We start from the raw sequence: 56,686 nt of genomic DNA, 5'->3' as shown, positions 1-56,686 counted from the left end.
GCGACGCAACCGGAGTCACGCTGGTACCGATCGCTCGACCTGCCGGACTGGCAGCCCCCGACGCTCGCCTTCCCCCTGGTGTGGACCGCGCTCTACGCCGACATCGCGGCCACGTCCGCGACGGCGCTCAACGCGTACGACAAGGCCGGTGACACCGAGGGTCGCAACGCCTACCTCAAGGCCTTCGGGACCAACCTCGCCCTCAACACGGCCTGGAGCGTGCTCTTCTGGCGCGTACGCAAGCCGTGGGTGGCGGCCGCGGAGGCGGCGCTGCTCACGGCAAGCGCGGCGGACCTCGCCCGCCGCGCCGGCACCGTCAGCAAGGGGGCCGGGATCGCCCTGTCGCCGTATGCCGTGTGGTGCGGCTTCGCGACCGCCCTCTCGACGGCGATCGCGCGCCGCAACCGCTGAGCCCGGCCGGTCGGACCGGCTCAGAGCCACCAGCAGTCGGAGACCTGGGGGAGCCCGGCGACGCGGGCCTCGAGGAAGGCGTACTGCTTGGCGAACGACGGCACCGCCCCGCCGACGTGCGTCGGCGTGATGTTGGGAGAGAAGGCCACGTTGGCGCCGCGGGTGCACCAGTCGTGCGCGAGACCGCGCCCGACGGCATACGGGATGACGTCGTCGAGGACGGAGTGCGTCACGAGCACCGGGACGGCGGGCTTCAGCCGGCCGATGCGCTGCTCGGCGATGATCGATCGGAAGGGCTCTGCCGCGGCGAGCTCGGTCAGCGTGCGGCCGTCCTTCGTCAGGTCACTCGAGCGGGTGAAGGCGTGCAGGGCGATCGACTCGCCGACGCACTCGCCCTTGACCGCGGCGATGACGGAGGTGCCTCGGGCGTTGAGGAAGCCGTCGAGGTCGAGGCCGTAGGCGGCGGACTGGCCGGCGACGGCGTAGAGCGCGAAGGCCGAGTAGAGGCTGCCGTCGAGGTGGTCGGCGACGGCACCGAGCTCGGCGGGGACGGCGCCGGCGACCGCACCCTCGAGCCTCAGCTCTGGGGCATACGTGGGCGCGAGCTCCACGGCTGCGGCACTCGCACCGCCGCCCTGGCTGTAACCGGCCAGCATGACCGGGCCGCCGCTCGGCAGCCCGGTGCCGGGGAGGCGCTGGGCGGCGCGCACCATGTCGAGGACGGCGTGCGCCTGGGCCTCGCGGACCATGTACGTGTGGGTGCCGGGTGTGCCGAGGCCCTGGTAGTCGGTCATGGCGACCGCATAGCCGCGGGTCAGCAGGCCGGAGATGAAGGCGCCTTCGTACTCCGAGCCGGCGGCGAGCTGACGGCTCGGGGCGCACTGGTCACCCATCCCCTGGGTGCCCGCGGCGTAGCTGATGAGGGGGCGCTGGCCCGGACCGAACCACGGGACCGGCGGCACGAGGACGGTGCCCGTCACGGCGATCGGGGCGCCGCTGCGGTCGCGGCTGGCATACCTGACCCGAGTGGCGCGCGCGGTCGACGGGACGGCCTTGACCGGGTCGAGATAGAAGGTCATCGGCTCGGCCTCGAGCACCGTGCCGGGTGCTCCGGTGACGGGCGCGGGAGGGTCGTAGAAGCCAGAGGCCCGGGCTGTCGTGACCGGCGACATGACCGCCGCGGCGATCGCGAGCACGACGACGCCGACGACGCGACGGGTGCGGGACGGGCGTTGGGTCGAACGAGGCATGGCGGCGTTCTCCTCAGGCGGCAGGACGACGTCGGTGGCGTCCACTGGCCAGCAACTTACTGACGGTAACCAAGCCTGTCGCGCTGAAGCTGCGGCGGAGGGTCAGGCCGAGGCGGGCTGCTTCGTGAAGGCGCGGCGGTACGCGACCGGCGGGATGCCGATCTCGCGCTGGAAGTGGTGCCGCAGCACGGCGGCCGTCGCGAAGCCGCTCTCGCGGGCGATCCGCTCGATGTCGAGGTCGGTCGACTCGAGCAGGTGACGGGCCCGGAGCACCCGCTGGCTCGTCAGCCACTTGTGCGGGGTCGTGCCGACCTCGGCGGTGAAGCGGCGGGCGAAGGTGCGTTCCGACATGGCCGCCCGCCTGGCGAGCGACGGGATCGAGTGCTCCTCGTCGAGGCGCTCGGCAACCCACTCCATGACGTCCTGGAGGCCCTCGCACGGCTCGGACGGGACGGGCGTCTCGACGAACTGGCGCTGCCCACCGGAACGGTGCGGCGGGACGACCATGCGGCGCGCGATGCGGGTCGCCACCTCCGAGCCGAGCTCGGTGCGCACGATGTGCAGGCACGCGTCGATGCCGGCAGCCGTGCCGGCGCTCGTCAGGACCGGGCCGTCCTCGACGTAGAGGACGTCGAGGTCAACGCAGGCGCGGGGGTGCTCGTCGGCCAGCCGGGCGGCATACCTCCAGTGGGTCGTGCACTCACGGCCGTCGAGCAGGCCGGCGGCGGCGAGCTGGAAGGCGCCCGAGCAGACGGAGAGGACGCGACCGCCGTTCGCTGCGGTGTGGCGGAGGATGTCGAGGACGTCCGGGTCGTAGGGACCGTCGACGGCTCCGCCGGGGATGGCGACGAGGTCGGCACCGCGGGCGGCTTCGAGAGGGAAGGGCGCGACGATGCTGAGGCCGCTCGTCGTGCGGAGCACCTCGCCCGGGCGTGCCGAGCAGACGCGGAAGTCGAAGGGCGGGACACCGTCGTCGGTGCGGTCGATGCCGAAGACCTCACAGAGGACGCCGAGCTCGAACATGGCCACGGGCTCCTGGGCGATGACGGCGATGGTGCGCAGCATCCGGCCAGCATGGCACGGTTGGCAGGATCTTGTCGATCATCGACAGTTCTGCCACTCGTGGCGGGATCATGATGAGCGCAGACTTTCTGCCATGGACATCATCTTCTTCTTCGTCATGATCATCGCCATCGTCGCGGCCCTCGAGCCGCACCACCGTCGGACGTTCTCACTGCCGCGCGCTCCCTTCGGCGCCGACGCCGAGGTCGACCGCGACATCGAGCGCGTCCTGCACGACGTGCCCGTCACCCGCTGACACACCTGGCCCGCGCCGGCTGGCGGCCGTCAGTCGATGCGCGGCCACAGGTCGTGCGGATCGCGAGCCGGTCGGAAGCCACAGGCCTCGGCGAGGTGCCGGGCGTCGCGGAACCGACGGGCGAGCGACACGGGCTCGTGCGCGTCACTGCCGAAGCTCACCGCGCCACCGCCGACGTCGTGCCACCAGCGGACGACCGTCGGGTGCAGCGGCAGGACCGTGTTGATCTCGAGCACCTTGCCGGCCTCCGCGACGGCCTCGAGGGCCTGGTGGAATTCGACCTCGAACTCCGCCGGGTCGAAGGGGCCGTCCGCGGCCTCGTCCCAAGAACGGATGGGGTCGTCGATGTGGGCGAGGACCTCGAAGGCGTCGTCGGCCGCGACCATGGCTGCGACGTCGCGCAGGTAGCTGCGGACGATGTCCGCGGCAGTCCCAGCTCGAGCGCCCGCGCGCACGTGCGGTCCATGGATCCGTGCGCGGCGTCCCACGACCACTCGCTGTGCACATGACTGTCCGCCGGGAGCGTCATCCGGCCACGCTAGGCCCACCCGCCGCCATTGGCGCTGTCGAAGCCGCGCGCCAGCCGGCCCCGCCCGCCTGCGGGTCCTGCTCGACGCTGTCGGCCATCCCTTCTTGCCTCACGACCGTCACCGGCGACTGAGCCCGGACCAGCCTCACTGCACGCCGTGCCCGCACAGCCGAGCCCAGCGGTCAGAAGGGTGGCGGATCGTCGGCAGTCTCGGCTCCAGCTGAAAGGCATCGAGGCGGTGGACCCGAGCCCGGGTCGCGGAGGGCTTCTCGCCAGTCCTTGGGATAGGTGATGTAGTCGCGACCGGCGAGCGAGGACCAGGAGATGCCGTCGTCGTCGACCCGCTCGACCTGCCAGACTCCGGCGGTCTTGCCGTTGTGGCAGCCCCGGCTCAGGGACTCGGAGTTGGAGACGTGGGTGGAGCCGGCCGGCCACGGGACGACGTGGTCGAGGTCGCACCGGTCGGCCGGCACCTGGCACCCGGGGGCCCGGCAGACGCCGTCGACGGCCCGCACGTGCTCGACCATCGCGGCGGTCGGGCGGTAGCAGTCGGTGGAGAGCTCGAGGGCGCGGCCGGTGTCGACGTCGACGGCAAGGCGCTGCCACACCGAGCCCGGTGCGGTCATGATCTGGCGGGCGTGGGCGGCGGTGACCCAGCCGTGGCCGGGCAGCTCGCAGGCGGCGTCGGACATCCCGACGGCGACCTCGAACGGGACGACGATGCGGACGGCCGCGGGCGCCGCGTCGGACAGCAGGCCCGTACACGAGAGCTCTTCCTCGAGACCACCACCGAGACCGCCACCGGCACCGACAGGTCCTCCAGTGCCGGACGGGACGACGCCGAAGAGGGCGAGGTCGCAGAGCAGGTCGCTGCGCAGCTGGTCGAGGCTGCGGTCGTCGCCACCCGCGCGGGCGACCCGAGCCAGGGCATCGACCCGGTCGAGCACACCGACGATCCGCTCGGCCGGCGCGACGACGGTGAACGTCCCCATCCCGTCCTCGACGAGGCGGCCGTACGCCGTGCGGCGCAGACGAGAGGACCGGCGGCGCTCCTCGGCAGCCCGGGAGTCGGCCGAGCGGACGCACCGCTGCAACCGCGTGGCGAAGAGGCGCTGAGAGGCGACCGCGCCGTCCGGAGCCGGCGCGAGCACCGTGGCCTCGAGGTCGGGGAGGACGTCGTCGCCCAGCGCCCGCGTCTCGACGACGACGCGCAGGGCTCGCTGGAGACTGACAGCACCGGTCCGCAGCCGCTCACGCAGCACCCGATGACGCCGGGGTGCTGTCGCGAGCTCGAGCCGGCGGGCGACCTCGGTCGCGCCCACCCCGGTCGCCCAGGCGATCTCCTGCGCGGCGACCTGGTCGGCCGTGATCGGGACGGGCGAGCTCGTCGTCCACCGGGCGAGCTGCTGCTCCTCGACGGAGTGCAGCGCGGCATACGCGTCGACGAGACGACCCTCGAGGCGAGCCTTCTGGACCTCGAGGCGCTCGATCTGCGAGAGCACCTCCTCGGCCTCGTCATCCAACGTGAGGGACGCGCTGCGCTCCTGCGCGCGATCGGCGCGGGCCTTCGCCTGACCGAGCAGCCAGACCACGCGGGGATCGAGGCTGCTGCCACCGTCAGTCGCGTCGGGCGCCGGACGCCCGGTGTCGAGGAATGGCACGAACTCACTCCTCCCACCCGGGTCGCCGACCCCTCTATTGGAACACACGTTCGATAGACTGTGAAGGTCTGTCCACACTGTGAGTCCATCCGATCCCGTTGCGTCGCAAAGGGATCGGAGCGCGCTCACTCCTCCGCGGTCGGATCCACTCGTGGCTTGCGCCGCGTCAGCAGGACACCGGCGATGCACAACGCCCCGCCGACGAAGGTCAGGGGCGGCGGCACCTCGAAGAGCAGCGCCCAGGCGATGAGTGTCGCGATGAACGGCACGAGGAACGTCGTCAGGGTCAGCGTGCCGGCATCGCTGCGCGCCAGCACGTAGGCCCACGTCGAGAAGGCGATGGCGGTCGGGAAGATGCCGAGGTAGGCGATCCACCACAAGGTGCTGGGCTCGCTGTCACGCACCACGGTGACGAGCTCGCCGCTCCACGGCAGGCACACGACGGCGCCGATGATGCAGGCGAGCCACGTGACCTCGGGACCCGGCAACCGCCCGAGTAGCGGCTTCTGCGCGAGGACGCCCACGGCATACGTCACCGCAGCCAGGACGGCGAGCCACACGCCCACCATGTCGCCGGAGTCGCCTGAGGAGAAGCCGCGCGCGATGACGACGACACCGGCGAAGCCGACGGCCATGCCGATGAGCAGCCAACGCGTCATCTTCTCACCGAGGAAGACCGTGGCGAGGAGCGCGACGATGATCGGCCCGATCTGCACGATGAGCGCGGAGGTGCCGGCGTCGATGCGCCGCTCGGCCTCGTTGAGGGCGAGGTTGTAGATGCCGAACCAGCCGACCCCGCAGAGCAGCAGCAGGGGCCAGTCGCGGCGGGCCGGCCAGGTCCGCGGCCGTCGGAAGACGAGGACCCCGAGGGCGACCGACGCGACGAGCAGACGCCCGAGCGACAGCGCGCCCGGCGGCACGTCTCGGCCGAGGTGGCGGATCGCGACGAACGCGGACGCCCAGAGGAGGAGCGTCACGGCCACGGCAGCCAGGATGAGCCACCTTGCACGGCGAGCGCTGGACGGGGCCTGGGATGCAGTGCGGGAGTCCACGGTCACCCGACGACCGTAGGCGTCGACACCGACAGAGCGCCGCCGGTTTTCCGGTCAGATGTCCCCCACATCCCGCCACCACGGACGGGTGTCAGGCGTCCGGTCGCACAGGCGCCGACGCCCGCCGTGTGGCACGGTGGACGTGCCCCCAGCGCAAGGGTGCCGACCTGCCGCTGCCCGTCCCGAGAGGCCTGACCATGTCCCGACCCCGCACCATCGACGAGGTCCTCGCCGAGGCTCGCGGTCGCCTCCACCGGCTCACGCCCGAGCAGGCCGAGATGGCACGTGCGGACGGCGCGCTCGTCGTCGACATCCGCCCCGCCGCCCAGCGTGCGGCCGAGGGTGAGCTGCCCTTCGCGACGGTGATCGAGCGCAACGTCCTCGAGTGGCGTCTCGATCCCTCGAGCGACGCGTCGCTGCCGGTCGCGAGCCACGACCTCGAGGTGATCGTCCTCTGCCAGGAGGGCTACACGTCCAGCCTGGCGGCCGCCTCGCTCCAGGACCTCGGCATCCACCGCGCCACCGACGTCATCGGGGGGTATGCCGCGTGGCGGGCGTGGCTCGCCTCCGCCGAGTAGGCCCGGACCGAGGACGGTCGAGGGCGCAGCAGTTGATCAGTGGCCCGGGCCGCTGACCATCTTGGCTCGCTCCGACTCGTGTGCCGCACCCTTCGCGGCCAGCGTCGTGCAGGCCTCCTCGATGTCGCGGGCCAGCGTGTCGACGTGCTCGCGGCTCATCGTCTCCTTGACCAGCGCGCGCATGATGGTGACGTCCTGGGCGTCGGGCGGCAGCGTGTAGGCGGGCACCATCCAACCGCGCTCGGCAGACAGCTGCCAGGCGATGTCGAACTCGTCGTACCCGTGGTCACCGGACAGCATGAAGGCGACGAGCGGGAGCTGCTCCTCCTCCCGGCCGATCAGCTCGAAGCGCCCCATCGCCTCGAGCTTGTCGCCGAGCATCCGAGCATTCGCCTGCATGTTGCGCATGATGTAGGTGTAGCCCTCACGTCCGTAGCGCACGAGGTTGTAGTACTGCGCCAGGACCATCGCCGACCCCGTCGAGAAGTTCAGGGTGAAGGTCGAGTCGGTCTTGCCGAGGTAGTTCTCCTTGAAGACCAGGTCGGGCGCCAGGTCTGCGACCTCCCGGAAGATCAGCCAGCCGATGCCCGGATAGACCAGGCCGAACTTGTGACCCGAGACGTTGATCGAGCGCACCTGCTCGAGCCGGAAGTCCCACGGCGAGTCGGGGTAGAGGAACGGCCACACGAAGCCACCACTGGCCCCGTCGACATGAAGCGGCACGTCGAGGTCACGCTCTCGCTTCATCTGCACGAGGAGGTCGTTGATGCCGACGATGTCGTCCTTGTGGCCGGTGAAGGTGGTGCCGAGGACGGCCGCGACTCCGATGGTGTTCTCGTCCACGTGCGGCGCGACGTCCTCCGGGCCGATGGTGTACTTCCCGGGCTGAAGCGGGACGATCCGCGCCTCGACGTCGAAGTAGCGACAGAACTTCTCCCACACGACGTGCACGTCGCCGCCGAAGACCAGGTTCGGACGCTCCGTCGAGCCGCCCGCGGCCTGGCGACGGGTGCGCCAGTTCCACTTCAGCGACAGACCGCCGAGCATGATCGCCTCGGACGAGCCCTGCGTACGAGCTCCCGTGGTCTCGCCCGGGGCGTGGAACAGGTCGGCGAGCATCCGGATGCACCGCTGCTCGATCTCGGCCGTGCGCGGGTACTCCGCGTGGTCGATGAAGTTGCGGTGCAGGTTCTCCGCGATGATCTGCTGCGCCTCCGGCTCCATCCAGGTGGTGACGAAGGTCGCGAGGTTGCGCCCCGGATCCCCTTCGAGGGCGAGGTCTTCGGCCACCAGGCGCCGGGCGTCCACCGCGCTCATCCCCGTGACCGGGAACTCACGGCTGGGCACCTCCTCGGTCACGAAGCGGTTGCCGTAGAGCGCTGCTATGGCGTTGATCTCGGACGGTGTGGACATGCGCTTCTCCTTGAGTCGGACGGAGGGGTGGTGTCTAGGGACTCGCGGGCGTGGCGGTCGCGACGACACGACGCCAGGCCGGGAGCAGGAGTGCGGCGCCGACGAGGAAGCACACGGCGCCCCAGAAGGTCCCGGCCACGGCGATCCGCGTGCTCAGCACCTGGTCCGTGCTCGGCACGACGTAGCTGGCGATCGCGGAGGCCATGAAGAACACCGAGCCGAGCATGTTGAGCCAGGCGATCCGCCACGGGAACGACCGGGGCTGGACGCTGAGGAAGCGGCTCGAGACCGCGAGCACGGCGCAGGCGCTCGCCACGAGGAAGAGCACCGACCCGTAGAGGTCGGGCCGCCACACGTAGCGATCGGACTCGGCGGCCGTCGCGTTGTGGGTCACGGCGGCGACGGTGCTGACGTTGAAGAACAGCGTGCCGGGGAGCTGCACGGCCGCGGCCAGCCAGTTCAGGTCGTGCGGCAGCCAGCACCACAGACGGGCCTGGACCGGCTGGTGCTGGGTGACCTCGTCGACGGCGGTCGTCGAGGGGTTCTGCGCCTGCACGAGCTGGCAGGACGAAGCGCTGGTGAAGAAGACCGAGCCGACGACGTAGGTGACGCCATCGACCCATCCGCCGACGGCATTCAGGTAGGCAGGCAACGAGCCCAGCACGAAGCACGCAGAGCCGGCCATGAAGAGCCAGGCGATCGCCGCGTTCAGGCGTTCTGGTCGTACCCTCATCCTCGGCTCGCTCCCGTCGACGGGTCGATCACTCCACTATCGAGCGGCCTTGGTCGCCGCGGCTCACCCCTTGCGGGTGACTGCCGCCATCCGGATGGATCCCGCCACGCGCCGACTCGCGTCGGACCGTGTCGCTCAGCCGGTCGAGGTGCGCCGAGGGCAGCCGCCACCGCTGCCAGTAGAGCTGGACGTCGACGTGGTCGCGCGACCCGAGTCGCACGAGCTCACCAGCGTCGAGCAACGGCCCGAGCTGAGTTGTCAGGAGCGCACCCCAGCCGAGCCCGGAGCGGACCGCCGTCACGAAGCCACCCCCGTCGGGCACCTCGTGCGTCGGCGGCGCGACGTCCACGCCGCGCCGGTCGAGGATGCGCTGCTGGATGTCGTCCTTGTCGTTGAAACGCACGAGCGGCATTGCGGCCCAGTCGATCCCACGGCCGACCCGATATCGGTCCACGAGCGGCGGCGCCGCCGCTGGCAGGTAGCGCATCGTGACGAGAGGCTCGGTCGAGCAGCCCTGGACCGGCGTCGGGTCGGACGTCACGGCGCCGAGCACCTCACCCGACCGGAGCAGCCGAGCCGAGTGGTCCTGGTCCTCGACCCTCAGGCGCAGCACGACGTCGTCCCAGGCGGCAGCCTCGGTCAGCACCGCACCGAACCACGTCGACATCGAGTCCGCGTTGACGACGATCGGCAGGTCGACCCGGGACCGACCGTCGGCGACAAGCCCCGCAAGCGCCTCCGACTCGAGCAGTCCCTGCTGCCGGGCGAGCCGGACGAGCGCCTCGCCCGCGCTCGTGGCGCGACACGGGGTGCTGCGCACGACGACGACCTGGCCGACCTCGGCCTCGAGCGCCTTGACCCGCTGGCTCACGGCCGACGGTGTCACGTGGAGCCGTCGGGCCGCCGCGTCGAAGGTGCCGGTGTCGATGATGGCGAGCAGGGTCGCGAGGTGCTCGGGCTGGAGCCGCATGAAGCCATGCTAATGATGGTGAAGAAACCTTCGCTTCACTGAAGGTCGCGATCCCTCTACGGTCGAGGGCGTGACCTCCCTCGTGCCCGGCTTCCTCACGATGGCCTCGCTCATCGTGGCCATCGGCGCGCAGAACGCCTACGTGCTCCGTACCGGCCTCGCGCGTCACCACGTCGGGCTCGTCGTCGCCGTCTGCGCCGTGAGCGACGCCGTCCTCGTCCTCGCCGGCGTGCTCGGCGTGGGCGGTCTGGTCACGGCCCACCCGGGACTGCTGACGGTCGTGCGGTGGGTCGGGGCGGCATACCTCGTCGGCTACGGCCTGCTGTGCCTGCGCAACGCGCGCCACCCCAAGGGCCTCGAAGCCGGCGCCATCCAGCGGTCGCGCAGAGGCGTGCTCGCGACGGTCCTCGCGCTCACGTGGCTCAACCCGCACGTCTACCTCGACACCGTGCTGCTCGTCGGGTCGCTCGCCAACCAGCACGGTCCGGACGGACGGTGGTGGTTCGCCGGTGGGGCCGCGCTCGCCAGCGTCGTGTGGTTCACCTCGCTCGGCTACGGCGCGCGCCTGCTCGCGCCGCTCTTCGCGCGGCCGGCCACGTGGCGCGTCCTCGACGTCGCGATCGCCGTCGTCATGTTCACCATCGCCGCCACCCTCCTCCTCGGCTGAACGCCTGATTCGCTCGTTGGCCTGCGCGACGGAAGGGCTCGACCTAACCTCTGCTGCGTGAGCACGGGGGAGGTCGCCGACGTCGGCGACGACAAACGCATGAGGCTTCGGTATGCCGGCACGTGCCGACGGTGCGCCGCCGCGCTCCCAGCAGGGACCCGTGCCGTCTACGAACGGTCGAGCCGGACCGTGCGCTGCCTCGAGTGCCCGGGTGAGTCGGCCACGACGGTCGCCCCGGGGTGTGACGACGTCGGCGTGGCCGTCGTCCCCGACGAACCACGGGCCCAGCCGTCCCTCCAGCCCGAGCCGGCCCGGGAAACCAGCGGCCCGGCCGGCGGGTCGGCGCGGCGCGAGTTCGAACGACGGCGCGACGCCCGGGAGCGCCGCGTTCGCGAGCGCCACCCGCGCATCGGCGGATTCCTCCTCGCCATCACCGAGGAGCCGCAGAGCACCCGGGCCTGGAACACCGGCGCGGAGGGTGAGCAGTTCGTGGGCGGCCGTCTCGACGCCCTCGTGGGTGACGACCTCGCCGTGCTGCACGACCGGCGCATTCCGAGGACGCGGGCCAACATCGACCACGTCGTCGTCTCGCGCCACGGCATCTTCGTCGTCGACGCGAAGAAGTACCAGGGCAGGCCCGCCCTCCGCGTCGAGGGCGGGCTCTTCCGCCCCCGCACAGAGAAGCTCGTCGTCGGTGGACGTGACTGCACGAAGCTCGTCGACGGGGTGCTGGGGCAGGTCGACCTCGTCCGCACGTCCGTCGACGACCCGACCGTCCCCGTGACGGGCGTGCTGTGCTTCGTCGCTGCCGACTGGCCGCTCATCGGCGGTGCCTTCACGACGCGCGGAGTTCACGTGCTGTGGTCCAAGCGCCTCCTGCAGCTCGTCACCGCGACGCCGTCCACCCGCGACACAGCGCCGCTCGCGACCGTGGACGTCGCAGCCGTGCGCGATCGGCTGGCGGCCGCCTTCCCGCCCGCCTGAAGCTCCACCGGGTGCCTACCTCAGACGGGTCCACACGGCATACGCCATCGGATCTGAGGTAGTCGGCGGGCAGGGATAGGGCGGTCGTCCGATGTGGGGGTCTACCTCAGCAACCGAGTCTGGAGAAGTCCAGAACGGCACGAGCAGAGGAAAGACCATGACCACCCAGTACATCGACTTCCGCACCGTCCAGGTCGAGATCGAGTCCCGCTACCCGCAGCGTCGTCGCGTCCGCCGCGACTCGTCGCTCGAGATCATGCGTCGCACCATGGCGCGGGTCTCCCGAGAGGAGAACAACCCGGGCCGCGCGCGGTGACGACGGCGACGCGACCCGTGTCGCCGACCGTCCCGCTCCTGTCGGCGGAGTACGCGATGATTCCGCGTATGCCGCTCAGCACGGGCCCCCTCATCGGGCGGGACACCGACCTGTCCCGTCTCGCCGACGCCATCGGACTGCGCCCCACCCCGGGTGCCCGGCCCGGTGGCGTCGTCGTGCTGTCCGGCGACGCCGGCATCGGCAAGTCCCGCATCGTGGGGCACCTCGTCGCCGAGGCCACCGCGTCCGACTGGTTCACCGCAGTCGGTCACTGTGTCGGCCAGGCGGGCAGCAGCCTCGCCTACCTCCCCTTCGTCGAGCTCGTCGGAACCATCGACGCAGGCCATCCCGACGTCGTCGAGCGGGTGCTCGAGACCCACCCGAGCCTCGGCCACCTGCTGCCCGGGCGCGCCGACGCACCCGACCGGGACCGTTCCGGACGCAGCACCGACCCCGGCCAGGTCGCCGAGGCCGTGCACGCCCTGCTGTCCGCGCTCGGCGACGCCCAGCCGTCCCTCCTCGTCGTCGAGGACGTCCACTGGGCCGACCACTCCTCGCGCGACCTCATCACCCTCCTGCTGACCCGTGGCTTCACGCACGCGGTCGGCCTCGTCGTGACCTACCGCTCCGACGACCTCTACCGCCGCCACCCCCTGCACGAGACGCTCGCCGTGTGGGCGCGCATCGCGGGTCTCGAGCACGTCGAGCTCGCCCCGCTCCCCGACGACGCCGTGCGAGAGCTCGTCTCCGGCATCGAGGGCGCCCCCACTGACGCCGCGACGAACGCCGAGATCGCCCGCCGCTCCGAGGGCAACCCGTTCTTCGCCGAGGAGCTCGTCGCGAGCGCCGCGGCCGGCCAGGGCCTGACCGGCGGCCTGAGCCGCGTGCTCCGCGCCCGCGTCGAGCAGCTCGACGACACCGCCCAGCGCGTGCTCCGAGCCATCGCCCTCAAGGGAGGGCAGTTCATCGGCCACGACCTCCTCTCCCGCGTCGTCGACCTCCCCGACGAGACGCTCGAGGCCGCGCTGGCCGCCGCGGTGGAGCACCACGTCCTCGAGGCCCGCTGGCCGCCGGCCTACACCTTCCGCCACGCCCTCCTCGGTGAGGCCGTGGCCGACAGCCTCCTGCCCGGCGAGCGCCTCCGGCTCCACCGGGCGTATGCCGCCGTGCTGGCCGAGCGTCCCGAACTCGCCCCCGCGTCCGAGCTGGCCCGCCACGCCGCCGCCGTGGGCGACCTGCCGACGGCGGTCCGCGCGAGTCGAGCCGCGGCGGAGGCCGCCATGGCCGTCGGCGGTCCGCAGGAGGCGCTGCTGCTCCTCGAGCGCGCGCTCTCGTGGCTCGACGAGGACGACCCCGAGCGCGACGAGGTGACCCTCCGGGCCTCGCGCGCGGCGATGGTCGCCGGTGAGCCGATCCGAGCCATGGACCTGCTGCGCGACCGGCTGGACCATCCCGGCACCGCGCAGGACCCGGGCGCGCGCGCCGACCTGCTCTCGACGCTCGTCATCCGCTCGCGCATCCTCGACCTGCCGATCGACTCCATCGCCCTGACCGACGAGGCCCTGTCGCTCATCGGCGAGGAGGCCGACGAGCGCCGGGTCCGGGTGCTCGTCGCCCGGGTGCAGGCGCTCGTCGACAACGGCTCGTTCGTCGAGGCGGCCGTCGTCGGCAACGAGGTGTCGCTGCTCGCCGAGCGTCTCGGACTCGGCGGCGCGCTCGCCGAGGTGCGCACCATCATGGCTCGCATCCTCGAGGCCCAGGAGGACCTCGACTCGGTCGAGACGCACCTTCGCTCGATCGTCGCCGACATCGACCCCGACGACCCTCTCCTCCTGCGCGCCCTGCACCAGCTCGCGTCCCTCGCGCACCGCCGCGGCGACCTTCCCGGGTCGCTCGAGCTCTACGACCGCGGGGCCGCCGTCGCCCGGCGGATGCACCGAGAGTGGGCACCCTGGGGGCAGGAGTGCCGCCTGCTCGGCGGACTCACGGCCTACGAGCTCGGCGACTGGGACGGCGCGGCTCGACGCCTCGACCTCGCAGGGCGACCGGCCCCACAGCCGGGGCGCACGATCTTCACCGGCGCCGCCCTGCTCGTGCACGCCGGTCGCGGAGACCCCGTCGACCCCGACCTCATCGGGGCGATGCGGGAGTGGTGGCCCGTCGACGGCCTGTGCGTCGTGCTGACGACCATGCCCGCCGTCGACGTGCTCGGCCAGACGGGCGACCTCGGAGGGATGCTCGACCTCACCGAGGAGGCCGTCCGCGTCCTCGACGCCACGTGGGGCGAGTACCACGCCGTCGTGCGGCTCGCCGCGCTCGTGGCCGGGCAGGCTGCAGCGCTCGTGCCCCGGGCCGACCCGGCGCTCCGGGCCCGCGCCGTCGCCGTCGTCGAGGAGCTCGCCGATCGCGGCCGCCGCATCACTGAGCTCCGGCCCGCCGTCGAGAAGGCGAGCCGCCCGAAGTTCGAGCGTGCCGCCGCCGAGTCGCTCGAGGACACGAGCCGCGAGACGTGGGCGTGGACCGCACGGCTCGAGGCCGAGGTGCTGCGGCTGCAGCGGGTCGCCGGGGTCGAGGAGCCGCCGCCGGTGACCGAGCTCGTCGACGCGTGGCGCGAGAGCGTCGCGGCCTTCGAGCGCTACGGCCACGTCTTCGAGACCGCCCGCTCGCGGGCGCGGCTCGCCGAGGCCCTGCGGGCCGCGGGCGAGGACGTCGAGTCCCGCACGGTCGCCGAACTGGCCCGCGAGGAGGCCGTCAGGCTCGAGGCCAAGCCGCTCCTCGCCGAGCTCGACGCGGTGCGCCCCGCCGGCGTGACGGTCGACCTCACCCCTCGCGAGCTCGAGGTGCTCGCGCTGCTGGCGCAGGGCCTGACCAACGGTCAGATCGGCAAGCAGCTCTACATCAGCACCAAGACCGTGAGCGTCCACGTCTCCAACCTCCTGGCCAAGCTCGGCGCCTCCGGTCGCACCGAGGCGGCCGCCATCGCGCGACGACGTGGGCTCGTGACCGGATGAAGGCGGTCAGGCTGGCGCGCCCTCGCGCACGGCGACCCCGGGTCGCGACCGGCGCAGACCGGGGGTGAGGGCGACCGAGACGACCACCGAGGCGACGGCCATGACGCCCATCGCCTGCGCGGCCGCGACCGGCCCCATCCCCAGCGCGGTCGCGACGACGCCCCCGAGCAGCGCCCCGAGGGCCTGGCCCACCATGAGGCCCGTGCCCTGCAGCCCGAAGACCTGGCCTCGCGCCTGCGCGTCGGTGTGCGTCACCAGCCGCTCCTGCAGGGGCAGGCTCGCCGAGTAGCCCACGGACGCCACGAAGGCCAGCGCAGCGGCATACGGAAGCGACGGGACGGCGAAGAAGGCGAGGTAGGGGATCGCGAGCAGGAGCCGCAGCGGGCCGATGAGCCGGTCGCGCACGGCCACGGCGAGGAAGCGCCCGACGACGACGTCGCCGAGCAGCATCCCTGCCGCGGTGACGGCGAAGAGGTAGCCCGCGCGCTCGCCTGCGAACGGCACGAAGAGTGCCTCGCACCCGACGATGAGCCCGTTGGGCACCCACAACGTCAGGTAGAGCGGACGGATGACGCGCGACCCGAGCAGGGCGCGGTTGACCTCGCGGGTGCGGCGCACGAGGGAGGTGGCCGCGTGCCGCGGCGGGTGGTCCTCGAGGCCGAGGCGGAGCAGCACGACCGCGACGAGGAGGGCGACACCCGAGCCGAGGAAGAGCTCGGTCGTCGTGAAGGTGATGAGGAGCAGACCGCCGATGCCGTAGCCGACGATCTGCATGCCGCCGACCGCGATGTTCATCGTCGCCCGGCCGAGGATGAAGCCGTCGGGCGGGAGGATGTCGGAGACGAGCGCCATCATGCTGCCGCCGAGCGCCGAGGTGATGAGCGGGCCGACGGCGAGCAGCGCGAAGCGCCAACCCCACCCGAGCCCCGGGATCGCCTGGAGCAGGTCGCTCACCATCGTCGTCGTGAAGACGAGGACCAACGCGGTGCGCGGACGGACGAGGTCGGAGCCGGAGCCGAAGAGGGTCTGGCCGACGATGCGCATGAGCGGCGCGCCGAACATCGCGAGGGCCGTCAGGACCGGCGACCCCGTGGCCGCGAACGTGATGGTGCCGAGCGCGAGGGACGCGACGGCATACGCCCCGATGTTGATGCACTGGACGAGGAAGAGGACCCGGAACTCACGGATGGCGAACAGCTGGCGGTAGGTCTTCACTCGCTCCACCCTGACGACTCGCGGCCCGGGCCGCTAATCTTTCGGAGGGAGGCGAAACATGGGGACGTGGCGGATCTCGGCCGACCTGCTGGCGCGGAGCCGCTTCGTGGTGTCCCCGCGCATCGAGACGGTCGCCGCCCTCAACGACCTCGTGCGGCCCAGCGACGCCGCGGGGCGGGCCTTCGCCGCCGCGCACCGTGAGTCGTTCGAGGCGATGCTTGCAGAGCACCCCGTGCGGCGTGCCGTCCTCGACCACAGCTGGCGCACGGGATGGATCTCCGACTGGCTCGCACTCCCGCCAGACGGTCCGGGTCGCAGCTTCGCCGACGAGGTCGATGACGTGCGAGCCTTGGGGGACAAGCGAATTCGCGCCTACCTGCGCGAGAGCACCCCCGAGGCGTCGCTGCCGCGCATCCTCAGCCGACCGGGCACGGCCGAGCAGGCGGCCCAGCTGCTCGAGTGGGTGTGGACGCACGCCCTCGCCAGCGACTGGGGCCGCCGCGAGCGCATCCTGCGTGCCGACATCGTGTCGCGGACGGCGCGCCTCGCGACCCACGGCTGGGCCGCCGTGCTGCGTGACCTCGGCCGCGACCGCCAGTGGCTCGGCGACGGCCAGCTCCGGATCAACCGCTACGACCTGCCCTCGCGCGTCCTCGACGACGACGCCGACCTCTACTTCGTGCCCGCCCACGGGACCGCCACGTGGGTCGGCTGGGACCTCCCCCGTCGCTACGCCATCTACTACCCCGTGACCGGAGCCCTCGCCGAGGTCGACGGCCAGGCAGACGACGGGCTCGAGCGCCTCGTCGGCAGCGCTCGGGCACGGCTGCTGCGCGCCCTCGACGGACCGTCGAGCACGAGCGCGCTCGTCGCCCGCACGGGTATGCCGCTGGGCTCGGTCGGCGACCACCTCAAGGTGCTGCTCGCCTCGGGCACCGTGCTGCGCCGACGGTCGGGACGCGAGGTGCTCTACTGGCGCACCGCCCTGGGCGACGCCCTCGTGGCCTCCGGTCGGGGAGTTCTCCCCATGTACCGCAACGCCGCTCGCCCCTAGCGTCGGCGCTGCGGACGCGCCCGCGTCCACGCCACCGACACACGCTCAGGGGTAGTCATGTGTGAGCTCCACGAAACCACCAGTCCCGCCGTCGGGCGCCGCACACTGATCCGCGGCGCGGGCGGCCTCCTCATCGGCGGCGGACTCGTCGCGGCCACGGCCACCGCCGCCCAGGCCGCCACATCCCAGAACGGCTGGCCCGCCGGCTCGTCGTCGACCGTCCCGCTCGCCACCCTGGCCGTCGGCGCCGCGACCTTCCCGGCCGGCGTCCGCCGTGGTGACGTCCACGTCGTCCTCGGCTACGTCGCCCGCCGCTTCAACAGCGAGGTCGAGGGGCTCGTCAAGGGCTGGTGCTGGGGCCACAGCTACCGTCCGATCTCGGGCAGCACCACCCTGTCGAACCACTCGAGCGGCACGGCCATCGACCTCAACGCCCCGCGCCACCCGCTCGGCAGGTCAGGCACCTTCACGGCGACGCAGCGATCGCACATCCGCTCGATCCTGAACTCCTGCAACGGAGTCGTGCGCTGGGGCGGCGACTACTCGGGCCGCAAGGACGAGATGCACTTCGAGATCAACGTCCGCCCCGGGGATGCTCGCCTCGCGGCCCTCGCCCGGCGGATCGGCGGCGGTGGCGGCACCCCGACGCCCGCCCCGAGCGCCTGGACCACGGTCGACCGAGGGGCGAGCGGCTTCCGCGTCACGGCCATCCAGCACCTCCTGCGCCAGCGCGGGTTCAGCCTCACCGTCGACGGCTCGTTCGGACCGACGACCCAGAGCCGCGTCATCTCGTTCCAGCACTCCAAGGGCCTCACGGCCGACGGCGTCGTCGGACCGAAGACGTGGTCGGCGCTCGTCGTCTCCGTCAAGCGCGGCTCGAGCGGCCAGGCCGTCGTCGCCGCGCAGAAGCTGCTGACCCACCGGGGCTACAGCCTCACGGCCGACGGCGTCTTCGGCGCGATGACCGCGACGAAGACGCAGGCGTTCCAGCAGTCCCGGGGCCTCACCGCCGACGGTGTCGTGGGCGCCCGCACCTGGGCGATGCTCACCGCCTGACGAGCGGACGATTCTCCCCGGAACTTCCCAGCGAGGACCCTTCTCCGGCAGCGATTTCAGGTCTAGCGTCTGCGGTGTTCACGCCATTCGACGAAGAGGGGCACGGCACATGGCAGAAGACTGGGCAGCTGACGTAAAGAAGTACTCCCCCGACGCCGACGACGCCGCGATCAAGGGCGTTGTCCGGCACTGCGGCATCGCGCTGCAGAAGCGCGACTCGGCACTGGTGTCGTTCAGCGACAAGAGCGAGACCGACCGCGTGCGTGACGGATTCATGAAGAAGAAGCTCGGCCTCACCGACTCCGACGCCGATCTCGACGCCTCCCTGGCAGAGGTCGGGCAGACGCTCAAGGGCGACCGCACGAAGAACCGCGTCACCGTCTACTACCTGCTGGCCGAGAAGCACGGGAAGCTCGACCTCTTCCGCTGACCTCCGCTGCTGACCGCGTCCTTCCGGACGCGGACGAACGTATGCCGCCTGGCCGGGCCAGGCGGCATACGTGCTGCTTCCGGGTCGGCGGCCCGGGTGCAACGACACACCCGGGTCAAAGGTTCACCGGCCGCCCCTCGATTTCGGGTCGGTCATCCGCTCACCATGGAGGATGGACAACCACAACGCCGTGCACCATGGCACTCCCTCGCGTCGCCTCGTCCTCGGCTCGGCTGCTGCCGTCGCCGTCACCGCCCTGACCGCTCCCGTCGCCTCCGCCGAGCAGGGCCGTGGCCGCGGCCACCTCCCCTCGCGCATCGACCTACCGATCGGGACCCGCCCTGAGGGCATCACGTCCGGGCCGGGACCGACCTTCTACGTCGGCTCCGTCGCCGACGGCCGCATCGTCACGGGCTCCCTCCGCACCGGAGCCGTCCGCACCCTTCTCGCCCCCGAGGCCGGACGGTCGCTGCGCGGCCTCTACTTCGACGCCCGCACCGGGCTCGTCTGGGCCGTGGGCTCGCTCGGCGCCGTCGGACACGTCTGGGCCGTGGACGCCCGGTCGGGAGCCGTCGTCGGCGACACCGTGGTCCCCGGGGCGGGCTTCCTCAACGACCTCGTCGTCACCCGTCGCGCCGTGTGGGCCACCGACTCGAACGTCGACCGCCTCACGATCGTGCGACTCACCCGCCACGGCCGCCCGTCCGGGGCCCCGGCCGAGTTCGTGAACCTCATCGGCGACTGGCCGACCAGTCCTCCGAACACCTTCAACGCCAACGGGATCCGCACCCTGCCCCACGGGCCCATCCTCCTGAACCACAGCCGCGTGGGTGGCCTCTGGCAGGTCGACCCGGCTTCCGGCGTCGCCCGCCGGATCGCCGTCACCGGTGGACCGCCGATCACGAGCGGCGACGGGCTGGAGCTCGTGGGCCGGACCCTCTACAACGTGCGCGGGAGCGGCCCTCAGGACGTCAGCGTCGTGCGACTCCGGACCCACGCCGGCGAGCTGCGCGGTCGGTGGGTCGCCACGCTCACCGACGCCGGGCTCGACGTGCCGTCGACCGCCACGGCCGCGCTCGGCTCGCTGTGGGTCGTCAACGCCCGCTTCGGGATCCCCTCACCCGACACGGCCCCCTTCTGGGTCACCCGCCTCCCGGCCCGATGACGAGGACGTATGCCGTCGGGTCCCCATGGACCCGGCGGCCGGACGGGCGCACACTGGACAGATGGACACGCGCCGCAGCAGGTTGACCCGTCGCAGCGCCCTGACCGCCGTCGCGGGCTCGGCACTCGTCGCCCTCACGGCCCTGGCCGGATCGTCGGCCGTCGCCGCACCCCGGACGGTGGCCCCGGCCGCCCCTGTCGTCACGACATCGCTCGCCGACGTGCGCCTGCCCTCGGTGTCGGCGCCGCACCACGTGCCCACGCGGGCCGGGTCGTGCTCCGTCTCGATGATGAGCGACCTCTAGCGCCACCCGTCGAGCCTGCTCGCAGGGGTGGTCCGGCACGCCGGGCCACGATTCGGTCACGGCTGGTGGGGAGGACGGCCCCACTGGGTACGTTGCGTCAGTTCGGACCCGGGTGACGTCCCGGGTCCCCGTCCCACCCGCGAGGATCCCGCCATGCCGACGCCGCGCCGCACCACGCCCCGCGAGTGGATGAACCACCTCGAGCAGACGCTCGAGGCGTTCGACGAGACCGGCGGGCACCGCACCCTGACCCAGGTCTTCGACGAGCTCGGCGTCGAGGACGCCCTCTCGCTCGTCGTGCTCCCCTACCTCCACGAGCTCGGTGAACGGTGGTCGGCCGGGTCGATCGGCGTGGCCCAGGAGCACTTCGCGAGCAACGTCCTGCGCTCGCGGCTCTCGGTTCTCATGGGGGCCGACGAACGACCCGAGGGCCCCCTCGCCGTGCTCGCCTGCATGCCCGGCGAGCAGCACGAGTTCGGGCTCATGGCCACCTCGATCGTGCTCTCTCGCCTCGGCTGGCGCACCTGCTACCTCGGTGCCGACACGCCCTCCGCCGAGCTCGCCCTCACCTGCCGGACGCTCCAGCCCGAGGTCGTCGTCGTCGCGGCACGCCGGGCCACCGCCTTCGCCGCCCACGCGCCGGCGCTGCGCCGCGTCGCCACGTCCACACCGGTACACCTCGCCGCGGCTGGCGCCACCGACGAGGTCGCCCAGCTGTGCCACGCGACCCGCCTGGACGGCGATCCCGTCCGCGGCGCCCGCACCCTCCACGAGGCCCTCGGCAAGTCCTCCACGCAGATCGACGAGTCCACGGCTGTCTGACGACAGGCCGGCCTGCCCACCGCGCGCGTGACCTGTTCGGCGATAGGCTCGTTTGCCGTGCCCAGGCACCGTGACCCGCAGGACCCGACCGATGGAGCTCCCATGAACGCAGGACCGAACGGCCCGCAGCACCTCGTCGACCAGGTCGGGTCGGAGGCCGTGGACGGACCCGGTCGCACGGGGCGCGACCAGCGCATCGGGCTCGTCTTCGCGGGCATCGCCGCCGCCGCCCTCCTCGTCGCCGGGCTCATCACCATCGTGGTCAGGATGGCCGGCTGAGCGCGGCGAGCGCCACCGGCCGCCCCGACCGGCCCACGAACTCCTCGAAGGCCGCGATCGTCGGGTCGTGCGCGGGGTTGCGCACCATCGCGCCGATGGTCCGTTGCGCCTGCGGGTGGTCGAGCCGGACAGGGACCACGTCGCCCTCCGGGGCGAAGTCCGGGAGGATGGCGACGCCGAGCCCTGCACCGACGAGTCCCCTTGCGGTGTGGACATCCTCGGCCTCGAAGGCCACGCGCAGCGGCACCCCGGCGTCGGCGTAGATCTCCTCGACGCGGCCACGCAGGCCGAAGCCGGTCTTGAGGACGATGAGCTCGTCGCCCCCGTCGGCGGCCAGACGCTCGACGGAGACCGAGCCAGCCCCGGCGGCCGGGTGCGACCGGTGTACGGCGACGACGAGGGGCTCGTCGTAGAGCACCGTGGTCGACGCACCGGGCAGTGACGGTGGCGACGCGACGAGCGCGACGGAGCAGCGGCCGGCCTCGAAGTCGTCGAGGGCCTTCTGCCGTGAGCCCTGGGCCAGCTCGAACCGCACCCCCGGGAAGCGGTCGCGGAAACGGCGGATGAGGGCCGGCACGACGGCCTCCCCGAGCAGGGTCTGGAACGACAGACCGACCGTGCCGTGCCCGACGACGCTCGACCCGGTCACGACGTCGACACCGCGCTCGAGTGCACCCACCCCCTCCTGCGCGAAGGGCAGCAGCGCCCGTCCGGCCGCCGTCAGGGCGATCCCGCGCCCGTCCCGCTCGACGACGGGGGTGCCGAGCAGGTCCCCGAGGCGGGCCAGGGCCCGGCTGACGGTCGGCTGGGGCATGCCGAGAACGGCGGCCGCGGTCGTCACCTGGCCGACCTCCGCGACGACGACGAAGACGGGCAGCAGCCGCACGACAGCCCGGAACTCGGCAGGTCTCATGCTCTGATCGTATGAGTCGCGCCTTTGGTATGCATTGGTGCGCACGACCTGACCGACCTAGCGTCGAGCGCATGACCTGGGCCGGACACCTCCCCGCGAGCCGCGAGTACCGCCGCATCCTCGTCGGGCTCGGCGCCGCCGGCATCGCGACGTTCGCGCAGCTCTACTCACCGCAGGGGCTGCTGCCCACCCTCGCGCGCGGCCTCGAGGTCAGCCCCGCCGACGCGGCCCTGTCGGTCTCGCTCGCGACCCTCGGCGTCGCCGTCGCGGTGCTGCCATGGTCGTGGATCGCCGACCGCGTCGGTCGGCTGCGCGCCATGCAGGTGGCCATCGTCGCCTCGACCGTGCTCGGCGTCGCCGTCGCGCTCGCGCCCGGGATCGAGGCCCTGCTCGCCCTGCGCCTCGTCGAGGGGATGGCCCTCGGTGGGCTGCCCGCGCTCGCCGTCACCTACCTCCACGACGAGGTGCACGCCCGCCACACGGCAGCGGCTGCGGCCGCCTACATCTCCGGCACGACGATCGGTGGTGCAGCCGGGCGGCTCATCGCCGGACCGCTCGCGGGCGTCGTCGGCTGGCGCCCGGCCCTGCTCACGGTGGGCGCCGTGTGTGCCGTCGCGTCGGTCGTCTTCCTGCGGCTCATGCCGCGGGCGCGCGGCTACCGACCGACGACCGCAGCCACCGCGCGGACCGTCGTGGACGGCATACGCACGAGCCTGCGGGACCCGGCGCTGCTGGCGCTCTACGGCCAGGGGGCCCTTCTCATGGGCGGCTTCGTCGCGGTCTACAACTACCTCGCCTTCCGGCTCGAGGGCCCGGAGTTCGCGCTGCCCGCGACGGTCGGGTCGCTGATCTTCGCCGCGTATGCCGCCGGCACCGTCAGCTCGCGCCTCACCGGCCGCTGGGTGCCGCGTCTCGGGCGGCGGCGCGTGCTCGTCTCGGGCACCGTGACCATGGCCATCGGCGCCCTGCTCACGCTGTCGGGCGCGCTGCCCGTCGTCGTCGTCGGCCTCCTCGTCCTCACGGCCGGCTTCTTCGCCGCCCACGCGACGGCCTCCGCCTGGGTCGGCGCCCGGGCGACGACCGGGCGCGCCCAGGCGACCGCGCTCTACAACGTCGCCTACTACAGCGGGTCCGCCCTCGTCGGCTGGCTGCTCGGTTACGCGTGGTCGGGACCCGGCTGGCGCGCCGTCGTGGGCGCGGTGGTCGTGCTCGCCGCGCTCGCCCTGGCGCTCGCCCTGACCGCCCTGCCCGGCGGCGATCCGATCGGCACCCGCGTTACCGTCCCCCCGGAGGCTCGCGCGGTGCATGCTGTCCCGCATGAGCGACGGTCCGGTGGGGGGACCGCGTAGGGCAGACATCCAGGGCCTCCGGGCCGTGGCCGTGACCGCCGTCATCGCCTTCCACCTCTTCGGCTGGCCGAGCGGCGGCTACCTCGGAGTCGACGCCTTCTTCGTCCTGTCCGGCTTCGTCATCACCGGGGTGCTCGTCCGCGAGCGCGACCGCACCGGACGGATCTCGTTGCGCGACTTCTGGATCCGTCGGGCTCGACGGATCCTGCCGCTCGCCCTGCTCGTCATCGCCGCCGTCGTCGCCATCGCGCCGTGGGCGTGGGCGGGTGCCAAGGTCGCCTCGATCCACACGGATGCCCTGTGGGCGATGCTCTTCGCCGCGAACTGGCACTACGCCGCCCGCGCCGACACGTACTTCGATACCGGGTCGGCGCCCTCGCCGCTCCTGCACTACTGGTCACTCGGGGTCGAGGAGCAGTTCTACCTCGTCTGGCCGCTGCTCGTCGTGCTCGTCGTCGCCGTCGCGGGAGGTGTGCGCCGACACCGGGTGGCGATCGGCAGCCTCGCTGCGACCGTCGGCGTCGCGTCCCTCGTCTGGGCAGCCGCCTCGACCTCCTCCGACCCGACGACCGCCTACTTCTCGACGCTGACCCGCGCGTGGGAGCTCGCGCTCGGCGCCGCGCTCGCCACCGTGCCCCGGTATGCCGTCCGGCTGGCTCCCGCAACCCGCACCGCACTCTCGTGGGCGGGCCTCGCGACGGTCGTGACGGCATACGTCCTCGCCACGCCGGACACGGGCGTCCCCTGGCCGGCGGCGCTCGGGGTCGCCGTCGGCACCGTGCTCGTGCTCGTCGCCGGGATCGGTGCGCCGGCACCGCGAGCGGTGCTGCTGACGAACCCGGTGAGCGGCTACGTCGGCGACATCTCCTACGGGCTCTACCTCTGGCACTTCCCGCTCGTCGTGCTCGCCCCGGTCGTGCTGACGACCACGGGGGCGACGAGCGCGGCGATCGTCCTCACGGCGACGCTCGCGCTGGCCGTCATCTCGCACCACCTCGTCGAGCGACCGGTCCTCGACGCGCCACGCGTGCGGCGTCGCAGCATGGTGGCCGCCGCCCTGGCGCTCGTGCTCCTCGTCGTCGGGGTCGGCGGGGCGGCGTCGGCCCGACCCGACCTCTTCGCGGGTGGCACCGTCGTCGCGGCCGACGACCCCGATGGCGCCGTCCCACCTCCGGAGGGCGAGGTGCCCGCTCCGACGGCGCAGAACCCCGAGCCGACGCCCACCGCGACGACCAGCCCACCGACCCGGACGACGCCCCCCGTGCCGACCTCCACGCCGGCCTCCACGCCGACGCCCACGGCCACGAGCTGGACGCCGATCCCACTGGGCGCCAGCGGAACCCGCATCCAGGACGGGCTCCGAGGCGCCCTCGCGTCGGGGTCGTGGCCGGCCGACCTCAATCCCTCACCCGACCAGTGGCAGACGACCGCCGACCAGCGCGCCGCCATGAGCGCCTGCACGGCGACCGACGCCGAGGACCCCGAGTCGTGCACCTTCGGCAACCTCGCCGGGCCCGAGATCATCGTCTATGGCGACTCCATCGGCTTCCCGCTCCTCGCGACGGTCGAGAAGGCCTACGGCAGGACCTACAAGGTGCGCGGCATGACGAAGATCGCCTGTGCCGTCAACGGCGTCGACGCCGACTACGGCAAGGACGAGTGGGCGCTCCCCTGCGTCGACCACCGGAAGATGGTGCTCGACTACGTGCGGAAGGTGAAGCCGAAGGTCCTCATCATGACCGAGACGTACTCGTGGGCCGTCCGCCTCAGGTCCCACGCGAAGGGCACGGCCTCGGCGAAGGAGTGGCTGGCCGCCGACCAGGCGTTCGTCGACGCGGTGCGCGGGAGCGTCGGCACCGTCGTCATCGTCGCGCCGTCGATGCCGGGCGTCGCGTTCCTCGACTGCTACCGGCCGGGCGGGTCGCCGGGACGGTGCGTCACCGGCATCCCGACGTGGTGGGCGCGCACGCGAGACGTCGAGAAGAAGGTGCAGCACGCCGTCTTCGTCGACACGACCCACTGGTACTGCGTCGACGGACGGTGCCCCATCTTCACGACGACGACCGGGACGGTGCTCAAGGGCGACTACCTCCACACGTCGGTGCAGTACGCCCGCCAGCTCGCCCCCGACCTCGCCCATCTGCTCAGGGCCTCCGGCGTCAGGCTGTGAAGGCCGTCGACGGGAGGTCGCGCTCGTCGTCGGCGAGGGCCCGCACGACGCGCTCGGCGACGGCGTCGGGGTCGAGCCCCTGCGGCAGCCTCGGCGCCTCGCCGGCGACCGGTCGGGTCGCCAGACCCGTCTCGGTGTGCGGCGGACGGACGTCGAGGACCCGGATGCGTCGCCGCCGCAGCTCGGTCGCGAGAGCCGCGTCGAAGGCGGTGAGCCCCGCCTTCGCGGCGCTGTAGGCCGCCATCCCGGGCATCGCCTTCTCGGCGACGACGGCGCTCACCTGCGCGAGGAAGCCACCCTCCGGGATGACCGCGAGGGCGGCACGGGCGAGGCGGATCGGCGCGACGAGGTCGAGCAGGAGCACCTCGTCGAGGGTGTCGTCGTCGAGGTCCTCGACCGGGCCGAACGCGACGACACCGGCGGCGTTGACGACCCCCGTGAGAGCTGCGTCCGCACTCGCGGCACGCACGACCGAGGCCGGTCCGTCGGGTATCGTCAGGTCGGCGGCGACGACCGTCACGACGGCGGTGCCGAGCTCGTCGGCGAGCGCCTCCAGACGGGCTCCGTCCCGACCGGACAGGGTGACCCGGGCGCCGGACGCCACGAGACGCCTCGCGATCGCGCTGCCGAGGCCGCCCGTGGCGCCGAGGACGAGGACGTGCGCAGAGGCGAGGTCGGTCACCCGGCCATCATCACCCGGCGAACGGCCGGCCGGAAGGTGCGCTTCGGCCCTCGCTTCGCCGACTCACGGCTGCGAAGGTGGGTATGTTGTGGTCGATCGCGCGTCGGGGGACGCAGCGCACAGGGGACACGGGGGCAGCACCATGGCGACAGCACACTCGTCCGACCGCGGGCACGACGGCAATGCGCGGGAGCTCATGGCTCCGCACGAGGTCGCCCGGATCTTCCGGGTCTCTCCGGCCACCATCACCCGCTGGGCCCGGGTGGGCCTCCTGACCTCCACCCGGACGCCCGGCGGCCACCGGCGGTTCGAGCGCGCCAGCGTCATGGCGCATCTGGAGCGGCTCCTCCGCGAGGGTGACGCCGACCGCAGCCGCAGCTCGACCGGCGACGCCTGACCGCACGCGCGCGACCCGGCACGCGGCGGCACGGCAAACGGCGACACGGCATACGGCGCTCCGCCCACGGGTGTGGGAGGTGTCGGTCATGATGTGCGAGTCATGACGCGATGGACTTCCCAGCAGGTGGCCGGTCTGGCTCCCGACGCCTCGTCGCTGGCCGCTGCCCGGAGGCTCGCACGCCCCGGGCCGTGGTCCGACACCGGCTCCACCGAGACGTTGCTCTGGGGCAAGTGCCAGGGCTCGGGCAAGACGCCCTACCAGGTGAGCATCGACCTCACCGGGCCCGCGTTCCGGTGCTCGTGCCCCAGCCGCAAGCTCCCGTGCAAGCACGGGCTCGCGCTCCTGCTCCTCTGGGTCGACGGGTCGGGGTCCGTCGCCGAGGCGACCGAGGTGGCCGGGTTCGCCCAGGAGTGGGCCGCCGAGCGCTCGGCCCGGGCCGAGGCGAAGGCCGCCGGGGACGCCGCCCGCCCGGCGAGGACCCCCGACCCCGCAGCCGCGGCAAAGCGCCTCGAGGAGCGGCTCGCCCTCATGGACGACGGCATGGACGACTTCGCGCGGTGGCTCACCGACCTCGCGCGCAGCGGCACGGCAGCCGCACGGCACCAGTCCTACGCGTGGTGGGACGGCACGGCCGCGCGCCTCGTCGACGCCCAGCTGCCCGGACTCGCCGACGACGTGCGCTCGGTCGGCGGCGCCGTGAGCGGTCGCCCCGACTGGGCCGAGCGCCTGCTCGTCGCGCTCGGTCGCTGGTGGACCGCCACCCGGGCCTGGTCCGGACGCGAGTCGCTAGACGAGGCCCGACTCGGCGACCTGCGCGCCTACCTCGGCTGGTCGACGAGCACCGAGTCGGTGCGCCGGGCCGACGCGGTGACCGACCGCTGGCTCGTCCTCGGCGCGCACCGCAGCGACGACGGCCGCCTCCAGCAGCAGCGCACGTGGCTGCGCGGGAGCGCCACCGGCGAGACGGTGCAGGTGCTCGACTTCGCGGCCGGGGGCCAGGTGCTGCCGGTCGCGCGCGTCGTCGGATCCGGGCTCGACGCGACGCTGGCGCGCTACCCGGGTGCCGCCGTGCGGCGGGCCCTCTTCGTCGACGAGCCCACCGTCTCCGACGGCGACGTGCGTATGCCGTCCGGCGCGTCCCTCGAGGACGCGCGGTCGGCGGCGGCCGAGACCTGGGGCCGCAACCCGTGGGCGCGCCGCATCCCCGTCGTCCTGTCCGACGTGCGCGTCGGAGTCGACCGGGTCGTCGACGCGGAGGGTTCGAGCGTCTCCCTGACCGACGACGCCGACGTGTGGTCGCTGCTCGCCCTGACCGGCGGCGGACCGGCGCGCGTCTTCGGCGAGCTCGAGGAGACCCGCCTGCGGCCGCTCACGGTCGTGCTCGACGGCGAGGTGGTCGGGCTGTGAGCGACCTCGACACGTGGTGGCGCGACGTCGGCAACGCCGCGCTGCTGGGCACGGCGCGCCGGCCGGCGCCCCCGCTGCCCGACCTCGGGCGGGCCGGTGTCCTGGGACGTTCCGGCGAGTCCTCCCGCGAGGAGGCCCTCCTCGACGCCGCCGCGCTGGGCGGCGCGGCCCTGCGCGCGGGGCGCCGGCTCGACCACGCCGACCCACCGCAAGCCGCCCCCGACGACCGGCGTCCCGTGGCTCCGCGCCGGGCCGTCCAGCTGCTCGAGCTCGTCATGACCCAGCCCCCGGCCGGGGCCCAGCAGCGCAGCGCCCTGCTCGCGCACTGGCTGGGTGCCGCCGACGACGCCGGCTGCCGGGTGCCGCACGCCCTGCTGCCGACGCTGCTCGCGCTCGCCACCGGGGCGCGCGAGCTGCGGCGCCCGACGGCCGCGGTGCTCGACGAGCGTGGCCGCTGGCTCGCCGGGCTGCGCGACGAGTGGTCGTGGGTCGCCGACGCCTCCGCGGGCGCCGAGGCCCGCACCGCCTCGCGCCGGACCGGCACCGCGCCGCGGGCCGACGACTGGGCCCGCCTGCCCTCGACCGACCGGGTGACCGTGCTCGCCGGTGTCCGGGCCCACGACCCGGCTGCGGCGCGCGAGCTCGTCCGCTCCACCTGGGCCACCGACGCGGCGCGCGACCGACGCGCACACCTCGACGCCCTGCGCATCGCCCTCGGCCCCGACGACGAGCCGCTCCTCGAGGACGCTCTCGACGACCGGGCCGCGAGCGTGCGTGAGCTGGCGGCCGAGCTGCTCGACGCCCTCCCGGGCTCGGCCCGGGCCACGCGCATGGCCGCACGGCTGCGACCGCTCGTGCGGCGCGCCGGCCTGCTCGGTCGCGCCGTCGAGGTGACCCTGCCCGACGAGCCCGACCCCGCCGCCGTGCGCGACGGCCTCGGCAAGCCCCCGCCGCGCCGCTCCGCCCGCGGCTGGTGGCTCGAGCAGCTCTGCGCCGGCGCCCCGCTCGAGCTCTGGGCCGAGCTGACCGGCGCCGGTCCGGTGGCGACGGTCAAGCGCCTCACCGACGCGCAGGCGACGGACGCGCTGGCCGGCATACGCCGTGCCGTGCGAGTCCGACGCGACCCGGAGTGGGCGGCGGCGCTCCTCGACGGCGGCTGGGACCCGACGCTCGTGCCCGCCCTCCCGCGCGAGCTGCGTGAGCGAGCCGTGCTGAGGCGCGTCGACGCCACGAGCACCAAGCCGCACCACGCGGCCGCCGTCATCGCGGCCGTCGAGCCCCCGTGGTCGGCCGACTACAGCGTCGCGCTCGTGTCCCGGCTGCGCGCCGCACCCCAGGGCTCGGCGATCGTCGTCGCGACGATGCCCTACCTCGTCGCCGGGCTGCACCCGGCCGCGCTCGACGCCGTCGAGCGCTGGCTCGAGTCCAGCGGCGCCGACCAGACCCTGACGACCAACCTGCGCAACCTGCTCCAGTTCCACTCCGTCAAGCGATCGATCACCGAGGCCTTCAGATGAGCGAATCACCATCTCCCACCACGGTCCTGCGCGCCCACGCCGAGGACGCGTATGCCGCCGAGCTGGCCGCCCTCGCCGCCTCCGACGACCGCCCCCGCCCTCCGCGCTGGCGGCTGTCACCGTGGGCCGTCACGACCTATCTCCTCGGCGGCACGCTCGACGACGGCACCGAGATCACGCCGAAGTACCTCGGGTCACGACGGCTCATGGAGGTCGCCGTCGCCTCCCTCGCCACCGACCGGGCCCTGCTGCTCCTCGGCGTCCCGGGCACGGCCAAGACGTGGGTCAGCGAGCACCTGGCGGCCGCCGTCAGCGGCTCGTCGACCCTCATCGTCCAGGGCACGGCCGGCACGCCCGAGGAGTCGCTGCGCTACGGCTGGAACTACGCGCGGCTGCTCGCCGAGGGGCCGACGCGCGGCGCGCTCGTGCCGAGCCCGGTCATGCGAGCCATGGAGACCGGCACCCTCGTGCGCATCGAGGAGCTGACGCGCATCCCGGCCGACGTCCAGGACGCCCTCATCACGATCCTGTCGGAGAAGCACCTGCCGATCCCCGAGCTCGACTCGGAGGTGCAGGCGCAACAGGGCTTCAACGTCATCGCCACCGCCAACAACCGCGACAAGGGGGTCAACGACCTCTCGTCGGCCCTCAAGCGCCGCTTCAACACCCTCGTGCTGCCCCTGCCCGACACCCTGGCGCAGGAGGTCGAGATCGTCCGCACCCGCGTCGACTCCCTGGGCCGCTCGCTCGAGCTGCCGCCCGGGCTCGAGTCCCTCGCCGAGATCGAGCGCGTCGTCACGATCTTCCGCGAGCTCCGCTCCGGCGTGACCGCCGACCAGCGCACCACCGTGAAGTCACCCTCGGCGACGCTGTCGACGGCTGAGGCCATCTCGGTCATGACCAACGGGCTGTCGCTCGCGGCCCACTTCGGCGACGGTATCGTCCGGGCCGACGACGTCGCGGCCGGCCTCGTCGGCGCCGTCGTCAAGGACCCGGTCCAGGACCGCATCGTCTGGCACGAGTACCTCGAGACTGTCGTCAAGGACCGCACCGAGTGGACCGACCTCTACCGCGCGTGCCGCGAGCTCGGCTGAGCCCGTGAGCGTGCGTGGGGTGGACGTCCGCGTCGAGGTGCTCGGCGTACGGCACCACGGCCCGGGCTCCGCACGCTCCGTCGGGCGCGCCCTCGACGAGCTGCTGCCCGACGTCGTCGTCATCGAGGGGCCGCCCGAGCTCGACGCGCTGACCCCGCTCGCTGCCGACCCCGACCTCGTGCCGCCGGTGGCCGGGCTCGTCTACGCCGTCGACGAGCCGAGGCGGGCGGCGTTCTACCCGTTCGCCGTCTTCTCCCCCGAGTGGGTCGCGCTGAAGTGGGCGCTCGAGCACGGGGTCGACGTCCGCTTCGCCGACCTGCCCGCGACGCACCACCTCGCCGACAGCGACGCCGGGGACGCTGCGCGTCGTCCGGGCCGTCGCCTCGACCCCATCTCGGCCCTCGCATCGGCTGCCGGCTACGACGACCCCGAGCGCTGGTGGGAGGACGCCGTCGAGCACCGCCGCACCTCGTCCCTCGCCCACTTCGCCCACCTGCGCGAGGCGATGGAGGGGGTCCGGGGCGACCTCGAGGTTGACGACGACGCGCGCCGAGAGGCCTTCATGCGCAAGGTGATCCGCGCCGAGATGCGGGGCGGTCGCGAGCGCATCGCTGTCGTCTGCGGCGCCTACCACGCCCCAGCTCTCGACCCGGCCTCCTTCCCGCCGGCCAGTCGTGACAACGCGCTCATGAGCAGGCTGCCGAAGATCAAGGTCGCCGCCACGTGGGCGCCGTGGAGCTCCGAGCGCCTGTCGTATGCCAGTGGCTACGGCGCGGGGGTCCGCTCGCCCGGGTGGTACCACCACCTCTTCGTCACCCCCGACGACGAGGTCGTGCCGTCGTGGTTCGTCCGCGTCGCCCGGGCCCTGCGCGACCAGGACCTCGACGCGTCGACCGCCTCGGTCGTCGAGGCGACCCGCCTCGCGGGCGCGCTCGCCGCCGTGCGGGGCAGGCCGTCGGTCGGGCTCGCCGAGCTGACCGATGCGGCCCGGGCGGTCCTCACGGAGGGCTCCGACCTCCCCCTGCGGCTCGTCGACCGCACCCTCGTCATCGGTGAGCTGCTCGGGCGGGTGCCCGAGTCGACGCCGATGGTGCCGCTGGCCGGCGACCTCGCGAAGCAGCAGAAGACGCTGCTGCTCAAGGCGTCCGCGACCTCGACGGTCGTGCAGCTCGACCTCCGCCGCGAGTCCCAGCTCGCCCGGTCGGTGCTGCTGCACCGACTCGCGGTCCTCGACGTCCCGTGGGGCGCGCAGGTCGACGCCGGCCGCACGACGGGCACCTTCAAGGAGGCCTGGGAGCTCGAGTGGACACCCGAGCTCGCCGTCGCCGTCATCGAGGCGAGCCTCCACGGCACGACGGTCCGCAGCGCCGCCGAGTCCCGCATCGCCGAGGAGGCGCGGGAGGCGGCCGACCTCCGCGTCCTCGGGCGGCTCATCGAGGAGTGCCTGCTCGCCGACCTGCCGGAGGGACTGCGCGCCGTCGTGGCCGCGCTGGCCGAGCGCACGGCCCGACAGCACGACACCCAGGCCCTGCTCGAGACCGTCGAGCCGCTCGCGCGGACGTGCCGCTACGGCGACGTGCGCGGGGTCGACGTCGCCGACGTGGCGCACGTGCTCCAGACCGTCGTCGTGCGTGCGTCCGTCGGGCTGCGCGCCGCGTGCTCGAGCCTCGACGACGACAGCGCGGCCGCCATGCGCACCGCTGTCGAGGCGGCGCACCGCGGTGTGGCGCTCGTCGACCGCGACGACCTGCGCGACCCGTGGACCGAGGCGCTCGTGACCGTCGGTCGCGACGAGGTCATCCACGGCGCCGTCGCCGGACGCGTCAACCGGCTGCTGCTCGACGGCGGGCACCTCACGCACGACGAGGCGGCCGCGCGCCTGAGCCGCCGGCTCTCCCCCGGCACCCCGGCCCCGGCCGCCGCGGCCTGGCTCGACGGTTTCCTCACCGGCGAGGCGCTGCTCCTCATCCACGGCGACGACCTGCTCTCGATCATCGACGAGTGGCTCGTCGGCGCGTCCGAGGAGGCCTTCGAGGACCTCCTGCCCCTCGTGCGCCGCACGTTCTCGCGCTACCAGCCCGCCGAACGCCGCCTCATCGGGACGCACCTGCGCGACCTCGCGAGCGGCACGCGTACGACCCCGTCGTCGACGGACTCGCTCGACCTCGACCGGGCGGCACCGGCGATCGCCGCGGTCGCCCGACTGCTCGGGATGGAGGTGGCGTCATGACCGACCGCGATCGGCTCACCCGTTGGCGCCTCGTCCTCGGCGGCGAGCAGTCCGACGGCATCGGCGAGGGCGCGAGCCTCGACCCCGACGACCTCAAGCGCGACGAGTCCTTGCGCGAGCTCTACGACGGCGAGCGCCGTAGCGGCCTGGGGGCGTCGGCGCCGCGCGTCGCGCGCTGGCTCGGCGACATCCGTGGCTACTTCCCGTCGTCGGTCGTGCAGGTCATGCAGCACGACGCGATGGACCGCCTCGGCCTGACCCAGCTGCTCCTCGAGCCCGAGCTCATGGAGGCCGTGCAGCCCGACGTCAACCTCGTCACGACGCTCGTCGGGCTGGGGCGTGTCATCCCCGAGCGGTCGCGCGCCACGGCGCGGGCGGTCGTCCGCGTCGTCACCGACGAGCTCGAGGAGCGGCTCCGCTCCGAGACGGTCCAGGCCGTCTCCGGCGCGCTCAACCGGGCGTCACGCACCCGGCGCCCCAAGGCGTCCGACATCGACTGGAACCGCACCATCGCGGCCAACCTCAAGCACTACCAGCCCGAGCACGGCACCGTCGTGCCTGAGCGGCTCGTGGGTCACGCCCGGCGGGCGCACCGGGTCGAGCGGCGGATCATCCTCTGCATCGACCAGTCCGGCTCGATGGCCGAGTCCGTCGTCTACTCCAGCGTCTTCGGGGCAGTCCTCGCCTCGCTCCGGTCGGTCGAGACCCGCCTCGTCGTCTTCGACACCGCCGTCGTCGACCTCACCGACGAGCTCGACGACCCCGTCGACGTGCTCTTCGGCGTGCAGCTCGGCGGAGGCACCGACATCAACCAGGCGCTCGCCTACTGCGAGGGCCTCATCGAGCAGCCGGGCGAGACGATCCTCGTGCTCGTCAGCGACCTCTACGAAGGCGGCATCGCCGAGGAGATGGTCCGACGCGCATCCTCGATCGTCGCGTCCGGCGCGACGATGGTCGCCCTGCTCGCGCTCAGCGACTCGGGCCGGCCGAGCTTCGACGCCGACCACGCCTCGGCCCTCGCGGCCGTCGGGGTGCCGGCCTTCGCCTGCACGCCCGACCAGTTCCCCGACCTCATGGCGACGGCCATCGAGAAGCGCGACATCACGGCCTGGGCCGCGGCCCACGACATCGTCACGACCCACGAGGCCGAGCCGGCTACCTGAGCGCGGCGACGGCCTCGATCTCCACGAGCTGGTCGGGGTAGCCGAGGACGGTGACGCCGTGCAGGGTGCTCGGCACCTCGTGCTCGCCGAAGGCGTCGTGGACGACGGTCCACGCCGCCACGAGGTCCTCCCGCACGGTGGTCGCCACGATGACGCGCGTGTAGGCGACGTCGCCCAGCGTGGCGCCAGCGGCGTCGAGAGCGGTCACGAGGTTGTCCACGCACTGCCGGGCCTGGGCTGCGACGTCGCCGGGCGCCACGGTCGCACCGGACTCGTCGAGGGGGCAAGCTCCGGCCGTGAAGAGGAGCCGGGCGCCGGCATCGGTCGTCGCGGCATACGCGTAGGGCGCGGTGTCGGTGAGCGCGGCGGCCCTGATGAGGCGCACGGCGCTGGTGGGTCGGCTCATGCCCAGGACGGTAGCGGGAGGTCCCGTGGCTCCGGACGCGGAGCACGCCCCTGGCCGGGGGCGTAGCGTTCGAGGATGCGTAGCTTCCCGGTGACCGACGCGATCCGCTCCTACGCCGTCGCTCACGGCACCTGGCGTCCCGATCCCGTGATCCAGGGCCTCCAGGCGGAGACGGCCGGGCTCGGGGACGCGGCCGGGATGCAGATCGGCGACGACCAGGGACAGCTGCTCACCCTGCTCGCCCGACTCGTCGGCGCCCGCCGGGCCGTCGAGGTGGGGACGTTCACCGGCTACTCGAGCCTGTGCATCGCCCGGGGTCTGGCCGAGGGAGGTTCCCTGCTCTGTTGCGACGTCAGCGCGGAGTGGACCGAGATCGGTCGACGGGCTTGGGCCTCCGCCGGCCTCGATGACCGGATCGAGCTGCGTATAGCGCCGGCCCTGGACACCCTGCGGGCACTGCCCACGGCGGCGGACATCGACCTGGTCTTCATCGATGCGGACAAGCCGGCGTATGCCGCCTACTGGGCCGAGCTGGTGCCGCGGGTTCGCCCTGGGGGGCTCTTGCTCGCGGACAACGTCCTGTGGAGCGGCCGGATCACCGATCCCGAGATCGACGACGCGAACACCGTCGCGTTGCGCGCCTTCAACGACCTGGTGGTCTCCGACGATCGCGTCGAGACCGTCGTCCTGACCGCCTTCGATGGTCTGACCATCGCCCGGAAGCGGTGACCTCGGGGTGTGAGGACGTGACCACACCCCACCCGCTCGATCAGGCGCGTCAGGACACCACAGGTCGGACGAAGCAGGATCGGCAGCGGGCCTCGTAGGTGAAGGTGCCGTCGTCCGGCAACGCCTCGGACCCGCCGAGGCTGTCGAGGAAGGGCTCACCCGCGCGGAGGACCTGCGTGTGCGTGGCGCTGAAGTCGCGGCACTGGTCGCACACGGCGCGGCGGTAGGTCACGGTGTCGGGCCCGAGCTCGAGCAGCGCCCGGACGGGGGCGAAGAGCTCGCCGCGGTGGTCGAGGTCGATGCCGGCGACGACGACACGGGTGCCGCGACGCAGGAGCTGGTCGACGACCGCGACGTCGTCGAGGTCGAACATGTGCACCTCGTCGACGGCCACGACGGCGAGCTGCTCGTCGAGGGCCTCGTGCAGGCTGCGCACCTTCGTCGTCGCGAGCACACCACCGCTGCGGGAGGTGACGCCGCTGTCGCGGACGTGCCGCTCCGACTGGTACACGCGGTGTCGCACCCGCGTGAACTGCAGCGGTGACAGCAGCGAGATGAGCGCGAGGCTCTTGCCCGACTTCATCGGCCCGAGGACGACGTCGAGCGACACCTCGGACGCGGTGCGGACGGCCTGCCTGACGTCGTCGATCGTGGTCACGGGTGAGAACGCTATCGGCCCCTGGTGTCAGTCGGTGGCAGCGCCTCGCACCCGGGTCATCGGCCGTCGCCGTTGGCGCCTCGGATCACGTTCTCGATGCACGCGTCGACGGTGCCCGACGTGGTCACCTGACCCAGGAGCTCCTTGGCGTGACCGGCGGCCCGTGCCTGCGCTCCGACGAGCCAGCACAGCGTCGGGTCGGTCTGGGAGGACGGCACGGACACGTCGACCGCCCCCACCTGCGACTGGAGCATCTGGAACTGCTCGTCCTGGTGGTTGACGAACCACAGCCAGCCGATGGTGTTGGCGACGACGAGCAGGAGCACGAGGCCCACGCTCACGGGGCGACCCACTGAACGCTCCACGCCGCTGAGAGGCGAGTCCGGACCGCGCTGCCCCGGCTGCCCGAGCCCGTCCGGCGTCTCCGCCCGCGTCGAGCTCGTCACCGTCTCGTCCATGCGACTGCCCCTGTCGTCCGTGGCACTCCCCTGCGCCGGTGAGGGAAACGTACTCCTGCCGCCACGTCGGAGGTACGCCGTCGCCCCAGAAGAACGCGTCCATCTCAGGAGTGCGCAGTGCACCGCGCACCTGCTGGCGCGAGGTGCGCCTCTGCGGCGAAGACCCACCTCGCCCGCCGGGAAAGCAGTCGCCAGAGACGCTGCTCGCCGCCTAGCGTGCCGGGATGCCCATGCACGAGGACGAGGTCCGCGCGACTCCCGAGCTCGTCGAGGGGTTGGTCGCCGAGCAGTGCCCGCAGTGGCACGGTCTGCCCGTGACGGCGCTCCCCGACGACGTCGAGGGCACCGACAACGTCCTCTTCCGGCTCGGCGACGCGCTCGTCGTGCGGATGCCCAAGGTCGAGTGGGCCGCGCAGCAGGCCGACTCCGACGCCCGGTGGCTCCCTCGTCTCGCACCGCACCTGCCCGTCAGCGTGCCGGTCCCCGTCCACCTCGGACGCCCGTCCGACGACTACCCGTGGGCGTGGTCGGTCGTCCCCTGGGTCGACGGCGCGACCCCGCCGCGCCTCGGCTCCGACGACGCCCCGCTCGCCCGCGACGTCGCGGACTTCGCCCTGCGACTGCGCGAGGTCGACCCCACGGGCGGCCCCACCAAGCCAGCGGGCTCGCGCGGCACCCCGCTCTCCCACGTCGACGCGGCGGCGCGCGCCGGCCTCGAGCGGCTGCGCGGCCACGACGACGGCCTCGACCTCGACGCCGCCGAGCGCGCCTGGGACATCTGCGTCTCCGCTCCGGACTGGGACGGCGACCCCGCGTGGATCCACGGTGACCTCCAGCCCGGCAACCTCGTCGTCGACGGCGGCCGCCTCGTCGCCGTCATCGACTGGGGCGCCCTCGGTGTCGGCGACCCGGCTCCCGACGTCGCCGCCGCCCTGTGGACCTTCACGGGAGACGCACGAGACCTCTACCGCCGGACCGTCTGCCCCGACGACGCCACGTGGCTCCGGGCGTGCGGCTGGGCACTGGCGCCGTCGCTCACCGGCATCGACTACTACCGGCACACCTTCCCGCGGATGGCCGAGCACGGCCGTCAGATGGTGCGTGCCGTCGTCACCGAGCTCACCTGACGCGTCACTGAGGCGGGACTGTGGGGGTGGCGTGGGCCCGCCGTGGCTGGGACCGCGCGCTTCGTCGGCCGACGCTGGAGGGGACCGCTCGTCCTCGTCGAAAGGCACCACCGTGAGCACCACGACCTTCAGCACCACCCCGACCTCCGACCTTCCGTGGGTCCACGAGATGGTGATCATCCACCGCGCCTTCCGCCGCGAGACGCGCCTGCTGCCGGGACTCGTCCGCCAGGTCGCGGACGGCGACGGGGCGCGGGCCAGGAGTCTCGCCGAGGTGCTGCGCCTTGTGCTCGCCGGCCTCGAGATGCACCACACCAGTGAGGACGCCGTACTGTGGCCGGCGCTGCTCGAACGGGCCGCGCCGTCCACCGGTCTCGTCGAGACGATGCGGGCCCAGCACCACGGGATCGAGGACCACCTCGAGCGCGTGGCGCACCTGCTGCCCGCCTGGGAGGCGGCGCCGACCCGAGAGCGCGGCGTCGAGCTGGCCGACGTCCTCGAACGGTTCGCTGCCGACCTCGCCGAGCACCTCGACCTCGAGGAGCGCGAGATCCTGCCACTGTGCCTGCGGTATGTCACCGTTGCGGAGTGGGACAGCCTCGGGCAGCACGGAATGGAGGCGATGACCCGACCACAACTGCCGTTGCTCTTCGGTGCGCTGCTCGAGGAGTGCTCGCCCGAGGAGCGCCGGGCGATGCTCGCGAAGCTGCCCCTTCCGGCTCGTGTCCTCGTGCGCACCCTCGGCGCACGGCAGTACCGACGCTTTGTCAGCCGCGTCCGCGAAGGCTGAGGTCCGTGTCGCCCGGGGAGGTGATGTCGGCCACGACATCGGCCGCGAAACGGGCCACCTCCTCCTGCGTCGCCGTCCGACCCGCATCCCACGCGGCGGTGAACTCGTCGGAGCCCAGCTGCGTCCGGGCGACCGCCAGCCCGGATTCCGCGCCGGCGCGCGAGGGCGGGTAGTGCGGGTCCACCGAGGTCGTGTCACCGAGTGTCGCCGCCGCGCCGAAGAGGTGGGCCGCGGCCACGGGGCGGCCCGACCGCGCCGCCACCCCGGCGAGCTCGGGGACCGCGTAGCCGAGCGTCCAGCCGAGTCGTAGCGGGAACGACACGGCGAGGGACTCGCCGAGGAGGGCCGCGGCCTCGGCGTCGTCCCCGGCGACCTGGCGTGCCGTCGCGAGCGTGTTGAGCGAGGTGGCGAGCCCGAACTCGTTGCCCAGCGCCCTTGCCGCCGTGACCGCCTCCGCGAGCAGTCGCGTCGCACCCTCGGCGTCGCCCGCGAGCAGCAGCCCCTGTCCGCGCCCCACCTGCACGTGCAGCCGCGCCCAGGGCAGGGGGTCGACCGGGTGGGCCTCCTCGACGCCCAGATCCTCAGCGCGGGCCTCCGCCAGGGCCAGGAGCCTTTCCCCTGCGGCGAGGTCGCCGGCGAAGAGTGCACCGAGCCCACTGAGCAGGGAGGCCTCCACGACAAGGAGCGCGTCGCCGGCCCGCTCGGACAGCCGGATCGCCAGGTCGCCGAGCATGCGAAGGCCGTCGACCTCCCCGACGACGAGCATCAGTCCCATGCGGCCGACCGCTGACCAGGCCACCGCCGTCGTGGTGCCGGTGCCGTGCACGCGCTCGAGCCACTCGTGGCCCTCGCGCACGCGACCGCGCATGGCGAAGTACGGCCAGAGGCCTCCGGCGAGGTCGGCGGCATCTGACACCCGGCCGAGCTCGAGGAGCCGGAGCAGTCCCGACCTCAGGTTGCCGCGCTCGGCCTCGACGCGGTCGAGCACCGGTCCGATGCCGGCCGACCACAGTCGTCGGTGCGCGTCCACGGCCACCTGCCGGGCGTACGCGGCGTGGGCGTCGGCCGCAGGCAGCGCCAGACCCGCGGCGTGCGCCTGCGTGATCGCGTGCTGCCGAACCGGCTCGAGGAGGCGGAATCGGGGGACGCCGTCCGGCGAGGGCGCCGGCAGCACGAGTGCCTGCTCGACGAGGGCGGCGACGCGGGGCAACACGTCGTCGGAGCCGGCAGTCGTAAGTGGCTCCACGATCGGCTCCACGGCTGCGAGCCAGTCGAGCGAGAAGCCGCCGGAGAACACGGCAGCGCGCAGGAACAGGTCGCGCTGTCCGGACTCCAGCAGTCCGACACTCCCGGCCAGCACGGTCGCCATGCTGCGCTGCCGTTCGGGCAGGTCGCGCGGGCCGCCGACGCCCACGTCGATGGTGCCTGCCTCCAGCCGTGACAGCAGCGCGTCGGGCGGCAGGACGCGCGCCGCCGCCGCGGCCAGCTCGATGGCGAGCGGGAGCCCGTCGAGGCGTCGCGCGATGGCTGCGAGTGTGGCGGCCCCGGCAGCGCCGTCGCGCACCTGAGCGCCAACCGCCGAAGCGCGGTCGAGGAACATCGCGACGGCAGGGGAGGCGGCCACGGCGGTCATGGCGTCGGGCCCGTCACCGAGGGCGGGCAGAGCCAGCGGCGCCACCGGCACCTCCTGCTCGGCGCGGACCCGCAGCGGAGCGCGACTGGTGGCGAGCACCGTGAGCCCCGGCGCGAGCCCGAGGAGCTCGGCCACGCGAGGCCCGCACGCGAAGACCTGCTCGAGGTTGTCGAGGACGAGCAGCACCCGACGATCTGCGAGGTGGCCCGCGACCCGCTCCACGAGGTGGACGGTCCCGGTCGGTTCCTCGATCACCCCGAGCGCCGCCGCGACCTGTGGCAGCACCTCGTCCGGCTCGCGCACGGCCGCGAGGTCGAGCAGCCGGACGCCGCCGGGAAAGGCGTCGCGGACCCGCATCGCGGCCTCCGTCGCGAGGCGGGTCTTCCCGACGCCGCCCGGTCCGGTGAGCGTGATGAACCGGGCGCCGCGCGCGGTGAGAAGGTCCGTGAGACGCGTCAGGTCCTCGTCGCGCCCGAAGAGCGGCGTCAGTCCCGACCCCGCAAAGGCGCCACCCGCTGCTGCAGACCAGCCCTCGGGCTCAAGCGGCCCCGACCGCCCTGACGGCCCTGACGGCCCCGCCCGGCGCGGGACCGATGCCACGAGCGCAGAGCGTTCCACGTCGCCGAGGAGAAGCGCGTCGGCCAGCGCCCGGACGGTGTGCGGATGCGGGCGCAGCCGCTCGCCGCGCTCGAGCGCGCCGATCGCCTTGACGCTGAGGCCGGATCGCTCCGACAGCTCCTCCTGCGTCAGCGACCTGGCCTCGCGCAGGGCGCGGAGCCGCGTACCGAACGCGCCGACGGCCGAGCTCCCCTCCACGATCCGACGGTAGCGCGCCGGCCAGCCGCCCACGGGTGAACGACTGGCCTGTCTACTCGCCGGTCACCGGGCAGGCGTGGAAGGCTGCAGGGTGCGACACCACCCCCGTCTGAAGGAGCACCGATGATCTCGCGCATCGCCATCGTGAACCGCGGCGAGGCCGCCATGCGGCTCATCCACGCGGTGCGGGACCTCAACGCCGCCGCGGGTCGCGACGGCCACCGCATCGAGACGGTCGCCCTGCACACCGAGGGCGAGCGGCGGGCCATGTTCGTGCGCGAGAGCGATGACGCCTACGACCTCGGGCCGGCCTCGGCGCGCCCCTACCTCGACCACGCCGTCCTCGAGCGCGCCCTGCGCGAGACGAAGGCCGACGCGGCGTGGGTCGGCTGGGGCTTCGTCGCCGAGGACCCCGCCTTCGCCGAGCTGTGCGAGCGCGTCGGCGTCACCTTCATCGGCCCGAGCCCCGATGCCATGCGCAAGCTCGGTGACAAGATTGGCAGCAAGCTCATCGCCGAGGAGGTCGGCGTCCCCGTCGCGCCGTGGAGCCGCGGCGGCGTCGACACCCTCGAGGACGCGAAGGCAGCAGCCGCACGCATCGGCTATCCCCTCATGCTCAAGGCGACCGCCGGTGGTGGTGGCCGCGGCATCCGCCGCGTCGACTCCGACGCCGACCTCACCGATGCCTACGAGCGCACCCGCGACGAGGCCCAGCGCGCGTTCGGCTCGGGCATCGTCTTCCTCGAGAAGCTCGTCACCGGCGCCCGCCACATCGAGGTCCAGGTCATCGCCGACGGCCAGGGCTCCGCGTGGGCCGTCGGCGTGCGCGACTGCTCGGTGCAGCGCCGCAACCAGAAGGTCATCGAGGAGTCCGCCTCTCCCGTCCTGCGCCCCGAGCAGGAGGACGAGGTCCGCGCCAGCGCCGAGCGGCTCGCCATCGCGGTCGGCTACGCCGGCGCCGGGACCGTCGAGTTCCTCTACCACCCTGGCGAGCGCTTCTTCGCCTTCCTCGAGGTCAACACCCGCCTCCAGGTCGAGCACCCCATCACCGAGGTCGTCACCGACACCGACCTCGTCAAGCTCCAGATCCACGTCGCGAACGGCGGGCGTCTCGACGACCTGCCCGGCGGCCGCCCGACGCAGCGCGGCCACGCCGTCGAGGCCCGCCTCAACGCCGAGGACCCCGACCGCGACTTCGCCCCGAGCCCCGGCCGCATCAGCCTGCTCCAGTTCCCGGCCGGTCCTGGCATCCGCGTCGACACCGGTGTGGGAGAAGGCGACTCGATCCCCGCCGACTTCGACTCGATGATCGCCAAGATCATCGCTCACGGCCGCGACCGCGACGAGGCACTCGCCCGCCTGCGCCGCGCCATGGCCGAGACGACCGTCGTCATCGACGGCGGCTCGACGAACAAGAGCTTCATCCTCGACCTGCTCGACCAGCCCGAGATCATCGACGGCTCCGCCGACACGGGCTGGATCGACCGCGTCCGCGCCGAGGGCCGCCTCGTGTCGCACCGCCACTCCGGCGTCGCGCTCGTCGCCGCCGGCATCGAGGCCTACGAGGACGCCGAGGCCATCGAGCGGGCCCGCCTGCTCGAGTCGGCCCGCGGGGGTCGTCCGCAGGTGCAGCACACGGTCGGCCGCGCCATCGACCTCAAGCTGCGCGGCACGGCATACAAGGTCATGGTGCTGCGCACCGCGTCGCACCGCTACCGCGTCTCCATCGCCAACGGCCGCGACGAGCACGTCGTCGACGCGACGCTCGACCGCATCGACGAGTATGCCGGCCGCATCGTCGTCGAGGGACGCGCGCACCGCCTCGTCACCGCCACCCACGGACCCGTCCACCTCGTCGAGGTCGACGGCGTCACCCACCGCGTCTCGCGCGACGAGGGCGGCGTCGTGCGGTCGCCGGCGCCCGCGCTCGTCGTCGCGACCCCGGCCGCCGTCGGCGACGAGGTGGCCGCCGGTGCCCCGGTGCTCGTCCTCGAGTCGATGAAGATGGAGACGGTGCTGCCGGCGCCCTTCGCCGCGCGCGTGCGCGAGCTCCTCGTCAGCGTCGGCAGTCAGGTCGAGACCGGCGCACCGCTCGTGCGCCTCGAGCCCACCGGCGACGAGGCCGAGGTCGCCGAGGCCGTGGCCACCGAGACCGTCGACCTCGACCTGCCCGACTCGAACGCCGGGCAGGCGAGCGTGCGCGAGCGCGTCGACCGCGGCATCGAGGACCTCTCCGCGAGCGTCCTCGGCTTCGACGGCGACCCGATCGGCGACCGCAGGGTGCTCGCCGGCTACCTCTCGGCGCGCGACGAGCTCGCGGCGGAGGGCACGATCCCGCTGGCCGAGGAGATCGACGTCCTCGAGCTGCTCACCGACTTCGCCGAGCTGAGCCGCAACCGCCCGGCCGCCGAGGAGCGCCACACCGAGCTGCTCGTCCACAGCCCGCGTGAGCACTTCCACTCCTATCTCCAGAGCCTCGACGTCGACCGCGCCGGTCTCTCGGCGGACTTCCGCGACAAGCTCGCCCGCGTCCTGCGCCACTACGGCGTCACCGACTTCGAGCGCACGCCCGACCTGGAGGAGGCGGTCTTCCGCGTCTTCCTCGCGCAGCAGCGTTCGGCGCCCGAGGTGCAGCTCGCGACGTCGATCCTCCAGCGGTGGCTCGCCGAGCCGATCCCGGCGCCGCCGCTCAACGCGGCGGCCCGTGACGCGCTCGACCGGCTCGTCGTCGCGACCCAGCTGCGCTTCCCCGTCATCGGCGACCTCGCCCGCAGCGTCCGCTTCCGCTGGTTCGACCAGCCGCTCGTCGACGAGGAGCGCCAGAGCGTCCTCGCCGGGGTCCGCGACAAGCTCGCGGCCCTCGCGGCCGAGCCAGACGCACCCGACCACACGGCGCGCATCGACGAGCTCGCCGCGATCCCCGAGCAGATCGTCCGGTTCCTCACCGAGCGCCTCCACGAGGAGGCGCCGGAGCGGCTGCCCGAGCACGAGCCGATGCTCGAGGTGCTCATCAAGCGGCACTACCGCGAGCACGAGCTGCACGGACTGCGCACCTTCTCCGAGGGCGGTCGGCCCTTCGCCGTCGCCGACTACACGCTCGACGAGCGTCCGACGCACCTGACGTCGACGATCGGCGGGGTCGACGAGCTCGTGCCGGGCAGCCCGCTCGACGCGGCCGTCTCCAACGACGTGTGGTCGCGACCCACGGGGCTCCAGTCCGTCGTCGACCTCTACCTGCGCTGGGCGCAGGAGCCCGAGTCGCCGGACGCCGCGAGCGATCAGCTCGCCGCGCTGCTCCAGCAGCTGCCCTTCGCCCAGGACGTACGCCGGGTCGCCGTCGCCGTGAGCGCCGGCCAGGGGCGCCCGGTCGGCTACTTCACCTTCCGCCCCGTCGACGGCACCCTCGTGGAGGACCGCCTCGTCCGCGGCGTGCACCCCATGGTCGGGCGCCGCCTCAACCTGTGGCGCCTCACGTCCTTCGACGTGACGCGGCTCGAGGCCCCCGAGGACGTCCTGCTCTACGAGTGCGTCGCCAAGGACAACCCCGACGACCACCGCCTCGTCGCCCTCGCGCAGGTGCGTCAGGTCGTCGTCGTGCGCGACGAGTCCGGTCAGGTGTCGGGCCTGCCGCACGTCGAGCGCGCCATCGCCAACTGCCTCGAGGCGATCCGTCGGGTCCGGGCGAGCCGCGGTGCCAAGGGCTCCCGGCTCGACATGAACCACGTGTGGGTCCAGATCTGGCCGACCATCGAGGCCGATCTCGGGCAGCTGACGGCGCTCCAGAGCAAGATCGCCCCCGTCACCGCCGGCGCCGGCATCGAGGAGGTCCTCGTGCAGGCGCAGGTCGCCGGGGCACCCGGCGAGGCGCCCGCCCCGATCGCGGGCCGCTTCTTCTACCAGCCCGGCTCGGGCGTCACCGGATCGCTCGGCGCCCCACCCACCGAGCCGCTCAAGCCGCTCGACGACTACGCCTCCAAGGTCGTCCGGGCCCGACGCCGAGGTCTCGTCTACCCCTACGAGCTCCAGTCGATGATCGCCGGCGACGGCGGCACGGTGGTCGAGCACGACCTCGACGACTCGGGCACGCTCGTGCCCGTCGACCGTCCGCAGGGTCTCAACAAGGCCGGCATCATCGTCGCCGTCGTCAGCTCGCCGACGGTCCGCCACCCCGAGGGCGTGACCCGCGTCGTCCTCTCGGGCGACCCGCTCCGGTCGCTCGGCTCCGTGGCCGAGGCCGAGTGCGCCCGGGTCATCGCGGCCCTCGACCTGGCCGAGCGGATGCAGGTGCCTCTCGAGTGGTACTCCCTCTCGGCCGGTGCGCGCATCTCGATGGACTCCGGCACCGAGAACATGGACTGGGTCGCCCGTGCCCTCAAGCGGATCATCGAGTTCACCCAGGCGGGTGGCGAGATCAACATCGTCGTCGCCGGCATCAACGTCGGCGCCCAGCCCTACTGGAACGCCGAGGCGACGATGCTCATGCACACCAAGGGCATCCTCGTCATGACGCCGGACAGCGCCATGGTCCTCACCGGCAAGCAGTCGCTCGACTTCTCCGGCGGCGTCTCGGCCGAGGACAACTTCGGCATCGGTGGCTACGACCGCGTCATGGGCCCGAACGGGCAGGCGCAGTACTGGGCCAAGGACCTCGCGGGTGCCCGCGCCATCCTCATGGCGCACTACGAGCACGCCTACGTCAGCCCGGGCGAGTCCGGCCCGCGCCGCGTCACGACGAGCGACCCGTCGCACCGTGACGTGACGCTCTACCCGCACGAGCTGGCCGACTCCGGCTTCAAGACGGTCGGCGACATCTTCAGCTCGCTCACCAACCCGGACCGCAAGAAGCCGTTCGACATCCGCACTCTCATGCGGGCCGTCAGCGACCAGGACCGCGAGCCGCTCGAGCGCTGGGCCGGCATGGCCGACGCCGAGACCGCGGTCGTGCAGGACGCCCACCTCGGTGGCATCCCCGTGTGCCTCATCGGCATCGAGTCCAAGTCGGTGCCGCGCCGCGGCTTCCCGCCCACCGACGGCCCCGACACGTACACGGCCGGCACGCTCTTCCCGCGGTCGAGCAAGAAGGTGGCGCGCGCCATCAACGCGGCGAGCGGCAACCGCCCCGTCGTCGTCCTGGCGAACCTGTCGGGCTTCGACGGCTCACCCGAGTCGATGCGCAGCCTCCAGCTCGAGTACGGCGCCGAGATCGGCCGGGCCATCGTCAACTTCGACGGCCCGATCGTCTTCACCGTCGTCTCCCGCTACCACGGCGGCGCGTTCGTCGTCTTCTCCAAGACGCTCAACCCGCGCATGACGGTGCTGGCCATCGAGGGGTCGTTCGCGTCGGTGCTCGGCGGTGCGCCGGCCGCGGCCGTCGTCTTCTCGCGCGACGTCGACGCCCGCACGGCGTCCGACCCGCGCGTCACCGAGCTCGAGGGTCAGCTCGCGTCGGCCACCGGGGTCGAGCGCGCCCGGCTGGCCACCGAGCTCGCCGAGCTGCGCAGCTCGGTGCGCGCCGAGAAGCTCGGCCAGGTCGCGTCGGAGTTCGACACGGTGCACAGCATCCACCGCGCCGTCTCGGTCGGGTCCGTCGACGCCGTCATCGACGCCCACGACATGCGTCCGCGCATCATCGCCGCGATCGAGGCCGGCCTGCAGGGCTGACCGGGCGGGCGTCTTCGCTGCCATCAGCATCCACGCCCTCCTCAACGGACCGGCTCACCCGCAGCGGTGTGCGGTGGCGCGGGAGATGGTCCCCGACGCCAGGAGTGCGCGTTGCAACGCGCACCTGTGGCACGAGGACGCACCGTTGAGCTGACCCGGCTAGCGCTTCGGGGCCGGCACCCGCAGTGACGTGACGCCGCCGAGGTCGAGCCACACCGCGTCGGGGGTGCGGACGACCCGGACGAGCACGTCGTCGCAGCCCGGGCACCGACCGACGAGGCCCGGCTCGGGCCCGTAGACGCGCAGCGTCGCGACCTCCGAGTCCGTGCCGCACCCGCGACACCTCACGACGGCCACCGTGACGTCGAGCGCGAAGAGCTCGGAGAGCGGGCCGGCCATGAGGTTGCCGTCGTACGCCGCCGTGGGCCCTGGACCGTCGGGGATCGTCATGGGAGGTCCTCCTTCACGGGCCGCTCGGCCCGAATCGCTCTGTCCGGATGCGGTCGGCCGCGTGGCCGAGCGCGACGAGCAGGTCGGCAGCACCCTCGACGAAGCCGGTCGGTCCGCACACATAGCACGTGGGTGCGTCCTCCCCCGTCCAGCCGGGAGCGGCGAGGTCCGACTCGCGCAGCCGGCCGACCGGGCGCCCGTCACCGTCGGGGGCCCGGCGCGTGTGGACGAGCCGGACCTCGACGCCCTCCGTGGCGGCCAGCACCGCGAGCTCGTCGCGGTAGATGACCTCGTCGGGCCCGCGGACCGAGTACACGAGACGGAACGGCGGTGCACCGGGGTCACGGGCCCGCAGCATCGCCATGAGCGGGACGACGCCGGAGCCACCGGCCACGAGCAGCACGGGCCCGGGCTGCCCGGTGCGCCAGACGAACCAGCCACCGACGGGCCCACGCACGCGCACGGCGTCACCGACCGCGAGACCGTCGGTGAGGAAGGTCGAGACCTCCCCGTCCGGCACCCGCTGGACGGTCAGCTCGACCCGGTCACCGCACTCGGGCGCCGAGACGGAGTAGCTCCGGGTCGCCGTGTAGCCGTCGGGCGCGGTGAGCCGCACGTCCACGTGCTGACCCGGCAGGTGACCGGGCCACCCGTCGACGTCGAGGACGAGCGTCACGGCGCTGTCGGTCTCGGGACGTCGCTCGACGAGCGTGGCCTCCCGCCACGCGCGCCGGGCGCTCAGTCCCCCTGGTACCGCTGCTCGCGCCATGGGTCGCCGTAGTCGTGGTAGCCGAGCTGCTCCCAGAAGCCGGGTGAGTCCTCGAGCATCAGCTCGATGCCGCGCACCCACTTGGCCGACTTCCAGAAGTAGAGGTGCGGGACGAGCAGCCTTGCGGGACCGCCGTGCTCGGGTCGCAGGTCGTCGCCGTCGTAGCCGTACGCGACCCAGGCCTGTCCGTCGAGGAGGTCCTCGAGCGGCAGGTTCGTCGTGTAGCCGCCGTAGCTGTGCACCATCGCGAAGTCGGCAGCCGTCTCGACGTCGGCGAGGAGGGTGTCGAGCGAGACGCCGCGCCACTCGGTGTCGAGCTTGGACCAGCTCGTGACGCAGTGGATGTCGACGGTCACCATCTCGGCCGGGAGGGCCATGAGCTCAGCCCACGACCACGCGTGGCGGGTGCCGTCCTCCGTCGCGACCCACAGCTCGAACTCGTCGTGGTCGACGTTCGAGGTGGGGCCCGCCGAGAGCACCGGGAAGTCACCGGTGAGGTACTGGCCCGGGGGCAGCCGGTCGTCGCGGCCGCGTGGCCGACCCTGGAACCCTCGTGTCACGAAGTCCATGCCCAGTCACTGTACGGGCCGCCGACCACGCCGGACGGCATACGCGAGCGGTCGTTCCGTGCGCCACCCTCCCCAGGACGGCTCCGGCGGGGCAGGATGAGCCCGTGACGACGACGGTGCCGATGCTGTCGGTGTCGGACGGCGTGGCCACGATCCGGCTCGCGCGACCCGACGCCGGCAACGCCGTGGACCTGCCGACCGCGATCGCGCTGCGCGACGCGGTCGGCGCGGTCGCGAGCGCCTCCGGACCGGTGCACGTCGTCGTCCTCCGGGCCGACGGCCGGCTCTTCTGCGCCGGCGGCGACGTGCGCGCCATGGCCGCGGCACCAGAGCGCCGGGCCTTCGTCGCCGAGCTGGCGGAGGTGCTGCACGAGACGCTCGTGGCCCTGCGCGCCCTGCCCGTCCCCGTCGTCGCGGTGGTCCAGGGCGCCGCAGCCGGAGCCGGTGTCGGCCTGGTCCTCGCCTCCGACGTCGTGCTCGCGGCCGACCACGCGACGTTCGTCGCTGCCTACCCCGGCGTCGGACTGTCGCCCGACTGCGGCGTCAGCGCCCTGCTGCCCGGCGCGGTCGGCGCTCGCCGGGCCGCCCTCTTCCTGCTGACCGGCGCCCCCATCGACGCGGCGACCGCGCTCGACTGGGGTCTCGTCACCGAGGTGTGCCCCGCCCCGGACCTCGACGCCCGCGCCGGCGAGGTCGTCGCCGCGATCGCCGCCCTTCCTCGCGAGGCGGTCGGCGAGGCGGCCCGCCTGCTGCGCCTGGCCGGTGAGCGGCCGTATGCCGTCCAGCTCGCCGACGAGGCGGCGACCATCGCGCGACTCGCCGGAGGCGCCGAGGCGGGAGCCCTCCTCGAGTCCTTCGCCGCGCCCGCCCACCGACCCGACCGGCCTCGCGAACGCCCGAACCCCGGAGACACCCCATGAGCGCCAGCACCGCGCAGATCACCTCGAGCACCGTCGACGACGTCGTCCGCCGCAGCGCCGCGCGGCATCCGGAGCGGGTCGCGCTCGTCTTCGACGACCGCACGTGGACGTATGCCGCCCTCGACGACGCCGTGTCCCGCGCGGCCGCGCACCTGCTCGGTCTCGGGCTGACCGCCGGCGACCGCGTCGCGACGGTCGGGGTCAACTCCGACGCCTACCTGCTCGCCTACCTCGGCTGTGCCCGCGCGGGCCTCGTCCACGTCCCCGTCAACTACGCGCTGACCGGCCCCGAGCTGACCTACCTGCTCCGCGACTCGGGCGCGCGCGTCGCGCTCGTCGACGTGGCACTGCGCGACGGCGTCGAGGCCGTGCGCGCCGACACCGACCTCGAGCAGGTGCTGCTGCTCCACGGCGGGGACGACGCCGTGCTGCCGCGATGGAGTGAGGGCGACGTGCCCACGCTCGACGTCGGGACGCGCGACACCGACCTCGTCCAGCTGCTCTACACCTCGGGCACGACGTCCCAGCCCAAGGGCGCGATGATGACGCATCGGGCCCTCGTCCACGAGTACGTCTCCTGCATCGTCGGCCTCGACCTGCGCGAGGACGACGCCCCACTGCACTCCATGCCGCTCTACCACTCGGCCCAGATGCACGTCTTCCTCCTGCCCTACCTCGCCGTGGGGGCGACGAACCACCTGCTGCCCCGCCCCGACGTCGCGACGATCCTCGAGCGGGTCGCCACGCACCGCATCGGCTCGCTCTTCCTCGCCCCCACCGTCTGGGTGCCGCTCTCGAACCACCCGGCGCTCGAGACCGCCGACCTCGGCTCGCTCCGCAAGGCGTACTACGGCGCGTCGATCATGCCGGTCCCGGTGCGCGACCGGCTCCAGCAGCGCCTGCCCGGGCTCGGCTTCTGGAACTGCTTCGGGCAGTCCGAGATCGGCCCGCTCGCCACGGTGCTGCGGCCCGAGGAGCACGCCGAGCGACCCGAGGCGTGCGGCCGCACCGTGCTCTTCGTCGAGGCACGCGTCGTCGACCCCGAAGGCACCGACGTCCCCGCCGGGGAGTCGGGCGAGCTGCTCTACCGATCGCCGCAGCTGTGCACCGGCTACTGGAACAAGCAGGACGCGACGGCCGAGGCCTTCCGTGACGGGTGGTTCCACTCCGGCGACCTCGTCATCCGCGACGACGCCGGCTACCTCACCGTCGTCGACCGCATCAAGGACGTCATCAACACCGGCGGCGTCATGGTCGCCTCCCGCGAGGTCGAGGACGCGCTCTACACCCACCCGGCCGTCGCCGAGGTCGCCGTCATCGCGACCCCGCACGAGCGCTGGGTCGAGGCCGTCACCGCCGTCGTCGTCCTCCGCGACGGACAGACGGTGACCGAGACCGAGCTCGTCGACCATGCCCGCGCCAGTCTCGCGCCCTTCAAGCTGCCCAAGGCGATCCACTTCGTCGACGAGCTGCCCCGCAACCAGAGCGGCAAGCTGCTCAAGCGGGTGCTGCGTGACGACCTGGCTCAGGGGCCAGCCACGTCGTGACCGCGCGGGGGCGCCTTCAGACGGGCAGGACGGCATACGCGAGCCAAGCCGTCCAGGCCGCCCACGCGCCGAGGCCCGCCACGTTCGTGCGCGGGTGGAGCGTCAGCGCGGCGAGGAACTCGCGCACGAAGGCGCTCGGCACGAAGTACCAGGCCGTCGGGCCGCCGGTGACGTCGGCGTCGATGCCGAGGCGCCGGGCCAGCAGCGCCGCGCGGCCGACGTGGTAGTTGCTCGTCACGACGCGCAGGGGCCCGGTATCGCCGATCCCGCGCGACCGCAGGATCTCGCGTGAGAGCAGCAGGTTCTCCTCGGTCGTCGTCGCGCGGTCCTCGGTCGCGACCGACGCCTGGGGTATGCCGTGGGCCATGAGGTACGCGGTCATGGCCACCCCCTCGGACATCGGCTCGTCGTCGCCCTGCCCGCCGCTCGGCACGAGGAGGCACTCGTGGCCGCGGTCGCGCTCTGCCCGCCACGCGTCGGCGGCCGCGTCGAGCCGGTGGGCGAGCAGCTGCGGCACCGTGCCGCCCACGAGTCCCGAGCCGAGGACGACGACCGCCGCCGGCTCGGCGCGCGCACGGTGGCGCCGGTAGGTCAGGCAGTAGAGCGCGAAGCTGCCGAAGGCGAGCGCCGGGTAGCCGGGCAGGAGCAGGACGACGATCCCGAGGACCTCCGGCCCCGTCGGGGCGGCGGCGATCGCGCCGGCGGCACCGGAGCCGACGACGCCCGTCCCGACGGCCGTCGCGGTCAGGATCGCGATGCCGAGGAGCAGGGCGAGGACGTTGGTCAGACCCCGGCCCTGCGGGCGCAGCAGGCGCAGGCCGTTGCCGACGAAGAGGAGTCCCAGCACGACCGAGAGGACCTGCGGGAGCACGAGCACGTCCACCCCGAGCGCCGACAGCGCGGCCCAGAGGGCCCCGAGGAGCAGGACCCCGATCCGCCATCGGCGCGGGTCGGTGCGCGCGAGGTGGACCGCGAGGCCGAGGAGCACCACGACGAGGAGGAGGTCGAGGGCCGGGCGCATGCGACGAGCATGCCCTCCCGGAGGCCTCGTCGCGAAACCGGATGGTGGCCGGGGCGTCCCGGCGTGTCAGTCTCCCGACTGCACGAGACAGCCGGGGGCCGGCGCCCCGGCGGCCGGGAAGGCCCGGGCCAGCGTGTCGGCGATGCGCTTGCCGCGCTCGGTGTAGCCCCGCGTCGTGAAGTGGATCCCGTCGTCGACGAACCACGACCGGTGCACCTCGGTGCGCCAGTCGTAGACGCGCATGGTCGGGTAGCGGCTGCACGCGTCGAGCAGCGCCGCGTTCCACTTCTCCATCTCGCGGTCGGCGTAGGGCCCCGAGGTGTCGGTGGTCCGCACCGTCAGCCACAGCACGGGGTGGTTGCCGATCGGCCGCATCAGCAGGTCGATCCGGTCGGCGAGCGGCACGACACCCCCGACGTACTGGTTCGCGACCTCGTTGGTGCCCATCGCGAGGACCCAGCACCCGGCATACCCGTGCGTGGTCCGTGACGTCACGGCGCTCTCGGCGTTCGGCTGACCCCGGAACGTCTCGACGATCGAGCGCGCACCGAGGATGTCCGGCACGAAGCTCGTGACCCCGACGCGGGCGTACTGGGCGGGCAGCCGCGTCGCGGCACGCGGTTGGTATGCCGGGTCGACGAGGCCGACGGACGTCGAGTCCCCGACGTGGACGAGGGACGTGCACGACGTCCGCACCGGAGGGTGCGAGGGCGGCACGGTCGGTGACGTCGGTGACGAGTGTGAGGTCGGTGAGGTCGGGGACTGCGGTGACGTCGGTGACGCGGGTGGGGACGTCGCGGTCGCGGCGGTCGTCGGCGGCACGGGCGGGTCGCCCGGGTCGAGCGCCCGGTCGTCCGCCCGTCCCCCGCCGACGAGCGCGGCTGCGCTGAGCGAGGTGACGGAGACAAGGGCCAGGGCGATCGTGCCAGCGGCGACGGCCGGCATCGACGGCACGGCGCGCGGCAGGTCGCCGGGTCGCGGCCGTCGCGGGCGGAGGGCGCGCCGGAAGCCGCGCCGGCGGATGGGGTCCTCGACGAGGTTCCACGACAGCGTCGCGAGCAGCAGCGTCAGCCCGAGCTGGAGCGCGCCCCGGAGCCCGTCATGCCCCCGCAGCACGTCCGGGCCGGTCAGGGCGACGACGGGCAGGTGCCAGAGGTAGATGCCGTACGAGCGCTCGCCGACCCAGCGCAGGGGCCGGACCCCGAGCAGGCGGCCGAGTCGTGACCGCGGGTGCGACACGACCGCGACGAGGCCGGCCGTGGCGAGGGACAGCAGCAGCAGTCCACCGCGGTAGAGCGACAGCGAGTACTCGTCCGTGAGCGTCATGAGGGCGAGGACGACGACGAGACAGCCGACGCCGACGGCGTCGAGAGCCCGACGGTCCTTCCGCTCGGGCAGTGGTGGCAGTGCGCCGCGACGCCAGACGAGGGCCACGGCTGCGCCGACGAGGAGTCCTCCGGCCCGCGCGTCGGTGCCCTCGTAGGCCCGCGTGTTGTCGAAGCCCGGCACGGCGAGGAGCCAGAGGAGCACGAACGACGCGAGGGCGAGCACCGTCGTCAGTGTCGCGACGCCACGCAGCCGACCCCGCACGACGACGAGGAGTCCGAGCATGAGCACGGGCCAGACGACGTAGAACTGCTCCTCGACGGCGAGGGACCAGAGGTGGTCGAAGGGCCCCGGCCCGCTGAACCGCTGGAAGTAGGACTCGCCGTCCGAGATCGTCTTCCAGTTGCTCACGTAGAGCAGGGCGGCCACGGATTCGGTCAGGCGCTCACCCGCGGCGTCGGGGTGCGTGACGACGGAGACGAACGACACGACGACGAGCACCACGACGACGGCCGGAAGCAGCCGACGGGCCCGGTGCACGTAGAAGCGGCCGAGTCCGACGGTCCGCGTGCGTTCCCAGCCGGCGACGAGGACGCCCGTGATGAGGAAGCCGCTGAGCGTGAAGAAGACTCCGACCCCGAGCAGCCCTCCGCCGAGGGCCGGCACCCCGAGGTGGTAGCCGACGACAGCCGCCACCGCGAGGGCACGAACTCCGTCGAGCCCCGGCACGTAGGCGGTCGGGCGTTCTGTCGGTCTGGGCATCGGGTCCGCCAGAGGTCGCCGGGATGCCGAGGACCCCGGATGCCAGCAGGCTAGGTCGCACCGCCTCGCGGGTCGTCGACGTGCGCGGCGAACGCGGTTCGGGCGATTCCGGGAGAACGGTGCACCGAGGATGTGACGCCCACGAGCCCGACGAAAGGCGCATTTCCTGTCGAATCGACAGGATTCACGGGGATCTTCGCCCCCACAGGGCACCCCGCGTCCCGTAGCGTGTCCTACTGGAAGGGCCGGGATTGACTGCCACTCCACCCCTCCCTCACGGCTTGGCAGTCAGGTGGGGTCCGGCCCTTCCACCTCCCAGGCGACAGCCGGAGTCAGCGCGCTCGCGAGCACCCGGCGAGGACCCGAGCGATCTGCGCCTTCTCCGCCGCGGTGACCCAGAGGCGGTAGCGCGACTTCACGGCGACCTGACGCGCGACGTAGGTGCAGCGGTAGGCCTTGTTCGGAGGCAGCCACGACGCGGCGTCCGCGTCACGCTTGGCGCTGTTCGTCGGGCCGTCGACGGCGAGCAGGTTGAGCGGGTCGTTCGCGAGCGTCCTGCGCTCGGTCGCCGTCAGCTGCTGCGCACCCGTGACCCAGGCATCGCCGAGGGCGACGACGTGGTCGATCTGCACCTTCGACGACGTGGCGCGTCCCCGGACGAAGGTGATGGTGCGCCCGGTGTAGGGATCCGCGAGCGTGCCTGAGACGACGACACACCCGCGTGTGCCGGCCTTCAACCGTTCGGCGACGAGGTCGCGGCGCAGCACGTCGTTGCGGGTGTCGCAGCCGTTGTGCCCGAGGCTCACGTCGACGTCGTCGCTCCAGGCGGGGCCGAAGGCGTCCCGGTCGTAGCCGGTCTTGGGGGCCCGGCCCTTGACCGGGAGGCCGTCGAGCGTCGTGAGCGCCGCGCGCGCCAGCGCGGGCGTCAGGGTCGGGCCGGGGGACGGCCTGGAGCTCGCGGTGGGTCCGCCTGCCGCACTGCCGGGCACGACGCGGGTCGGGGCGTGCGGGACGCCGGCGCCGGGCGACGGCAGCGGAAGGCCGCAGCCGGCGAGCGCCACGCCCGCGGCGACGAGAACGGCCAGGAGCGGGGGCAAGGAGCGAGCAGGCACGATCGGCAACCTTGCCACACAATGGAATTGGGAGGCATGCGGCTCGCCGAGACGGCTGGCCCCGGGTGTCGGGTGTGGCCGAGCGCGTCGGCCACACCCGACGCGTCACTGGCAGCAGGCGTTGTAGCCGCGGTCCATCCAGAACTGGGTGGGCACCGGGTTCACGAGCGTCGTGTCGCTGCTGAAGGTCGCCGCGGTCTGGCGCCCGGGGCGCATCTCGACGTGGGTGTGCGTGGCAGGGGCGCCGCGAGCTGCCTCGTCGCCGATCTTCTGGCCCTTCGAGATCGACTGCCCCACCGCGAAGCCCAATGGGTTGAGGTGGAGGTAGATGACGGTCTTGTCGTAGGTGGCGCTGTAGACCGCGAGCGTGGACAGCGCATCCGTCGCGTCGCTGCCCTCGGTCACCCGGGTCACCGTGCCGCCGAGGACGGCGAAGACGTCGGCGCCGGACTGGTAGGCGACATCGATGCCCTCGTGTCGCCCCGGGGTGTTGAGGTAGCCGTCGAACCACGCCGTCACGCGTGCACCCGACGAGTGGTAGACGCCGTACTCGAACGCGTCGTTGGTGGCGAAGCCGACGATGTGGCCGGCATTCTCGTTCTTCAGCTCCGGACGCAGGTCCGCCTTGACGCCCGGGTCGACCGAGTCGATGGCCCCGGAGTAGCCGCTCCGGTAGAAGACCGTCGCCACGGCGGCCTCCCGGTTCCAGACCGACGCGGCGTTGTTCTTGACGCACTGCCCCTGGCCGTTGCCCGCCGAGACGAAGGTGACGCACCCGGACCCGGTGCCGTAGTCGGACTGGCTGTTCGCGAGGTCGACGAGCGACCCGCCGTTGCCGGAGTTGTAGTAGAGGCAGAACTCGCCCGTCTCGCAGACGCCGTTGCGCGCCGTGGCGGCCTGCGCGGCGGGTGCCGAAGCCACGACGGCCCCGGCGAGCGCGGCCGGCGCGCCGGAAGGCGGGGAGCACTCCCCATCGGCGGGCCGTCGGCAGACCGAGACCGGTCAGCGGCGCGCGATCGTCACAGTGCGGACGCCGTGCAGGTGCAGGTCGGTGCGGTGGAGCAGACCGTGGGGTCCGTCGTCGTCGAGCAGGGCCTCGAGCGTGCGGTGGTCCTCGGCGTCCAGCCGGTCGGTGAGGCCGTGCGCGAGCCGGTCGAACCAGGCTCGGGCGTAGCGGCCGGCGTGCGGATGGTCCGGCGAGCGCTCGTCGATGACGACGTCGTGCTCGTCGACGACGGTCCACCCCGCCTCGCCGAGCACCTCGCCCCAGGACGCGCCGATGGTGGGCAGCACCTCGGCGTGCACGGCGGAGAGCACGCCGAGCGCCCGGCCCTCGAAGCCGGGACGGCCGAGACCGGGGTCGTCGGGCAGGAAGCGCAGCGGTTCGTCGAACTCGGCCACCGCGACCAGACCCCCGTCGCGGGTAGTCCGTCGAAGGTCGGCGAGAGCGCGGTTCGGGTCGGCGAGGTGGTGCAGTGACATCGAGGCCCAGGTGAGGTCGATCGGGTCCAGGTCGGGCCATCCGGCATCGAGGTCGGCCACGACGGTGCGGACGCGGTCGCCCACGCCGGCGGCCCTCGCCTTGGCGTCGACGCGAGCCAGGGCGAGCTCGGAGACGTCCACGGCGACGACCTCTGCGTGCGGCAGCCGGCGCGCCAGTCCGAGCGTGCCGGTGCCCGTGCCGGCACCGAGGTCGACCACGCGGGCGGGCGCGCCCTGCTCGTCGGCCGGCGAGGACGCCAGGGCCGCGGTGACGCGGTCGAGCGCCGCGTCCCAGTAGCCCCGGAGC

General features: G+C 73.2%; 51 protein-coding genes (2 of these 51 cut by a window edge). 28 read left to right on the top strand and 23 right to left on the bottom strand.

Translation table 11 applies throughout. The features are described from left to right. Positions 1 to 411, top strand: partial view of a tryptophan-rich sensory protein gene (locus AB4Z14_RS04375; protein WP_442274122.1) — the 3' end only. It extends 1,017 nt beyond the left edge of the window; 411 of the gene's 1,428 nt are visible here — the last part of the coding sequence; its start codon lies beyond the left edge, outside the window; the stop codon is at positions 409 to 411. A 20-nt stretch (positions 412 to 431) separates the two neighbouring features. On the opposite strand, the gene AB4Z14_RS04370 is transcribed toward AB4Z14_RS04375, so the two are convergent. Then, positions 432 to 1,706: a lipase family protein gene (locus AB4Z14_RS04370; RefSeq protein ID WP_442274121.1), complete on the bottom strand. Its 1,275-nt coding sequence runs from the start codon at positions 1,704 to 1,706 to the stop codon at positions 432 to 434. A 57-nt stretch (positions 1,707 to 1,763) separates the two neighbouring features. Next, positions 1,764 to 2,726, bottom strand: coding sequence for a GlxA family transcriptional regulator (locus AB4Z14_RS04365; protein WP_442274120.1), 963 nt, complete (start codon positions 2,724 to 2,726; stop codon positions 1,764 to 1,766). A gap of 91 nt (positions 2,727 to 2,817) precedes the next feature. Between AB4Z14_RS04365 and AB4Z14_RS04360 the strand changes: the two genes are divergently transcribed. Then, entirely contained in the window at positions 2,818 to 2,979 is a 162-nt protein-coding gene (locus AB4Z14_RS04360; RefSeq protein WP_156415519.1) for a hypothetical protein, read from the top strand. A 29-nt stretch (positions 2,980 to 3,008) separates the two neighbouring features. Here the strand turns inward: AB4Z14_RS04360 and AB4Z14_RS04355 are convergent, their stop codons facing one another. The 3 genes from AB4Z14_RS04355 to AB4Z14_RS04345 form a co-directional block, all read right to left on the bottom strand. Further along, positions 3,009 to 3,434, bottom strand: coding sequence for a hypothetical protein (locus AB4Z14_RS04355; RefSeq protein ID WP_442274119.1), 426 nt, complete (start codon positions 3,432 to 3,434; stop codon positions 3,009 to 3,011). 256 nt (positions 3,435 to 3,690) lie between these two features. After that, entirely contained in the window at positions 3,691 to 5,169 is a 1,479-nt protein-coding gene (locus AB4Z14_RS04350; protein ID WP_442274118.1) for an HNH endonuclease signature motif containing protein, read from the bottom strand. Between the two features lie 125 nt (positions 5,170 to 5,294). Further along, entirely contained in the window at positions 5,295 to 6,152 is an 858-nt protein-coding gene (locus AB4Z14_RS04345) for a DMT family transporter (protein ID WP_442274117.1), read from the bottom strand. 266 nt (positions 6,153 to 6,418) lie between these two features. On the opposite strand from AB4Z14_RS04345, the gene AB4Z14_RS04340 reads away from it, so the two are divergent. Next, positions 6,419 to 6,799 carry a rhodanese-like domain-containing protein gene (locus AB4Z14_RS04340; RefSeq protein WP_442274116.1) on the top strand — a complete coding sequence of 127 codons (381 nt, stop codon included), beginning with the start codon at positions 6,419 to 6,421 and terminating at the stop codon, positions 6,797 to 6,799. A gap of 36 nt (positions 6,800 to 6,835) precedes the next feature. On the opposite strand, the gene AB4Z14_RS04335 is transcribed toward AB4Z14_RS04340, so the two are convergent. The 3 genes from AB4Z14_RS04335 to AB4Z14_RS04325 are packed head-to-tail and all read right to left on the bottom strand — an operon-like array spanning position 6,836 to position 9,915. Next, positions 6,836 to 8,212: a glutamate decarboxylase gene (locus AB4Z14_RS04335; protein ID WP_442274115.1), complete on the bottom strand. Its 1,377-nt coding sequence runs from the start codon at positions 8,210 to 8,212 to the stop codon at positions 6,836 to 6,838. Positions 8,213 to 8,246: 34 nt separating this feature from the next. After that, complete coding sequence (locus tag AB4Z14_RS04330; RefSeq protein WP_442274114.1) at positions 8,247 to 8,945, bottom strand: hypothetical protein; 699 nt, start codon at positions 8,943 to 8,945, stop codon at positions 8,247 to 8,249. A 28-nt stretch (positions 8,946 to 8,973) separates the two neighbouring features. Continuing rightward, positions 8,974 to 9,915 (bottom strand): LysR family transcriptional regulator ArgP, encoded by a 942-nt coding sequence (locus AB4Z14_RS04325; protein ID WP_442274113.1) that lies wholly within the window; start codon positions 9,913 to 9,915, stop codon positions 8,974 to 8,976. Between the two features lie 70 nt (positions 9,916 to 9,985). Between AB4Z14_RS04325 and AB4Z14_RS04320 the strand changes: the two genes are divergently transcribed. The 4 genes from AB4Z14_RS04320 (at position 9,986) to AB4Z14_RS04305 (ending at position 14,893) form a co-directional block, all read left to right on the top strand. Then, complete coding sequence (locus AB4Z14_RS04320) at positions 9,986 to 10,582, top strand: LysE/ArgO family amino acid transporter (RefSeq protein ID WP_442274112.1); 597 nt, start codon at positions 9,986 to 9,988, stop codon at positions 10,580 to 10,582. Positions 10,583 to 10,639: 57 nt separating this feature from the next. Beyond that, positions 10,640 to 11,566: a nuclease-related domain-containing protein gene (locus AB4Z14_RS04315; RefSeq protein WP_442274111.1), complete on the top strand. Its 927-nt coding sequence runs from the start codon at positions 10,640 to 10,642 to the stop codon at positions 11,564 to 11,566. 157 nt (positions 11,567 to 11,723) lie between these two features. Next, the gene (locus tag AB4Z14_RS04310) at positions 11,724 to 11,882 is read left to right on the top strand and encodes a hypothetical protein (protein ID WP_020143554.1); all 159 of its coding nucleotides are present in this window, start codon (positions 11,724 to 11,726) and stop codon (positions 11,880 to 11,882) included. Positions 11,883 to 11,950: 68 nt separating this feature from the next. Beyond that, positions 11,951 to 14,893, top strand: a complete 2,943-nt coding sequence (locus AB4Z14_RS04305) for a helix-turn-helix transcriptional regulator (protein ID WP_442274110.1) — start codon at positions 11,951 to 11,953, stop codon at positions 14,891 to 14,893. 6 nt (positions 14,894 to 14,899) lie between these two features. Here AB4Z14_RS04305 and AB4Z14_RS04300 read toward each other — a convergent pair whose 3' ends face one another. Continuing rightward, positions 14,900 to 16,108, bottom strand: coding sequence for a hypothetical protein (locus AB4Z14_RS04300; RefSeq protein ID WP_442274109.1), 1,209 nt, complete (start codon positions 16,106 to 16,108; stop codon positions 14,900 to 14,902). Positions 16,109 to 16,166: 58 nt separating this feature from the next. On the opposite strand from AB4Z14_RS04300, the gene AB4Z14_RS04295 reads away from it, so the two are divergent. From AB4Z14_RS04295 to AB4Z14_RS04265, 7 genes are all read left to right on the top strand, one after another. Beyond that, positions 16,167 to 17,162, top strand: a complete 996-nt coding sequence (locus AB4Z14_RS04295; RefSeq protein WP_442274108.1) for an ArsR/SmtB family transcription factor — start codon at positions 16,167 to 16,169, stop codon at positions 17,160 to 17,162. A 57-nt stretch (positions 17,163 to 17,219) separates the two neighbouring features. Continuing rightward, positions 17,220 to 18,218: a peptidoglycan-binding protein gene (locus AB4Z14_RS04290; protein WP_442274107.1), complete on the top strand. Its 999-nt coding sequence runs from the start codon at positions 17,220 to 17,222 to the stop codon at positions 18,216 to 18,218. 109 nt (positions 18,219 to 18,327) lie between these two features. Beyond that, a complete protein-coding gene (locus AB4Z14_RS04285) occupies positions 18,328 to 18,648 on the top strand; it encodes a DUF2853 family protein (protein ID WP_442274106.1) in 321 nt (106 codons plus the stop codon). 172 nt (positions 18,649 to 18,820) lie between these two features. After that, positions 18,821 to 19,813, top strand: a complete 993-nt coding sequence (locus tag AB4Z14_RS04280; protein ID WP_442274105.1) for a hypothetical protein — start codon at positions 18,821 to 18,823, stop codon at positions 19,811 to 19,813. 61 nt (positions 19,814 to 19,874) lie between these two features. Continuing rightward, positions 19,875 to 20,117 (top strand): hypothetical protein, encoded by a 243-nt coding sequence (locus tag AB4Z14_RS04275; RefSeq protein ID WP_442274104.1) that lies wholly within the window; start codon positions 19,875 to 19,877, stop codon positions 20,115 to 20,117. A 153-nt stretch (positions 20,118 to 20,270) separates the two neighbouring features. Next, complete coding sequence (locus AB4Z14_RS04270) at positions 20,271 to 20,939, top strand: cobalamin B12-binding domain-containing protein (RefSeq protein WP_442274103.1); 669 nt, start codon at positions 20,271 to 20,273, stop codon at positions 20,937 to 20,939. Positions 20,940 to 21,041: 102 nt separating this feature from the next. After that, positions 21,042 to 21,218 (top strand): hypothetical protein, encoded by a 177-nt coding sequence (locus tag AB4Z14_RS04265; protein ID WP_442274102.1) that lies wholly within the window; start codon positions 21,042 to 21,044, stop codon positions 21,216 to 21,218. Here AB4Z14_RS04265 and AB4Z14_RS04260 read toward each other — a convergent pair. Further along, positions 21,202 to 22,131, bottom strand: a complete 930-nt coding sequence (locus AB4Z14_RS04260) for a LysR family transcriptional regulator (RefSeq protein ID WP_442274101.1) — start codon at positions 22,129 to 22,131, stop codon at positions 21,202 to 21,204. The genes AB4Z14_RS04265 and AB4Z14_RS04260 overlap by 17 nt on opposite strands. 71 nt (positions 22,132 to 22,202) lie before the next feature. On the opposite strand from AB4Z14_RS04260, the gene AB4Z14_RS04255 reads away from it, so the two are divergent. After that, positions 22,203 to 23,480: an MFS transporter gene (locus AB4Z14_RS04255; protein ID WP_442274100.1), complete on the top strand. Its 1,278-nt coding sequence runs from the start codon at positions 22,203 to 22,205 to the stop codon at positions 23,478 to 23,480. Next, on the top strand, positions 23,449 to 25,650 hold the full coding sequence (locus tag AB4Z14_RS04250; RefSeq protein ID WP_442274099.1) for an acyltransferase family protein: 2,202 nt from the start codon (positions 23,449 to 23,451) through the stop codon (positions 25,648 to 25,650). The genes AB4Z14_RS04255 and AB4Z14_RS04250 overlap by 32 nt, the downstream gene beginning before the upstream one ends. Here the strand turns inward: AB4Z14_RS04250 and AB4Z14_RS04245 are convergent. Then, positions 25,640 to 26,332, bottom strand: a complete 693-nt coding sequence (locus tag AB4Z14_RS04245; protein WP_442274098.1) for an SDR family NAD(P)-dependent oxidoreductase — start codon at positions 26,330 to 26,332, stop codon at positions 25,640 to 25,642. The genes AB4Z14_RS04250 and AB4Z14_RS04245 overlap by 11 nt on opposite strands. A 142-nt stretch (positions 26,333 to 26,474) precedes the next feature. Here AB4Z14_RS04245 and AB4Z14_RS04240 point away from each other — a divergent pair, with 142 nt between their 5' ends. The 6 genes from AB4Z14_RS04240 to AB4Z14_RS04215 all read left to right on the top strand — a co-directional run bounded on the left by AB4Z14_RS04240 (position 26,475) and on the right by AB4Z14_RS04215 (position 34,143). Beyond that, on the top strand, positions 26,475 to 26,729 hold the full coding sequence (locus AB4Z14_RS04240) for a MerR family DNA-binding transcriptional regulator (RefSeq protein WP_442274097.1): 255 nt from the start codon (positions 26,475 to 26,477) through the stop codon (positions 26,727 to 26,729). Between the two features lie 102 nt (positions 26,730 to 26,831). Continuing rightward, positions 26,832 to 28,139, top strand: coding sequence for an SWIM zinc finger family protein (locus AB4Z14_RS04235; protein ID WP_442274096.1), 1,308 nt, complete (start codon positions 26,832 to 26,834; stop codon positions 28,137 to 28,139). Then, a complete protein-coding gene (locus AB4Z14_RS04230) occupies positions 28,136 to 29,656 on the top strand; it encodes a DUF5691 domain-containing protein (RefSeq protein ID WP_442274095.1) in 1,521 nt (506 codons plus the stop codon). Before AB4Z14_RS04235 ends, AB4Z14_RS04230 begins: the two co-directional genes overlap by 4 nt. Beyond that, on the top strand, positions 29,653 to 30,750 hold the full coding sequence (locus AB4Z14_RS04225; RefSeq protein WP_442274094.1) for an ATP-binding protein: 1,098 nt from the start codon (positions 29,653 to 29,655) through the stop codon (positions 30,748 to 30,750). The genes AB4Z14_RS04230 and AB4Z14_RS04225 overlap by 4 nt, the downstream gene beginning before the upstream one ends. A gap of 4 nt (positions 30,751 to 30,754) precedes the next feature. Beyond that, a complete protein-coding gene (locus tag AB4Z14_RS04220) occupies positions 30,755 to 32,980 on the top strand; it encodes a DUF5682 family protein (protein ID WP_442274093.1) in 2,226 nt (741 codons plus the stop codon). After that, a complete protein-coding gene (locus tag AB4Z14_RS04215) occupies positions 32,977 to 34,143 on the top strand; it encodes a VWA domain-containing protein (protein ID WP_442274092.1) in 1,167 nt (388 codons plus the stop codon). The genes AB4Z14_RS04220 and AB4Z14_RS04215 overlap by 4 nt, the downstream gene beginning before the upstream one ends. Here the strand turns inward: AB4Z14_RS04215 and AB4Z14_RS04210 are convergent. Continuing rightward, positions 34,136 to 34,549, bottom strand: a complete 414-nt coding sequence (locus AB4Z14_RS04210; protein ID WP_442274091.1) for a RidA family protein — start codon at positions 34,547 to 34,549, stop codon at positions 34,136 to 34,138. The genes AB4Z14_RS04215 and AB4Z14_RS04210 overlap by 8 nt on opposite strands. Positions 34,550 to 34,624: 75 nt before the next feature. Here AB4Z14_RS04210 and AB4Z14_RS04205 point away from each other — a divergent pair, with 75 nt between their 5' ends. Then, positions 34,625 to 35,278 carry an O-methyltransferase gene (locus AB4Z14_RS04205; protein WP_256794055.1) on the top strand — a complete coding sequence of 218 codons (654 nt, stop codon included), beginning with the start codon at positions 34,625 to 34,627 and terminating at the stop codon, positions 35,276 to 35,278. A 49-nt stretch (positions 35,279 to 35,327) separates the two neighbouring features. Here the strand turns inward: AB4Z14_RS04205 and AB4Z14_RS04200 are convergent, their stop codons facing one another. Beyond that, positions 35,328 to 35,936: a thymidine kinase gene (locus AB4Z14_RS04200; RefSeq protein WP_442274090.1), complete on the bottom strand. Its 609-nt coding sequence runs from the start codon at positions 35,934 to 35,936 to the stop codon at positions 35,328 to 35,330. A gap of 56 nt (positions 35,937 to 35,992) precedes the next feature. After that, positions 35,993 to 36,394: a hypothetical protein gene (locus AB4Z14_RS04195; RefSeq protein WP_442274089.1), complete on the bottom strand. Its 402-nt coding sequence runs from the start codon at positions 36,392 to 36,394 to the stop codon at positions 35,993 to 35,995. 224 nt (positions 36,395 to 36,618) lie between these two features. On the opposite strand from AB4Z14_RS04195, the gene AB4Z14_RS04190 reads away from it, so the two are divergent. Further along, positions 36,619 to 37,521, top strand: a complete 903-nt coding sequence (locus AB4Z14_RS04190; RefSeq protein WP_442274088.1) for an aminoglycoside phosphotransferase family protein — start codon at positions 36,619 to 36,621, stop codon at positions 37,519 to 37,521. A 112-nt stretch (positions 37,522 to 37,633) separates the two neighbouring features. Continuing rightward, the gene (locus tag AB4Z14_RS04185) at positions 37,634 to 38,311 is read left to right on the top strand and encodes a hemerythrin domain-containing protein (RefSeq protein ID WP_442274087.1); all 678 of its coding nucleotides are present in this window, start codon (positions 37,634 to 37,636) and stop codon (positions 38,309 to 38,311) included. Here AB4Z14_RS04185 and AB4Z14_RS04180 read toward each other — a convergent pair. Then, positions 38,289 to 40,760: an ATP-binding protein gene (locus AB4Z14_RS04180; RefSeq protein WP_442274086.1), complete on the bottom strand. Its 2,472-nt coding sequence runs from the start codon at positions 40,758 to 40,760 to the stop codon at positions 38,289 to 38,291. The genes AB4Z14_RS04185 and AB4Z14_RS04180 overlap by 23 nt on opposite strands. 123 nt (positions 40,761 to 40,883) lie before the next feature. Here AB4Z14_RS04180 and AB4Z14_RS04175 point away from each other — a divergent pair, with 123 nt between their 5' ends. Then, positions 40,884 to 46,421, top strand: a complete 5,538-nt coding sequence (locus tag AB4Z14_RS04175) for an ATP-binding protein (RefSeq protein ID WP_442274085.1) — start codon at positions 40,884 to 40,886, stop codon at positions 46,419 to 46,421. Between the two features lie 159 nt (positions 46,422 to 46,580). Here the strand turns inward: AB4Z14_RS04175 and AB4Z14_RS04170 are convergent, their stop codons facing one another. From AB4Z14_RS04170 to AB4Z14_RS04160, 3 genes are read right to left on the bottom strand one after another with little or no spacing between them, the layout of a single operon-like run. Continuing rightward, a complete protein-coding gene (locus AB4Z14_RS04170; RefSeq protein ID WP_442274084.1) occupies positions 46,581 to 46,871 on the bottom strand; it encodes a DUF6510 family protein in 291 nt (96 codons plus the stop codon). 13 nt (positions 46,872 to 46,884) lie between these two features. Further along, positions 46,885 to 47,640 carry a ferredoxin reductase gene (locus tag AB4Z14_RS04165; protein ID WP_442274083.1) on the bottom strand — a complete coding sequence of 252 codons (756 nt, stop codon included), beginning with the start codon at positions 47,638 to 47,640 and terminating at the stop codon, positions 46,885 to 46,887. Further along, a complete protein-coding gene (locus AB4Z14_RS04160) occupies positions 47,610 to 48,209 on the bottom strand; it encodes a sulfite oxidase-like oxidoreductase (protein WP_442274082.1) in 600 nt (199 codons plus the stop codon). The genes AB4Z14_RS04165 and AB4Z14_RS04160 overlap by 31 nt, the downstream gene beginning before the upstream one ends. Positions 48,210 to 48,313: 104 nt before the next feature. Between AB4Z14_RS04160 and AB4Z14_RS04155 the strand changes: the two genes are divergently transcribed. Together AB4Z14_RS04155 and AB4Z14_RS04150 are read left to right on the top strand one after the other, a co-directional pair. Next, a complete protein-coding gene (locus AB4Z14_RS04155; protein WP_442274081.1) occupies positions 48,314 to 49,129 on the top strand; it encodes an enoyl-CoA hydratase/isomerase family protein in 816 nt (271 codons plus the stop codon). After that, positions 49,126 to 50,676 (top strand): acyl-CoA synthetase, encoded by a 1,551-nt coding sequence (locus AB4Z14_RS04150; RefSeq protein ID WP_442274080.1) that lies wholly within the window; start codon positions 49,126 to 49,128, stop codon positions 50,674 to 50,676. The genes AB4Z14_RS04155 and AB4Z14_RS04150 overlap by 4 nt, the downstream gene beginning before the upstream one ends. 16 nt (positions 50,677 to 50,692) lie before the next feature. Here the strand turns inward: AB4Z14_RS04150 and AB4Z14_RS04145 are convergent, their stop codons facing one another. From AB4Z14_RS04145 to AB4Z14_RS04125, 5 genes are all read right to left on the bottom strand, one after another. Beyond that, entirely contained in the window at positions 50,693 to 51,697 is a 1,005-nt protein-coding gene (locus AB4Z14_RS04145; RefSeq protein ID WP_442274079.1) for a YdcF family protein, read from the bottom strand. A 66-nt stretch (positions 51,698 to 51,763) separates the two neighbouring features. After that, entirely contained in the window at positions 51,764 to 53,785 is a 2,022-nt protein-coding gene (locus AB4Z14_RS04140; protein WP_442274078.1) for an acyltransferase family protein, read from the bottom strand. A gap of 332 nt (positions 53,786 to 54,117) precedes the next feature. Beyond that, positions 54,118 to 54,897: an HNH endonuclease family protein gene (locus AB4Z14_RS04135; RefSeq protein ID WP_442274077.1), complete on the bottom strand. Its 780-nt coding sequence runs from the start codon at positions 54,895 to 54,897 to the stop codon at positions 54,118 to 54,120. A 105-nt stretch (positions 54,898 to 55,002) separates the two neighbouring features. Continuing rightward, positions 55,003 to 55,818, bottom strand: coding sequence for a peptidase inhibitor family I36 protein (locus tag AB4Z14_RS04130; RefSeq protein ID WP_442274076.1), 816 nt, complete (start codon positions 55,816 to 55,818; stop codon positions 55,003 to 55,005). An 81-nt stretch (positions 55,819 to 55,899) separates the two neighbouring features. Further along, on the bottom strand, positions 55,900 to 56,686 hold the 3' portion of the coding sequence (locus AB4Z14_RS04125; protein WP_442274075.1) for a class I SAM-dependent methyltransferase. The gene runs 143 nt beyond the window's last position; 787 of the gene's 930 nt are visible here — the last part of the coding sequence; the start codon falls outside the window, past its right edge — the gene reads right to left on this strand; its stop codon occupies positions 55,900 to 55,902.

Origin of the sequence: Terrabacter sp. 2TAF16, from assembly GCF_052115065.1 — a bacterium.
In the GTDB taxonomy this organism is placed as follows: Bacteria; Actinomycetota; Actinomycetes; order Actinomycetales; family Dermatophilaceae; genus Terrabacter.
Note: the sequence above shows the minus strand (reverse complement) of the source record. Positions and strands in the feature narration are given on the sequence as shown.

Coding starts and splice junctions, on each gene's coding strand:
- AB4Z14_RS04225 (WP_442274094.1), top strand. CDS start 29,653: ATGAGCGAATCACCATCTCCCACCACGGTCCTGCGCGCCCACGCCGAG.
- AB4Z14_RS04270 (WP_442274103.1), top strand. CDS start 20,271: ATGCCGACGCCGCGCCGCACCACGCCCCGCGAGTGGATGAACCACCTC.
- AB4Z14_RS04330 (WP_442274114.1), bottom strand. CDS start 8,945: ATGAGGGTACGACCAGAACGCCTGAACGCGGCGATCGCCTGGCTCTTC.
- AB4Z14_RS04365 (WP_442274120.1), bottom strand. CDS start 2,726: ATGCTGCGCACCATCGCCGTCATCGCCCAGGAGCCCGTGGCCATGTTC.
- AB4Z14_RS04160 (WP_442274082.1), bottom strand. CDS start 48,209: ATGGACTTCGTGACACGAGGGTTCCAGGGTCGGCCACGCGGCCGCGAC.
- AB4Z14_RS04305 (WP_442274110.1), top strand. CDS start 11,951: ATGCCGCTCAGCACGGGCCCCCTCATCGGGCGGGACACCGACCTGTCC.
- AB4Z14_RS04310 (WP_020143554.1), top strand. CDS start 11,724: ATGACCACCCAGTACATCGACTTCCGCACCGTCCAGGTCGAGATCGAG.
- AB4Z14_RS04240 (WP_442274097.1), top strand. CDS start 26,475: ATGGCGACAGCACACTCGTCCGACCGCGGGCACGACGGCAATGCGCGG.
- AB4Z14_RS04295 (WP_442274108.1), top strand. CDS start 16,167: ATGGGGACGTGGCGGATCTCGGCCGACCTGCTGGCGCGGAGCCGCTTC.
- AB4Z14_RS04170 (WP_442274084.1), bottom strand. CDS start 46,871: ATGACGATCCCCGACGGTCCAGGGCCCACGGCGGCGTACGACGGCAAC.
- AB4Z14_RS04280 (WP_442274105.1), top strand. CDS start 18,821: ATGGACAACCACAACGCCGTGCACCATGGCACTCCCTCGCGTCGCCTC.
- AB4Z14_RS04140 (WP_442274078.1), bottom strand. CDS start 53,785: ATGCCCAGACCGACAGAACGCCCGACCGCCTACGTGCCGGGGCTCGAC.
- AB4Z14_RS04360 (WP_156415519.1), top strand. CDS start 2,818: ATGGACATCATCTTCTTCTTCGTCATGATCATCGCCATCGTCGCGGCC.
- AB4Z14_RS04195 (WP_442274089.1), bottom strand. CDS start 36,394: ATGGACGAGACGGTGACGAGCTCGACGCGGGCGGAGACGCCGGACGGG.
- AB4Z14_RS04335 (WP_442274115.1), bottom strand. CDS start 8,212: ATGTCCACACCGTCCGAGATCAACGCCATAGCAGCGCTCTACGGCAAC.
- AB4Z14_RS04205 (WP_256794055.1), top strand. CDS start 34,625: ATGCGTAGCTTCCCGGTGACCGACGCGATCCGCTCCTACGCCGTCGCT.
- AB4Z14_RS04175 (WP_442274085.1), top strand. CDS start 40,884: ATGATCTCGCGCATCGCCATCGTGAACCGCGGCGAGGCCGCCATGCGG.
- AB4Z14_RS04250 (WP_442274099.1), top strand. CDS start 23,449: ATGAGCGACGGTCCGGTGGGGGGACCGCGTAGGGCAGACATCCAGGGC.
- AB4Z14_RS04145 (WP_442274079.1), bottom strand. CDS start 51,697: ATGCGCCCGGCCCTCGACCTCCTCCTCGTCGTGGTGCTCCTCGGCCTC.
- AB4Z14_RS04260 (WP_442274101.1), bottom strand. CDS start 22,131: ATGAGACCTGCCGAGTTCCGGGCTGTCGTGCGGCTGCTGCCCGTCTTC.
- AB4Z14_RS04285 (WP_442274106.1), top strand. CDS start 18,328: ATGGCAGAAGACTGGGCAGCTGACGTAAAGAAGTACTCCCCCGACGCC.
- AB4Z14_RS04325 (WP_442274113.1), bottom strand. CDS start 9,915: ATGCGGCTCCAGCCCGAGCACCTCGCGACCCTGCTCGCCATCATCGAC.
- AB4Z14_RS04290 (WP_442274107.1), top strand. CDS start 17,220: ATGTGTGAGCTCCACGAAACCACCAGTCCCGCCGTCGGGCGCCGCACA.
- AB4Z14_RS04340 (WP_442274116.1), top strand. CDS start 6,419: ATGTCCCGACCCCGCACCATCGACGAGGTCCTCGCCGAGGCTCGCGGT.
- AB4Z14_RS04235 (WP_442274096.1), top strand. CDS start 26,832: ATGACGCGATGGACTTCCCAGCAGGTGGCCGGTCTGGCTCCCGACGCC.
- AB4Z14_RS04210 (WP_442274091.1), bottom strand. CDS start 34,549: ATGAGCCGACCCACCAGCGCCGTGCGCCTCATCAGGGCCGCCGCGCTC.
- AB4Z14_RS04275 (WP_442274104.1), top strand. CDS start 19,875: ATGGACACGCGCCGCAGCAGGTTGACCCGTCGCAGCGCCCTGACCGCC.
- AB4Z14_RS04265 (WP_442274102.1), top strand. CDS start 21,042: ATGAACGCAGGACCGAACGGCCCGCAGCACCTCGTCGACCAGGTCGGG.
- AB4Z14_RS04255 (WP_442274100.1), top strand. CDS start 22,203: ATGACCTGGGCCGGACACCTCCCCGCGAGCCGCGAGTACCGCCGCATC.
- AB4Z14_RS04215 (WP_442274092.1), top strand. CDS start 32,977: ATGACCGACCGCGATCGGCTCACCCGTTGGCGCCTCGTCCTCGGCGGC.
- AB4Z14_RS04150 (WP_442274080.1), top strand. CDS start 49,126: ATGAGCGCCAGCACCGCGCAGATCACCTCGAGCACCGTCGACGACGTC.
- AB4Z14_RS04190 (WP_442274088.1), top strand. CDS start 36,619: ATGCCCATGCACGAGGACGAGGTCCGCGCGACTCCCGAGCTCGTCGAG.
- AB4Z14_RS04165 (WP_442274083.1), bottom strand. CDS start 47,640: ATGGCGCGAGCAGCGGTACCAGGGGGACTGAGCGCCCGGCGCGCGTGG.